Genomic DNA, 57,671 nt, shown 5'->3' on the forward strand with positions numbered 1-57,671 from the left:
AAAGGGGCAGGTTAGTTAAAAAAGGAAATGTTATACAAATGTAGAATTGATATTGTATAAATAATTAACGGTTTGGGGTGAAAAGATTAATTGGGACGTTACTTTGTTATTTTTTTAGTTACTATCTTGATAACTATTGTTTTAGGTTTTGTAATGCCTGAATTAACAATCCTTATATTTGGTCCAGGCGAGTATCTTATCCCAATACTTTTGAGTTTATTTGCTTGTTTTATAATAACCCAATTATTTTATATTATTGGATTGTTGAAGAGAAAGAGTTGATAACCTTAAACTAACGGAGGCATTCCTTTGGTGGGATGCTTTTTACCGAAAGACAGGTTTTGCTTATAGATTTCAATTCCCAAATCCGCAAGCTATTTCCATACCTGCTTTCACATAGATGTCCTCGCTGTACAACAGATATAGTCACAACAAAGAAAACATATGTGAATTCTTATAATAACTTTTAATAGAACTCCAAAAACGAATATAAAATAAGTAACAAAAAATTAGGCAAGGCTCTCGATAAAGCAAACAAAGAGAAGATCCCTTGCGTGATTATAATTGGGGAGAATGCGGTGAATAAACAAAAACTTTAATATAAGAGATATGATTTCAAGTGACGAAGAATTTGATTCATATTTGTTTAACTAATTTAAAATTAGCCGGTACTTAAATTCAGAATCAGCTGCCAAACCAGGTGGCTTTTTTTAATTGAACAAACGGGGCAGGTTAGTGAAAGAAGGAGATAATCCTAACTAAGATGAATTTATATGTATTTGCTAAAATTGTGGAGGTGTCTTTTCAATGCTATACGAAGTAAAAATTTGGGGTAAGCAATTAAAATGTGATGTATGTACTGATAATCAATGGTATAAAAGCACTCTTAAAACAGAAATTCAAAGCGAAGAAAACGCCTATAAGTATAACAAGGAAGTAAGATATATGTTTGAATGCAAAAAGTGCGGTAATTGCAGGATATTTGGGATGGTATCCACGAAAATGATACTGATGAAGTGAATATTAATATTAGACCCATCTCAGAAATGTAGGATAATCTTCAACTAATAGGTGCGATGTTTAATAAGGCATCGCTGTTTTCTTATTGAAGTAACGAAGCAGAATAGTGTAAGTGAAACTCTTCACGAAACATTGGTAAATGGCTATTAGAATCTTCCATTAAATTAAACCGCAAAAAATCCTCACTATTTATAGAGGCGGCATAAGTAAGGCATCTTAGTTATCACACCAAGATGCCTTACTACTGTCTGTATGAATTTAATTTCCTGATAAAAAGTACCAATTAGATAACCAACAGAAGTAACTTTTTCATATGCCACAACAAAAACTTACAAATATCCCCGTTGCATTACATTTCGAAAATAAAGGTTCAATTAGTAACTTCCTCAACACCCTCTTCCATTAATACTCCACGATCAAATCGGCAAACGTGGAAATCTCATTCTTCGACAGCGTGGATGAGCACAACATCCGAAGGTCATAAGGGAGTTGAAAAATCTATGAAACAGATAAAATTGGGATAGCTATTTTAGAAGATAGCTTTTGTTACATATGCGGGAAAATATTTGGTTATATTATGCCAATTGGGTATTTTTCTGGAGAAAAGAAAAAGAACATCTAAAGACTTCTTTTGAAAAATTTTGTATTACTTTTTCTTTTTCCTTGCATAAAATTCGGCTGATTTTTGGCGATTTCCGCATAATTCCATGCTACACCAGCGTCTTTTTCCTGATTTTGATGTATCGACAAAATAGAGACGGCATTCTGGGTGTTCGCAATTCCTAATTCGATGGGTAGGAATTGTATCCAATGTTTGAATAATTGAGTGGATAATCATATATAGCACGTGATCTCTAGTTGTTATTCCTTCGGAGACCAATTTTAATTTGTCAGAATCCGAAACGATAGTTAGTCTTACCTTTACTTGTTTAGTAAGCCTTTTTAATTGCTCTGTAACATTTAGAGAAAGTTTTCCTTGTTGTTCTAAATCAACTAAAATCGTTTTACTAAGGTCACGAAGCAATCGGAGCTCGACTATTAGCGATTTAAGCAATTCGTCATTTTCTAAAGCCAGAAAATCAGACTCCCGTAATAGGTTATTATCTCCTAGCCATTGAAGAGTAATTGATGGCTCGATAAGGATATCAATGTTTTGTTTTTCGGAGTTATACGTCGTATTTACTAGGTTAATCCATGCCGTTCCACCTAATAAGAATAGTGATTTGTTCATATATGTTTCACCTCAATAAATATTGTAACCTATAAAAATAATGTTTACAAGTTAGAATGAATGTGGTAATATGCAATTTATAACCGGTAAAATTAATTTATAACGGTTATGTTAGAAGGTGAACATGAATGGAATTTAAGAAGACACCAGATATGGCTAAGGCAATTCCTGCCGAGGTACAAAGAATTGGCCGCAAACGTATGTGGTCTTGGACAGAATGAAAGCTGCCCTCATGGCTACGGTTAGATTTGATTCAAGTAAACTAAGCCAAATGACTTCTGCAGATATGCGCACCGTCGGCTGTGTCTATGAGGGATGGGGCTTATCACAGGCCTATTTATAGAGAGGAACTTTATCGAGAAATGGGATTTGACTCATTTTTGTGTCTGACGTCTGGGAAGATAGCTTTATGAATATGGATCCGCACAATGTCCTAGCTAAGTTATGGACTGGCCAATTTGCAGATATTAGTGCAAACCCCGTCTATAACGGAGATTTCGATGAGGCTCTCAGAAGCATTAATGCGTTTGCCTGCATCATGCCAGGAAGTACGGATCTCTTCTGCACTGTGGACGAGAACGAATACGAGGTGAAGCTTATACCTAATGCTGTTTTTAAACCTATCGAGTCGATTTGGGGCCATTTTGCTGGTCTCGGAATCAACAGTGCCGATAACAAATTTATTGATGACACCCTAAAGCGCTTGTTGGCCCTTATTAAAAACGGATAGATGAAATTGTAAGAAATCCTAATAAAAAATCTAAAAGGAGATGTAAAAAAATGAAGATTAGTTATCATAAACAGAAAGTCGGCGATGTGGAAGTTTTTTATCGTGAAGCTGGTCCTAAGGATGGTCAAGTTATTTTACTATTACATGGGTTTCCAAGCTCAAGTCATATGTTTCGCGATCTAATTCCCGAACTTGCAGAAAACCACCGTGTCATAGCCCCGGATCACGCTGGATTTGGTCATACAATAACTCCGCCGCGCGGTCAATTTAACTTCACATTTGACAGCCTGTTTCGAGTCATTGAAGGATTTACCGAAGCATTGGCCCTTAAACAGTATGTTCTTTATGTGTTTGATTACGGTGCACCTATTGGTTACCGTTTGGCTATGGCTCACCCGGAAAGGGTCCAAGCAATTATTAGTCAGAATGGGAATGCTTATTTGGAAGGATTTACTGATGCATGGGGATCTTGGGAGACCTATTGGCACTCTCCAACATCGGAAAATCGTGAAGCATGCCGCGATTCCTTGACTCCCGAGACCATCCGCAGCTTTCAGTATCTTCATGGAGCTGATGCCAGCCTTGTTTCACCAGACGGATATTCTCTAGATATTGCTTACATGTCACGCCCGGAGGCTGAAGAAATCCAATTGGATTTGATCGGTGATTATAGAACAAATGTGGATCTTTATCCTGACTTTCAGGCCTATTTTCGTAAGTATCAACCCCAATTATTAGCCGTATGGGGTAAAAATGATCCTGCCTTCCTCCCTGCTGGAGCTGAGGCTTATAAGCGCGATATTCCATCTGCAGAAGTCCATTTACTTGATACTGGGCACTTTGCTCTTGAAACACATGCTACAGAGATCAGTGAGCTAATTCACAAATTTCTAAAAACAAACTAACATCCCAAACAAAATTTGTTATAAAAAACTCTTATTATACTGTAGCATAGAAACCATTTTGATCACTTTTTTTCAAAATGGTTTCTTCTGTTATTAGGAAACATCACTTCAGTTATTATCATTATTGAATTTCAGGCGGGGAAAGCAAAATGAAGAACTTACTATTAATGTCACACTGTGCATTCCCAACACCAGATATCAAAAAAACAGCAAATTTCTATGAACAAAAGATGGGTTTTCCATTGTCTACTGACGCGACTGTTTTGTGGAGCAAAAGGTGTTTGTGAAGCATTGTACTTAAACAAACGGGTGCTTTCGTCCAAGATCAGCTGCTAATCAGGCAGCTTTTTCTTATGCAACAAAAGGGGCAGGTTAGTTAAAAAAGGAAATGTTATACAAATGTAGAATTGATATTGTATAAATAATTAACGGTTTGGGGTGAAAAGATTAATTGGGACGTAACTTTATTATTTTTCTAGTTGCTATCTTGATAACTATTGTTTTAGGTTTTGTAATGCCTGAATTAACAATCCTTATATTTGGTCCAGGCGAGTATCTTATCCCAATACTTTTGAGTTTATTTGCTTGTTTTATAATAACCCAATTATTTTATATTATTGGATTGTTGAAGAGAAAGAGTTGATAACTTCTTAAATTAACGGAGGCATTCCTTTGGTGGGATGCTTTTTACCGAAAGTGACAGGTTTTGCTTATAGATTTCAATACCCAAATCCGCAAGCTATTTCCTTACCTGCTTTCACACAGATGTTCTCGCTGTACAACAGATATAGTCACAACAAAGAAAATATATGTGAATTCTTATAATAACTTTTAATAGGCTCCAAAAACGAATATAAAATAAGTAACAAAAAATTAGGCAAGGCTCTCGATAAAGCAAACAAAGAGAAGATCCCTTGCGTGATTATAATTGGGGAGAATGAGGTGAATAAACAAAAATTTTAATATAAGAGATATGATTTCAAGTGACGAAGAATTTGTTTAACTGATTTAAAATTAGCCGGTACTTAAATTCAGAATCAGCTGCCAAACCAGGTGGCTTTTTTTTGTTTAACCAGAAACGAGGTAGTTGGTAGGTTTATAAAGCAGTCAGAAAAAAGGGCCTAGACGTTCCTTCTTAGGATAAGAGAGGACTCTTGAAAACGTGGTTACTTGTTTGATAAGTAAAGTGAGCTTTAAATAGTGGTAGCCTTTCAGAAAGAATTGCCGTTTTTCTTGTAATAAAACACTTTTCGCGTAATCTTTGATAACATTTATAAGACTTGAACGTCTTATAAACATAGGGGGAGGGATAATGGAAGAAACATTAAATAATGAAGTATTAAACAGCGAACTTAATATTGTTTTTCGATACCTAGTGAAAAAAGGCGTGCCTTACCTAGATGCTCAGGATGCTGTGCAAGAAACAGCATTCAAATACCTTAAATATGCTGATTCAATTCGTCCTCTAAAGTACGAAGCTGGTTAATTAGGGTCGCATTGAATTACTACTATGATCAGTGCAGAAAAAATAAAAAGTACATATTAAATTTAGAGGAAAAAATGGTTGGAGCCCCCCAAGTCGAAGAACTCCCAGAACTTATTATTCTAGCCAAAGAGCGTTCTGAGGAAATCACTAGGAAACTTACCAAACTGAAACCGCTTTATTCAGAACTTCTTCTGTTAAAGTATGAGTCTGATTTATCATATGATGAAATTTCTCAACTGCTGGGGATAAGTGTGAGTTCGGTAAAATCAAATTTATTTCGAGCTAGAAAGAGTTTATTAAAATGTTTTGAGGAGGCTCATTATGATGGATAAAAAGAATTCTAAACAAAATTCAGAAATAGATTTTTTAAGCGATCCTTTATTCCGGAGGTCCATAAAAAAAGCAAGATGGAAACAAATCGGGTTATATACACTTATCTCTATCGTTACAGTAATTCTTTGTATTGTCATTATTCATCTTGGGACACAGTATCTAATAAATAAGAAGATACAAGCGGATAACATAAAGCAGGCTAATATTGTTAATGGGGAACCAATTAAAGGAGCAGGAATTACTAATAGCGGTACAAGGTATCAATATAATATTTTTAGTGCCGTGGGTGAAACGGTCTATTATAAACGAATTGGGAATAGGCAATTCGTTTGGGACACAGAGACGAAGAAATATCCTGCAATAGGGAAAGTACAAATAATAAATCGTGGAAGTGGATTGACTGAAATAAATCAAATGAATGAAGAGGCAAAAAGGGTTGTTAGGTACAACCAACTAAATAATGAACGAATCATTGATTTTTATTATCCCAATATAAATTATTCATATTTACCACAGGAGTTAGGTATAGCCACAGGATTAGATGAAAACACGTTAATTGAGGTAGCCCTTTCATTCAAAGAACCGATGACAACAAGTGATTTAGGTGAAGTATTAGGATATAAGAATGTTGATTGGCTGTGGGTAAATAAAAAGACGGAGCAACAAATGGAACAAATGGAAGCTATGCAAGGATCTGATTCAGTAAAAGTTCAAAATGGGGATAGTGCATATGGATTTGGGGTTTCAGAAGAATTTCCATACTCTGATTCGCAAATTAAAAATACATTAATTAGCGGAGCAATAATTAGTGGGACACCTAAGGAGTTGAAGAGATTTTTGGATTTAAATATTATTAGATCCTCTGTGATAGGTGCAACAATTGATAAATATTAGAATTTGAGGTAGCGATGTTGAATTACCTTTCAGATATCTCGGCTAAATAGAGCTATTTTAAAAATATGGGGAGGAAACAGACGGCATTAGCTGTTGTTGCGGCAGCTTTTTCTTATACAACAAACGGGCAGTTTAGTTGAACAATCGTCAGTAGCTTTTTTCAACAATTGGGCCAGATTGTGGAATATCTCATTTCTTCAAATGATTAGATTTGAAATAATTGGGCTTTTAAATTTTGGTATTTCCTTTTTCCTGATACTGCCCCTTAAAGTAACTGGAATTTAGTAAAAAAAAGGAATTAGAAATAATTTGAAGAATATTAAAAAGGGTTAGGTCCATGGAAGAAAGAAGGCAGTTTATTTTTGCATTATTATTAGGAGGAAATAGTATGAAAACAAGGCACCTTTTTTTTATAAACCTTTTTTTTATTCTCGGAATGGTATTTCTAACGATAATGGATAAAATCTTTCCAGAGTCCACAATAACCAAAAACGTAGTTCTTATTATTGGTGGTTGCTTCATAGTATATGCTTATGTGATTTCAATGAAATCCAAAATATTGGACTCAAAGCCATCAGCATTTGTTTGGGTGGCTTCCGTAGCAGTGATCTTATTGAGTAATGTGATTATATTATATCTGACACATGCTTTAAATTAAAAGCTTGAAGGGTTTCTGTTTAATGTTAATGAATTTTGATGAAACTCAGTCAGCCTATCCTGATTGCCTTTTACATAATTGATATTAATGATTGGGATTAATTTATTGATATGACTAAAGATCACGTTTACCGAATAACTTCTCTTTTTGTGCATCGTTCCATTTAATGGATATTCCACAAAAAGGCGCTTTTCTTTAGTAAGAAGGTGTCTTTTTTGAATGTTACTACACAAAACATTGTGAAGATTTTCACTTAAACTAAAGGGTGCTTTAGTTGAATAAGAAATCAAAATTATCACAAGTAATAGATGTTGATGAAAACGTCCAACAATGGTCCGTTTTAAACCTAAAGGGACAAAATTCATTCCTTCTGAAGCCTTGATATGTAAGAGATTTTCCATAATAAATTTATTGCTTCCGTGACTGTTTGCTACTTTGACAGTGTAGAGGTCGCTGGATGATTATATTTGTCCAACAGAAGGCAGATTAGGGTATTAAATGATAAAAAAATCGTTCCAACCCCAAACCGACCCCAAACTTAGATTATTAAGGTTTATGAATAAGCAAATTGAATAAAATAAAAAGCGCGAAACCATTGATATACATGGGTTTCGCGCTTTTCTTTTGTAGCGTCCCAGGCGAGATTCGAACTCACGACCTACAGCTTAGGAGGCTGTCGCTCTATCCAGCTGAGCTACTGAGACAAAATAATATAACACAGTTACTTATTATAATCCCATAATCAAAAATGGTCAATGGTTATGCCTAAATTAAAAACCGGCCAGTAATACCTGACCGGTTTCTATCCTAGCTTGTAAGTTTTTTACGGTAAAATCTGGCATATGCCTTTGATCTATCTTTTAGCTTCTTTAGCTGTGATGTTTTCAGTTCTATAATAGGCTGGGCAAATGAAGTAATCAGTTTGCTTGAGAGAAGCAAAGTCAGCAGCAGCGATATTCCGGCAAGCAGCAGGAAGTTTTCCGGTTTGCTGAAAAAGCCCTGTACATCACTTTCCCTGAATACTCGTACAAAGAATCCGTGAAGCAGATAGACATAAAGTGTATTTTTTCCTAAATCAGTAAAGAAATATTGTTTGCGGGGAACAAAAGAAAAGAAGCTAAAGACCATAATTAAACTTAGGACATAAAAGCCCAATCTCGTTAAGACCGCCCCAATCGAAGCTGCCCCCATTTCAGTATATGGCTTTGAGCCAAGCAGCCACTTATAATCCACTTCCGGATAGAGATAAAAACCTATAAAAACTACAGCAAAAATAGCTAATGCACTAATTCTGAACTTTGGCTGGAATAGCGCATAAAAATGCTCCTTCTTTAAATAATACCCCAATAGGAATAAAGGAAAGAACACAAATGTTCTAGATAAACTTAAATAATTTGAGATCCAATCGGCATATCCGACAGCAAGCCCGATAATAAAAGCAGCTGCCAGGGAATATACAGCTTTATACTTTGCAAAGAATAGAAGCATGATATTCCAGCAAAACATGCTGATCAGGAACCATAAAGACCAATGCGGGTTAAAAGGATCCAACTCAAAGGTACCTTTATTATATAAAAAATAAAAGAAGATCGAATAAATAACCTGAAAAATAATATATGGCAGTATGAGCTTTTTTGCAATTTTCTTTATATAGCCTTTTTTATAAAAGCCTTTTGCAAAAAAGCCGGATACCAGTATAAATGCAGGCATATGGAACGTGTAGATTACCTTATATAAAGTATAGATTGTTTCATTATCTTCAATAAAAGAGCGGAGTAAATGTCCGAAAACGACAAAGAAGATTAAGATAAACTTCGTGTTGTCGAAGTAATAGTCACGTTGTTTCATAAGTCCTCCTCTATTAAAGACCCCCATAAATTCTCTTTCTTTCTTTACCCACTTTAACATGAAGGAAACTTCTTTTCTCGTGTAAATAGAAGGTTTAATTTACAGAAAAAGTAAAGGTTTCGAACTCTGAAATTGCTGTAATACTACTAAAAAAATTCTGTTATACAAAGAAAACTTGCTTGTTAGCTCATATATTATATGGGTTGAAAGGTTAATGTAAAATCTGTTTCAAATTTTATTTAAAGAAGATCATTTTTGTCGCAGATAAAAGGGATTAGTTCGATTAGTATGTCATACCTGATGCTGACGTGTAGAAATCAAGCTTTTAAAGGTAAGAATTTAAAGGGAAAAGGGGAAGGGAAAGCTGTACTAAAATAAAAAATTGGAAAAATAATCTTCAAATGTCTTTTTTGTTCTATTATAATGAATTGAAAGAATAGTAAAAAAGAATTAGATATATACTAGTTCAATTGTTCGCATCTGGTTCAATCATAAAGGGGGAAGTTATGTTGAAAGGGGTAAGAAAATTTATACCTGGCAAGAAGGAAAGAAAAGAATCGTCCAAGTCAAAAAAGTTTAAAATAGGGAAGTATTTAAATAAAATGGCTAGTACGAAATGGTGGAAGAACCTGAAGCTTGGCCAGAAATATGGGGTTGCGCTTTTTGTGACCATTGGACTATTCACGGTTTCCACCGTTCTTACTTTCTTCTTGCTGACAATTGCCAATTCAAAACTGGAGATTGTTAAGGAGTCTGGGGAAAAGGCCATTAAGATTACTGAATCAGCGGCCACTTTTCATCATAAAGGGAGCACGATTGGAAACTTTATCATTGACTCCAACCCCAAACATTTAAAAACATTTGATGAGCTGACGGAGGATTTTAATAAATTGAAAGAGGAAATTTCTCCAGAACTGAGCGATTCAAAATTAAAAGACCTTTTTAGACAAATCGATGAAAATGATCAAAAAATCACCAGTTTATTTCATGATGTCATCGAACCTGAAGTGAAACTGCAGCATGCAAGAGAATATAGGCTGGGTAAACTGCAGGCAGATAATATTATTACTGAAACGGTTGATAAATTAAATACCCTTAGCAGCATGATGAAAGAGGATCAGCAAAAGGCTGTGTCTTCTGCTAAATCTGGTCTTATCCTTACTTTAATAGTACTTGGTATTTCAATCATTATCTCTGCTATCCTGGGAATCACAACCATCCTTTTTATCGGAGGTATAATTTCTAAAAAACTAAATGCCATTGTCCAATTCTCAAATGAGATTTCAGGAGGAAACCTCAATGCGGATTCAGTGGAATATGAGGGTGATGATGAAGTAGCACAGCTTAGCAGAGCCATGAATTCCATGAAAATAAAACTGCAGACCATGATTCAGGAAATTAATGCGGTTTCAGGGTATGTGACAGAAAGAAGCGGAGAACTGAATATTGCTGCAAATGAAGTAAAGGCAGCCAGCCAGCAGGTGGCTTCAACCATGCAGGAACTGTCCGGAGGAGCTGAGGATCAGGCGGGTTCTGCAACGCGTTTATCTTTAATAATGGACGAGTATCTGGAAAAAGTGAAAGAAGCTTCATACAGCGGCAATGAAATAAAGAGTGCTTCCACAGAGGTGCTATCGCTTACTGAAAATGGAAACAAGCTAATGAAAGAATCCCAGGAACAAATGAGATTAATTAACCAAATAATGAAGTCTTCTGTTGACAAGGTAAATGGACTTGATGATCAGACAAAACAAATTTCCAGATTAGTTAAGGTTATAAAGGAAATTGCAGACCAGACCAACCTTCTGGCATTAAATGCAGCAATTGAAGCAGCCAGGGCCGGTGAGCATGGAAGAGGTTTTGCAGTAGTGGCAGATGAGGTTAGGAAACTGGCTGAGCAGGTATCATTCTCGGTTTCAGATATCACTAAGATTGTCGGTGGTATTCAAAAGGAGTCAAACAGTGTGGCCACATCACTTCAAACAGGCTATGTTCAAGTTGAAAAGGGAACCGAGCAAATTCAATTGACAGGACAAACATTTCAGAAAATTTATGAGGCAGTTAACTCAATGTCCACAAATGTCAGTGACATTTCCCGCAGCCTCGAGCAGGTATCCATTAATTCTGCCCATATGAACCAGTCCATTGGCAGTATTGCCGCAGTATCTGAGGAATCTGCTGCAGGCATCGAACAAACGAGTGCCTCAATGGCTCAGACTAACCATTCAATGGAGGAGATCTCGGATAACGCACAGTCCTTGTCGGAATTGGCAGAACAATTAAATGAGATGATTGCAAAATTCAAATTGTAATATCCAGGCATACTCTTGACAGGGTATGCCTTTTCTTCTCTCCCAAACCCTTTGATATGAAAAATTAATAGGATAGTTTTCTCGGAGATTTAAAGGTTTTAGTCAGATTTTGTAGAAATATTTAATTAATTGCATACCCCAATAGGAGGAAATAGAGTGGTCATTATGAATCAGGAAATCAGGAGACTCTATGCCAGGATTGAGACTTTGGAAAAGGAAAATAATATTTTGGCCAATGATAATTCACCTAAATATAATATATTCTCACGCTCAAATGATGGAATTTTAATTTTTGATTGCCTGGAGAGAATTGTTGATGTTAATCCATCATTTGCTGAAAGCCTAAAGATGGATAAACAGCACCTGATCGGCAGGAGCCTGTCTGACTTCGTGCCAAAAAATTGGCATTTCAAGATTGAAAAGCAAAGGGAAATATTAAAGAAGAAGGAAAGTGTCCGGGGTATTCTTCCAATATATAACGGCAGAACGATAATAGAGTTTGATTTTACTACCAGCATCCTTAATGAAGGCGGCCTTTATATGTGTATATTAAGAGATGTAACGAGTAAGCGGCTCCTCGAACGGAAAGTGAAAAAGAATGAAGAGCTGTATGCTGACCTATTTACCGAAGCCCTGGATGGAATCATTTTTTGGCGTGGGAATGGTGAAATAATTGATGCGAATGAAGCTGCTTGCCGAATATTTGAATGTACCCATGATGAGCTTCTCAATAAAAAGATAAAAGATTTTGTATATGAAAAATCGGAAAGATACAAAAGCATTGTTAAAGAGATGTTCGTTAAGGGCAGCATACGGGATGAACTTGTTTTTCTTATGCCAAATGGCCAGTTCAAATCTTTGGAGTTTACAGTGAAATTGAACTCCGTTGAAGGCTACCATATGACAATCTTCAGAAATGTCAGTGAGCGTCACGCTATGGAAAAAAGCTTAAGGGAAAGCGAACAAAAATTCCGCATGATATTTGAAGGAGCACTTGAAGGGATTCTGCTCTGGAACAATCAGTTTGAAATAGTCGATATTAATCAATCAGGTCAGAGAATGCTTCAAATGACAAAAAAGGAGCTTATCGGTGTTTCGCTGCACAGTATTTTAAATGACTGCAATATAACCGAAGATGAATTAAAGGAGCAGATAAAAAACATTCACTCTGCGGGGCAATCAGACGGTAACCTATCCTTTACTCTGAAATCAGGCAGAAAGAAGTTCTTTGAGTTTTCCAACAAGCTGAATATTTTTTCTAATATCAGTATGACAACATTTAAAGATGTAACTGAGAAGCTGGAAATGGAAGAACAGCTTCGGAAATCAGACACTTTGAATGTGATTGGAGAATTGGCAGCAGGAATTGCCCACGAGATCAGAAACCCAATGACAGCACTTAAAGGCTTTATACAGCTGCTGGAGGACAGTGTGAAGGAAGATCATACTATGTATTTCAATGTGATTACCACTGAGCTTAGCAGGATTGATTCAATTATTAATGAATTTCTCATACTTGCTAAGCCTCAAGCTGTCAAATTTGTGGAAAAAGACATATCTCAAATCATGAAGGAAACAGTCGATCTCCTTAGTGCTCAGGCTGTGCTCCATAATGTTCAATTCAGGACTTATTATGAAAAGAATTTGCCCAATGTTTTCTGTGAATCCAATCAAATGAAAAAGGTCTTTATCAATATTATAAAAAATGCCATTGAAGTTATGCCTAAAGGAGGATATATTACTGTATCCATTCGGAAAGATCTAGATAATAAAGTTCACATATTTATAAGGGACGAAGGGACAGGAATACCTGCGCATAAAATAAAAAAGCTTGGTGAACCTTTCTATACTACAAAGGAAAGAGGCACTGGACTTGGTTTAATGGTTACATATAAAATTATTGAAGAACACAAGGGAACAATTGAAGTGGAAAGCAAATTGGGGGAAGGAACTGTATTCCACATCTATTTACCCTATGTTTTAAAGGCGGGAATGAAATGACAGGCAGAGTTTTTTCTAAAAAAAACACACCGGCAGGAGACATTTACATTGTCAGTGAAAATGGAATCCTTTCGGCTTTATACTTGGGGGAAGAAGATTTTCTCGAAGGGGAAGATGTTTTATCGTTGCAATTGGATCCCTCCGACTCTTTAATAAAAATGTGCACAAATCAGCTTGAGGAGTACTTTGATGGGCAAAGGAAAGAGTTCGATATCCCTATAGAACCTCATGGCACTGAATTTCAAAAAGCCGTCTGGAAAGAGCTTTGCTTAATCCCATATGGCGAGACAAGAAGTTATCAGGACATTGCTTTCAAAATAGGGAAAGAAAAAGCAGTACGTGCCATTGGTCAGGCAAACAAGGCCAATCGCCTTCCGATCATTATTCCATGCCATCGGGTGATTGGGAAAAATAAATCGTTAACCGGGTATGCAGGAACCCGGACTGAAATTAAGGAAGTGCTGCTAGCCCTCGAGGGGGCTAATTATATAAAATAGCCTGTGTAAACCAATCACCTCTTAGGTGATTTTTTTATAGGGATATTCGATATATGGTTGACTGAACGAGTATAATTCGATTATCATCTAATTAGATAATAATCGAAATGAGGGCACTGCAATTATGCAACTAAATCGTTTAGTAGCTTTTTATAAGACAATGGGAGACCCAACCAGAATCAGGATTGTTTTTCTCCTTGCCAAAGGGCCTTTGCATGGACAGGCGATAGCAGGGAAACTCGGCTTAACCCCGCCAACCATTACTCATCATTTAAATAAACTGAGGGAAATAAACCTCGTTTATCAAAGAAGAGATAAAAATACTGTTTATTTTTACTTAAATGAATCCGTATTGAAACATCAATCAGGTGTTCTTGCAAAATTGGCAGATAAAGAGGAGATTAAGAAAATGGAAGAACAAAACTTAGAAAGCCAGAAGGTTATTGAAAATTTCTTTACCAGAGATGGAAAGCTGAAGAATATTCCTGCACAAAGGAAGAAGAAACTCATGGTTTTTGAGCATCTAATCAAAGGGTTGAAAATGGGAAAAAAATATGAAGAAAAAGAGCTCAACGAATATATTAAACAGTATCATGAAGACTATGCGACGATACGCAGAGAATTTATTATAAATCATTATATGTACAGGGAAAATGGCATTTATGAATTAAATCCTCCGGAAATGTGGGCAAAAATAGAAGGGTAAAGAAGGGCAGGGCCCCAGTCAGGGCCCCTGCATGCCATTAAGAGTAAAAATCCGGTTTGCGGTCAGTAAAAATAGGAATCATGCTGCGGACTTCTTTCACTTTATCCAGGTCTATTTCAGCATATAGGATTTCTTCCGTTTCAGAACCTTCTGCAAGCACTTCGCCCCAGGGATCTATAATCATTGAATGGCCTGCAAAGACATTGTCAGGATCAGAGCCAGAGCGGTTGCATGCAATTACGTAGCATTGGTTTTCAATGGCACGTGCAATCAAAAGTGCTCGCCAATGTGCCAGCCGGGCCAGTGGCCATTCAGCTACTACAAATAAAGCTTCAGCACCTTCTGCTGTATGGGTCCGCACCCACTCAGGAAAACGGATATCATAACAAATCATCCCTGCAAACTTCCTATTTTCCAGAGAAAATACTCCCTTGGATTTCCCTCCTTTCAGATAGAGATGTTCATTCATTAGCTTGAATAAGTGCAGCTTGCTGTATTCATGTATAAGGTCACCTTTGTTATCTACAATCAGCAGAGTGTTGTAAATGCCTTCGGGTGTTTTCTTTGCAACAGATCCGCCAATCAGATGAACCCGATTGCTCTGTGCGGCCTCTTTCAAAAAAACTAGCGATGATCCGGCATCCTGGTCTGCAATTTCACCCATTCTGGTCAAATCATAGCCAGTAGTCCAAAGTTCCGGCAGCACAATAACATCCGGATTATCCCTAATCGCCTTTTTAATCATAATTTCGGCTGCTTTAAAATTTTCCTCAGGTTTTCCAAATGCAATATCCATTTGCAAACAGGCAATCATTAATTTCATAAAACTCCCCCGCAATCATTATATCCTTATGGTAATATTAGTCCGATAGATGGAAATTTTCAAAATTTTACTTTACATCTTACCATTTACGTTATATCATTTGTGACTATATTTTCAATCTTTTTTTAAGCAGGTGAACAATTTGGTAAATTATCCGCAATCAGATCTTTTGAAAAGTCTGCCTAAACAGTTCTTTGCATCTTTGACAGCTAAAGTGGGGGAAAAGCTCGAACAAGGGCATGATGTCATCAATCTTGGACAAGGAAACCCTGATATGCCTACACCAGAGCATATTGTCAAGAGTCTTCAAAGTGCAGCCGATAATCCGCAAAATCATAAATATTCCCCTTTCCAGGGCTTCCCTTACTTAAAAAAGGCAGCTGCAGACTTTTATAAAAGGGAATTTGATGTTGAATTGAATCCCGAAACCGAAATAGCCATCCTTTTTGGTGGTAAAGCCGGTCTGGTTGAAATCCCTCAATGCCTTTTAAATCCTGGGGACAGCATATTGGTTCCGGACCCGGGATATCCTGATTATTGGTCAGGTGTAGCACTTGCCAAAGCAAAGATGGTGACAATGCCTCTAAGAGAGGAAAATAACTTCTTGCCAGTATACAATGAATTGTCAGCAGACCAGCTAAATGCAGCAAAACTGATGTTCCTTAATTATCCAAATAATCCGACTGGAGCAGTGGCAAACCAGGATTTTTTTCAAGAAACAGTTGATTTGAGCCGAAGCCATGGCATTTGCATTATCCATGATTTTGCATATGGAGGAATTGGTTTTGACGGCATAAAACCTGAAAGTTTTCTTCAGGCAGAAGGGGCAAAAGAGGTCGGAATTGAAATATATACACTTTCAAAGACCTTTAATATGGCAGGCTGGAGAGTTGGATTTGCAGCTGGCAATGAAAGTGTCATCACAGCACTGAACCTTATGCAGGATCATCTATATGTCAGCTTGTTTGGTGCTGTTCAGGAAGCTGCAGCAGCTGCTCTGTCAGGACCACAGGATTGTGTTAAGGAATTGAATTCCATCTACGAATCCAGACGGAATTCATTCATCTCTGGCCTTAGGGAAATTGGATGGGATGTACAAGCTCCTAAAGGCTCCTTTTTTGCATGGCTTAAGGTCCCTGAACAATTTACATCGGAAGAGTTTGCTGACTATCTCTTAGATAAAGCGCATATTGCGGTTGCACCTGGCATTGGATTTGGTGATTTTGGAGAAGGGTATGTGAGAGCCGGTTTACTGACATCTGAGGATAGACTTAAAGAAGCGGTGGCACGAATACAAAAATTAAATTTATTTTAAATTTATTTCAAAATTCAATTGACAAAAATATTAAGCACTGTCATAATTTTAATTAAATTTTAATTCTAAATTAACTGAATACTTGTTTCGTTTTCTTATCAAGAGCAGGCGGAGGGACTAGCCCTATGAAGCCCGGCAACCGACTTATACCTGAGCACGGTGCTAAATCTTGCAGCTTATAGCTGATAGATAAGAAGATGTTAGATGGCTATGCTAACCTCTTCTTATTTGAAGAGGTTTTTTATCGTTCTCATTCTTTGATTTTTGAAAGGAAGGATATACATGAGTGAAATTATTGCAACGTATCTGGTTCATGATGAAAAACATAACCCGGAGAAAAAGGCTGAGGAGATCGCTTTAGGCTTAACGGTCGGGTCATGGACCCATTTGCCCGAACTTGAAAAACAGCAGCTGGAAAAGCATAAAGGCAGGGTCGTTTCTGTTGAAGACCATACTAAAGATGAAGAAAGAAAGGAAACAGCTGCAGTCATTAAGATTGCCTATCCTACTGTAAATTTCAGTCCTGATTTACCGGCAATATTGACAACAGTCTTTGGAAAACTATCATTGGATGGAAAGATTAAATTGTTAGATTTACAGTTTTCCAAGGAACTTAAAAGCTTTTTCCCTGGGCCTCGATTTGGGATTGACGGACTGAGGGAAAAACTGAATGTATATGATAGACCCCTTTTGATGAGTATCTTCAAAGGGGTGCTGGGCAAAGACATGGATTTTTTAACTTCGCAGCTGAGGGAACAGGCCCTTGGTGGAATCGACCTTGTAAAAGATGATGAAATTCTATTTGAAAACCGCCTTACACCTTTTGAAGACCGGATAACAGAAGGCAAAGAAGTGCTAAGGCAGGTTTATGAGGAAACAGGCCACCGTACCCTATATGCTGTGAATTTAACAGGGAGGTCTTTTGATTTAAAAGATAAGGCAATGAAAGCATCCAGCCTTGGTGCAGACCTTCTTCTGTTCAATGTATTTTCTTATGGGCTCGATGTTTTGCAGTCACTAAGAGAAGATAATGAGATTGGGCTGCCTATCATGGCACATCCTGCGGTTAGTGGAGCTCTTTCTGCTTCAAGTGTTTATGGGATTTCCTATCCTTTGCTTTTAGGCAAACTCCTCAGGTATGCAGGGACCGACTTGTCTCTATTCCCATCACCTTATGGATCGGTTGCCCTTGAAAAAACTCAGGCATTGTCAATTGGGGATGCCCTGACTAAGAATGATTTTTGCAAAAGAACCTTTCCGGTTCCATCGGCCGGCATCCACCCGGGTCTTGTGCCTTTGCTTTTCGAAGACTTCGGAATAGACAGTGTAATTAATGCCGGAGGTGGCGTACATGGGCATCCGGATGGGGCAAGAGGAGGAGGTTTGGCATTCCGCCAGGCAATTGATTTAATTTTAAAGGGGGCTTCTTTGACAGATGCTCCATCAAACTTCCCTGAATTAAAAAAAGCGATTGATTTGTGGGGATATAAAGAGGTGGCTGTAAAGAATGGCTAAAGTGGCGGTTTTTTGTGATTTTGATGGAACTATTACCGAAAATGATAACATCATTCATATCATGAAGCACTTTGCTCCTTCCCATTGGGAAGGGATTAAAAATCAAGTTTTGGGACAGGAAATATCCATTCAAGAAGGAGTAGGAAAGATGTTTTCCCTTCTCCCAAGCAGTCTGAAAGATGATATCACCGATTTCATCTTAGAAAATGCGAGAGTAAGAGAGGGATTTCAGCCATTTATCGATTTTCTGGCAAAAGAAAAAATACCGCTTTATATAGTCAGCGGAGGAATAGACTTTTTTGTGGCACCTGTACTGAATGAGTATGGACCCTTTGAAGAGGTATTCTGCAATAGTTCTGATTTTAGCGGTGATACAATAAAAATCTTATGGCCTCATAGCTGCGATGAAAAATGCAATAATAATTGCGGCTGCTGCAAGCCTTCTATTATGAGGAAACTAGAGGATGAGGACACCTTTAAAGTGGTGATCGGAGATTCAGTAACTGATCTGGAGGCTGCCAAACAGGCAGACTTTGTCATTGCCAGAGACCTGCTCCTGGAGAAAAGCAAAGAGATGAACCTAAATCATTGTGCCTTTGAAACATTCTATGATTGCATTGAGCTTTTAAAAAGTTTAAATGAGGTGAGGGTATGAGCAGAGTTGAGGAAAAATGGAATGAGCTTGCAGATATTAAGGAAGAGCTTGCAGAAAGGGACTGGTTTATGGGAACAAGCGGAAATCTGGCCATTAAGGTCAGTGCACATCCCCTTCAATTCCTCGTAACAGCAAGCGGAAAGGATAAAAGGAAACGCACGGATGAAGACTTTCTCCTTGTTGATGAATTGGGACACCCGGCAGGGGAAACACATCTAAAGCCATCTGCTGAAACACTTCTGCATTCTGAGATATATCGAAGAACGAAAGCTGAATGCAGTCTTCATGTACATACAATTGACAATAATGTCATTTCAGAAATTTATGGTGATCAAGAGGCGGTTACATTTAAAGGGCAAGAGCTGATTAAAGCATTCGATAAATGGGAGGAAGATGCTGTTCTCGAGATTCCAATTATTCCGAATCATGCGCATATTCCAACGCTGGCAAAGTGTTTTTCTTCTCATATACATGAAGATGCAGGTGCCGTTTTGATAAGAAATCATGGAATTACGGTATGGGGCAAAACCTCTTTTGAGGCTAAAAAGATCCTTGAGGCTTCAGAATTTCTATTCCGTTATCAGCTAAAGCTCCTGGAATATAAGCCCAATCAGCTATTTAAAGTAGTTTAATATATAAGTGCTGTTATTAAACCATTCGAGAAAAAAATTTTAATAGAAAGGAATGATTGGTTTGGCATATATCGTAATGAAAAATTCAAAAAAAGAAATTAGGAATCAGGAAGAGGTTGCTGCTTTTCTGGAAAAGCAGGAGGTTATCTATGAGCACTGGGCAATAGATAAACTGCCTGAAAATCTGCAGGAAAAATATTTACTTTCCGATAATGAAAAACAAGAAATTCTGGATGCATTTGCTGAAGAAATTAAGGATATTTCAGACAGAAGAGGATATAAGGCACAGGATGTAATTTCCCTTTCAGAGAATACGCCGAATTTGGAAGAGCTTCTTCAGAATTTCCAGCAGGAACATCATCATACAGATGATGAGGTGAGATTTATTGTCAGCGGTCATGGAGTTTTTATTATACAAGGAAAAGATGGAGAATTCTTTGAAGTATTCCTGAATCCTGGAGATTTAATATCCGTACCCGAAAATATCCGTCATTATTTTACTCTTCAGGAGGATCGAAAAGTAGTAGCCATCCGGATTTTTGTTACCGCAGAAGGATGGGTGCCAATTTATGAAAAAAAGGAAGTCCATCAATAATTCAATGACCCATTGCCCCCGGCATTGGGTTTTTATTTTCCTGATATAAAGATTGGATGTTTTTTTATATGTTATAGTCTTTCAAATTTTTTATCAAATCCCGTTAAGGCCGCACGATTAAATTTAGCAAAATGTGTCGAACCTCCATGAGGGCGAATTGAAATTGATGTCGATAAAAATAAATTCGGAAAAAGATTGTCTAATATTGCGAATCTATTTACATTTATAGAAATTCTTGTAATAATGCTTCAAGTAGACACATTTATATCGGATAAAGGGATAGGAGTAGGAGGAAGAAAGTTGCGCTATAAAAGAATACAGCTGCTGACTGAAATTCAGCAAAAAAGGGAAACAATGATAGAAACGGCCAAAAAAAATGGAATGGCGAGCCAGGAAACGGTGCGCTGCAGCCAGGAACTTGATCAATTAATTTTTGAATATCAATGCGTCGTTAAAAGAGAGAAGGAACAAAAGAAGAGAATGAGGATTTCCTTCCGGGAAATGATTCTCTCATGGAAGAAAGCAGTTGTATAATTTTAAAATTCCGAGTATATAGATTGAACATATAATAGGAAGAAAAAAAGGATCCGTTGAGGATTCTTTTTTTTAGTGGGCACCAGTTTGGGGTTTTGAATGCACAATTCTTATTAATTCTTCATTGCAGTACTATGCATGTATCGAGAATCATATCGTAATACAAAGCTTTTTATCTATCTCTTAAAGCGAACAATACCCATAGAAGCTTTAAGTTAAGAGGGGGGAAAGTAAAAAATGCACATAGTAGTGTGTGTCAAGCAAGTGCCTGATACAAAAATTATTAAAATCAATCCCAAAACCAATACCCTTGACCGGCGCAGTGCTCCTGCGATTTTAAATCCTTATGATGCCCATGCAGTGCAGGAAGCAGTGAAATTGACAAAGACCATAGGAAAAGGCACCATTTCGGTTTTATCCATGGGACCTCCACAGGCTGTTGCTGTTATTAAGAAAAGCATCGAAATTGGAGCAGACCGCGGATTTTTAATTTCGGACCGAGCATTTGCAGGCGCAGATACACTTGCAACAAGCTATGCTCTGTCTAAAGCATTGGAACGTATTTCAAAAGATATGCCTGTGGATTTAATCATATGCGGAAAACATGCCATTGATGGAGATACCGGCCAGGTGGGACCAGGAATAGCAAGAAGGCTGGATATTCCGCCTGTTACAAATGTTATTGAGGTAACCGAACTTAATGAAGTTGAAAAAACGATACAGATCAAAAGGAAAATTACGAACGGATATGAATTAATACAAGCTCAAGTCCCTTGCCTGCTGACCGTTGAAAAAGAGATTAATAGCATAGAATACTCCCCTATGCCCAACATGATAAAAGCTGCCAGGTATGAGCCGGTTATCTGGTCTGTAAATGATCTTGAGGAAGTGGATCGTACACAACTCGGGTTGAAAGGGTCTCCTACGATAGTGGGAAAAATGTTTACCCCTCCAAAGCCGGAAGGCGGAAAGAGGCTTGAAGGAAATGCGGAAGAACAGGTTAAACAGCTGATGGAGCTGCTTAATGATAAGAAAGAGCTATTTGTTAGCCGATAACTGGAATAATTAGGGGGGATTTACATGATGGATGAGTACCGGGGAGTGTGGGTATTCATAGAACAAAATGATGGGAAAATCGAAGGGGTTTCCCTTGAATTGCTCGGTGCAGGCAGAAAGCTGGCAGATAAGCTGGATGTGCCACTTTCCGGTGTTCTGCTTGGATATGAGATAAAGTCTTTAAGCCAGGAAGTAATCGCTTATGGAGCTGATCAGGTATATGTCATTGACCATGAAGTGATGAAAGATTACCGGACGGAGTCTTATATGAAGGCAGTTATCGATCTTGCAGAAAAATATAAACCTGAAATATTTCTCTATGGGGCCACTTCCAATGGTAAAGATTTGGCCAGTGCTGTTGCTACAGATCTTAGCACTGGATTGACTGCTGATACAACCATGCTGGATGTCGAAGTGGATAAGAGGCTGCTTGAAGCTAGCCGCCCGGCGTTTGGTGGAAATATAATGGCAACCATCCTTTGTAAAAAGCATCGGCCGCAGATGGCTACTGTCCGTCCTAAGGTTATGAAAGCCCTGGAGCCAGATCCAGATAAACAGGGCGAGGTTATAGAAGAAGCGATTACCCTAAGTGAAGATGAAATGCGCACAAAGGTAATTAAAATTGTGAAAGATGTCACAAAAAAAGTGAATTTAGCAGATGCTCATGTTGTTGTTGCGGGCGGAAAAGGAATGGGAGATTTTCAAAATTTCCAGCTGATCCATGAGTTGGCCGATGCAATTGGAGCAACCGTAGGGGGTACAAGGGATGTAGTGGAGGCAGGATGGCTTCCGCATGAACAGCAGGTTGGGCAGACCGGGGAAACCATTACCCCAAAGGTCTATTTTGCTATTGGGATATCAGGGGCAATCCAGCATATCGTAGGCATGAAGAATTCAGAGTTCATAATTGCGATTAACAAGGATCCGGACGCACCTATATTTGATGTAGCAACTTACGGAATCGTGGGTGATGCACTTGAAATTGTGCCGAAGCTGATTAAAGAGTTAAAGGAAGCTAAGGAAAGAGGGGGTGAAATAAGTTATGTCTGAAAAGTTTGATGTCATTGTGGTGGGAGCAGGGCCTGCAGGAACTTCCTGTGCTTACACATGCGCCAAAAACGGTCTCAAAGTCCTGCAAATTGAAAGAGGAGAATATCCCGGCAGCAAAAATGTAATGGGCGGAGTTTTATACCGTAAGCAAATGGAGGAAATCATTCCAGAGTTTTGGAAAGAAGCACCGCTGGAGCGGCCGGTCGTAGAACAGCGGTTTTGGATGATGGATAAAGAATCGACAGTGAGTTTTGGCTATAAAGGTCTTGAGTGGGGGAAGGAACCATATAATAATTTTACAGTACTCCGGGCGCCATTTGACCAATGGTTTGCAAAAAAAGGGATTGAACAGGGCGTTCTATTAATAAATGAAACAGTAGTACTTGAGTGCTTGACTGAAAACGGAAAAGTGGTTGGTGTAAGAACTGACCGGCCGGATGGCGAGGTATTTGCAGATGTTGTGGTTTTGGCAGATGGTGTAAATTCACTGCTGGCAAAACAGTTGGGCTACCATAAAGAATTTCGTCCTGATGAAGTGGCACTGACGGTAATGGAAGTAATTAATCTCTCTAAAGACAAAATTAATGACCGCTTTAACCTGGAAGACAACCAGGGCTGTACGATTGAAATATTCGGGGACTCCACGAAAGGCAATCTGGGAACTGCCTTTATTTACACCAATAAAGATAGTATTAATATTGGTGTGGGAACCACACTGTCAAGTATGATTAAGGCGAAGCTTAAGCCTTATGACCTGCTGGATTATTTAAAAACACACCCTATGGTAAGACCCTTAATAGAAGGAGGAGAATCTGCCGAGTACCTGGCTCACTTGATTCCTGAAGGGGGCTACCATTCAGTGCCTAAAGTGGCCGGCGATGGTGTCCTTCTTGCAGGTGATGCTGCACAGCTGGTTAATGCCATACATCGTGAAGGCTCCAATATGGCAATGGCTTCCGGAACAATGGCTGCAGAAACCATCATTGACGCCAAAAAACGGGGTGATTTTAGCGAAACAAGCTTGAATCAGTACAGGGAAACACTGTATCAAAGCTTTATTATTAAAGACTTGGAAAAATATAAAGATGCAACTCACACGTTTGAACACTACCCTCAGTATTTTAAAGAATATGTTCCGATGCTTAACAGGGCAGCGAGCAAATTCTTTACAGTTGATGGAACTCCTAAGAAAGAAAAGCAAAAAGAAATTATGAAGAGCTTCACCAGTGAACGCGGGACCATTCGTATGATTCAAGACATGTACAGGGCATGGAAGGCGGTGAAATAATGTCAACGAAAACGATCGAAGAAAAGCAATATTTAGTTCGTTTTAAGGCAGACACAAAATCACATCTTACTGTATTGGATCATGATATCTGCATGACAAAATGCCCCGATAAAATATGCACTATTTTCTGCCCGGCTGAGGTGTACAAGTGGGAAGGATTGAGAATGCAGGTGGGTTATGAAGGATGCCATGAGTGCGGCAGCTGCAGAATTGGATGCCCATATCAGAATATTAAATGGGAATACCCAAAAGGCGGTCATGGAATAGTATTCAGGCTTGCATAAAGTTAACCCCTATTTCATACAAAAACCGGCCACATTTGGCCGGTTTGAAAAGGGGGGTAATGAAAAAGGTTTTATCTTTCGGTACATTTCTTATTATAGATAAGAAATATTAACAAACTGTTAACAACATATATCAAAACTATTAATCCTGCAGCAAACATGTCATTCTGGTTTTATTATTAGTTACCGCGTTAAAGCTTTTAAGTAATAGTACTTTAGTATCTTAATTTTTTAGGCGGGATTTGTTAAACTAAATGTGGTCGGACTATTATAGTTGACCCCCTATAATCTGGAGAGCTTAGAGAAGTCTAGGCTCTTTTTTTAATATAAATTAAGAATTCACTTTTTTTTGGGGACTTTGATTAAAAGTAGAAATTACCTATATGTATGTTATTTCACATTCGAGGGTAAAAAAAGAGTAACGCATAGGGGAGTGGATTTGGAGGTTAGCTGATTTTCTCTTGTCTCTTTAAAAAATTGAACTGGGAGTCTTTTACATTGACTTCAAGTTCTTTAGCATGTTCAAAAGCCTTATGGATGCATTCGTACAGAGATGAAGAATAAAGCGCCTTATTCCATGAAAAACATCCTTCTGAATTGGATGGATATAGGGTGACTCTCCAGAGGTAATATTCTTTTTCCTGTTCTTTAAGCTGTCCTTCCAGAGCGATTAGCCAATGGGTTTGCCCGGCCGGAAGGAATGAATCAGTTTCATTTGCAGGAATAAGGCATTTTTGATAAAAATCGTAGTAGTTTGGCAGATGCATATTTAATCCCTCCTAACATTTTACAGGGTATTTAGCTGCGCCAAAGAGAGCTAATATCTTACCTTTATTATATGGCAAAAAAGAAGAAGATTGCACATAATTATTAAAATTTTTAGAAAATTTTAATAAAAATAAATCTATATACCTTATAAGAAGGAGGGGGGCCCCCCCTCTAACCTATTTATTCCATTCTGAAACAGTTTCATCCGGCGGGAGCAATAATGTCAGCAACCCCAATACGGGAAGAAAGCCGGTAAATATGATCATATTTATCAGACCAACAGTGTCGGCTATATAGCCCAGTGCAATTGAGCCTATTGCCCCCATACCAAAAGCCAGCCCCACTGTAAGTCCCGCCATAGTACCGATTTTGCCGGGAACTAATTCCTGAGCGTATACTACCGTCACCGAGAAGCTTGACATCAGTATGAATCCGCTTGCCACCAGCATTATAAATGCAATAGGAGATGGAACGAAAGGAATCATGGTGGATAACGGAACAGTCAGGATCATGGATAGAAAAATAATTTTTTTCTTTCCAAACCGATCTGCGAGCGGCCCGCCAAAAAATGTGCCCAATGCACCTGATACTAAAAATGCAAATAAGAAGAGCTGTGCCTGACTAATGGAGAAAGAGTATTTTTCTATCGCATAAAAGGCATAGAAATTTGTCATACCCGATATATACCATGAACGGGCAAATATCAAAAAGAGAACCAGGATTAGTGCACTCCATATTTTTTTTGATATCCTTTTATTATTATGGACACGAGCTTGTTTTTTTGCTCTGCCGGCAATCAATTCTTCCTGAAGGCGTCCAGAATACCAAAATGCTATATAAATCAGCAGCCCGACTGCTATAGCGGCAACTGCAGTAAACCAGGCAGCACCCATTTGACCTAGCGGAACAAGAATAAGGGCCGTAATGATAGGAGCTAGTGCCTGTCCTGTGTTTCCGCCGACCTGATAAATTGATTGAGCCAGACCTCTGCGCTGGCCGGCTGCCATATAAGCAACCCTGGATCCTTCCGGGTGGAATACAGCTGAACCAAGACCAATGAATAATACCGATATAATAATCCATTTATAATCCGGGGCAAAAGCCAATCCTAATATGCCAAATAAAGTTGAAGTCAGGCCGATTGGCAAGGCAAAGGGGAACGGCTTTTTATCAGTGGCCATTCCAACAACCGGCTGCATGATTGAAGACACGATATTAAGTGAAAAGGCAATCATACCCAGCTGTGAGTATGAAAGCCCCATAGATTTTTCTAAAATGGGAAACATGGCTGGAATGACAGATTGAATAGAGTCATTCAATAGGTGGCAGAGGCCAATAATGAATAAGATCCGATAGACCGTTTTCTGCTGCGGCTCATATCTTGGACTGACTGAAGCAGCGGTAGTACTCATGGTATATTCTCCTTTTTTCCTGAACATTTCGTAAAGCTAAATATAGTTTACCTTATTCAATAGACTTTCAAAATAGTTATTTTGGAAATCTATTAAATATTATATAATTTACATTATTCAGATTAAACAAGAGGGCAGGGAAGCCAATGGAAAAAGCAGTTGATGCTTTAATGACGGACGATATTCTTACTAATTTCCTTAGAATCTATTCTTTGAATATAGAAAATTATAAAAAGCTGGGTGACTTTGAAAACTATGTTTATGAGGTTCATAAAGATGGAAAAGCACATATTTTGAGGATTACCCACTCATCTCACCGCATGCTTGAGGAGCTTTTATCAGAAGCAGACTGGATGAGTTATCTGAAATCGAAGAATTTAAAGGTTCCAGAAGTTTTTTCATCACAGAATGGGAATTTGGTTGAGCGGTTAACAGCTGGGGACGGTTCTGTCTTTTACGCCAGCCTGTTTTCAAAAGCAGAGGGAAAACCAATAAGTGTTAGGGCACCGGAATTCAATAACGAGTTATTTCAAGCATGGGGAAGAACGGTGGGGAAAATGCATGCAGCCACTAAATCATATGTGCCATCAGATGGAATTGTACCGCGGATGCAATGGGATGAAGAAGAATTGCTTACAGTTGAGAAATATATACCTGCAGAAGATCAATTAGTCATTAAGCATACGGAAGATTTATTGAATCTGCTTCAAAACTTGCCAAAACATATAAACAATTATGGCCTTATTCATACTGATCTACATTCCGGAAACTTCTTTTACGATGGGAAAGAAATACAAGTATTTGATTTCGATGACTGCTGCTATCATTGGTTTGCATCAGATATAGCCATACCGCTGTATTACTCACTTTTATATAAGTTTAAAGAGGGGGATCCATCAGAAATGGAAATCTTCGGCAAGCAATTCCTGGACTCCTTTTTGGATGGCTATCGCCTGGAAAATGAAATTCCCGATGATTTGGGACGGCAGCTGCCCTTATTTCTGAGACTGAGAGATATCACACTTTATTCTGTCCTGCATAAAAAAATCGCACCAAAAGATAGAAGTTCGCAGCTATTATTTATGATGGAGACGATAAAGAAAAGAATTGAAAGAAACGACCCAATCTATTTGAGCTAAAAAAGAAGGTGCCTCGCAGCGAGCACCTTCTTTCTTTATGCTTCGTTTTTGGCAGGCAGAAAAATATCTACATGCGTTCCTTTTGTTTCTTTGCTTGTAATAAATATTTCACCGCCGAAAGAATGCAGAATGCGCCTGCAGACTACCAGGCCAAGGCCTGTGCCCGTTTCCTTTGAAGTGTAGAATGGGTGGAAAATCTTTTCAATCTCACCTTCAGAGATGCCTGAACCTGTGTCCGCAATTTTAAGCTGACACTTGGAATGCATTTTATTTAGCTTGATTGTCAGCTTTCCTCCGCCCTCCATCGATTCAAAAGCGTTTTTCGTTAAATTCAAAATAACCTGTTTCATCTGGTCTTTCGTACATTCGACCATGACAGGTTCATCTGAAATAGCAGATTCAAAAGTGACATTGTGTAAATTGGCTTCGGAGATTATCAACGGTTCCAATTCCTTTATGATATTTCTCAAATCAAGTGTTTCCATCTTTTGAGCTGCAGGTTTACCCAGAATTAAAAATTCACTTACAATTTCATTAATTCTGCTGATCTCATCATTTATAACTGAAAAGTAATACTGGTCATTTGTATTCGTATATTTTTCACTTAATAGCTGAATAAGGCCTTTTATTCCTGTTAAAGGGTTCCTGATTTCATGAGCTGTGCTGGCAGCCAGAGTACCCACCAGTTCCAGCTTTTGGAGCTCATTTTCCTTTTTTTCCTCTTCATTCTGCTTTTTAAGCCTTAAATACTTAATTAAGAGAAAGAGAATATGGGTTATAATCATTAATATAAGGATAGCCCTAAAAGCATCTTTGACTATTGCAAGCATATCTCTAGGCGGCAATTCTACTTTTACACTCCAGGGAAGCCTGTCAATTGGAATTGAGATGCTATTCTGGCTGGAGAACGATGAGTCACCATTCATGTTGATATCCATAATCGTTTCCTTTTCAGAATTAAGGACAGAAAGTCTTGCTTCTGGAGTAAGAAGTCTCATGATATTTTGTACGTAATCCACCCTCATATGTGCCACAATAATAGAGATTACATCTCCATTGTCATTGAATACGGGTTTTCCTATCCCAACGACTGTTTGCCCATTGGTTAGTGTTTCAGGGGAGTTAGAGATAACAATATCTTTCGTGCGCGAAACCTCTTTTAGATATTTCTTGTTAGATAAATCGGAGTTCGCTAAGAATTGATTGGACCCTGTAAGAACCTCTCCGCTGGGGTTTAGAAGGTAAATGCCGCCATATCGCGGATCCAGCTGATTGGCTTTTTGGAGCAGAGGCTCCAGTTTATCAGAGGGCGTGTCAGCACTTCCTGCAGTCAGTGATAACATATCAAGGGTGGTGACAGTTTCGGAAATAAACTGATCCCAGCTTCTTTGGTGTATGGAGCCAATCCATTTTGCTTCTTCCAGTCTTTCCTCATCATTTTGTTTAACAGAGTCCATAAAGAAAAAGATGCTGCCGGCCAAAGTGGGAATAATTACTGCGATTAAATATAGTAGTAAATTTCGTTTTCGACTTTTCATCAGGTTAACTCCAGCATAATTAGGTTAATTTGTATATATCTAACTGACATTATTAATATTATACCATTTTGTGTTAAAAGAGGTTTATTTCTATCAAAGGAATGATATTTTATATGTAAGGAGGGGTTTGATGAAATCAGAAGTTTTTCTTACGGTTTTAGCTACAAGTGATGTCCATGGACATGTTTATCCATATTATTATGGAACTGGTGAGCATGCTGGTCATGGGCTGGGCAAGCTTGCAGCATTAATAAAAAAAGAAAAGGAACAATCTGAGATCTCCATTCTTATTGATAACGGCGATCTGATCCAGGGAACTCCTCTAACTTATTATTATTCCAGATACTTAAATAACCAAAAAAATCCCATGATACAAATATTAAATGAACTTGAATACGATGCAGCTGTAATTGGAAACCATGAATTCAATTATGGAAAGAACACACTTGCAAGAGCTGTCAGTGAATCCAATTTCCCATGGCTGTCAGCCAATATATTATTTAATTCAACAAAGGAAACGTATTTCGGGCTCCCCTATAAAATAAAATCTTTTCCAAATGGCTTGAAAGCAGCGGTCATAGGTGTCACAACCCAGTATATTCCCAATTGGGAGAAAAGGCAGCATATTGAACATCTTGTTTTTGAATCTGCGGTGATCAGCTTAAAAAGGTGGGTTTCATATATTCAGGAGGAAGAGAAACCAGATGTGATTATTGTCTCTTATCATGGCGGCTTTGAAAAGGATATCAGAACTGGTGAAGAGACGGAAGAACAAACAGGAGAAAATGAAGCATACCGGATCTGTACAGAAGTTCCTGGAATCGATGTTCTGATTACCGGGCATCAGCACCGTTTTATTGAAGGAGAACAAGTAAATGGTGTGGCTGTTGTTCAGCCGGGATTTAATGGTCAAGCGCTTGCAAAGGTCACCGTTAAATTCAGAAAGAAACACAATGATTGGCTGATTGATGATAAACACTCTGCGTTAATCTTTCCCGAAGGAATACCGTCTGATAATGAGGTTCTGCAGCTGGCGGGGTATTATGAATCCAAAACCCAGAAATGGCTGGATACGGAGATCGGTGAAATTGAAGGTGATATGCTGATTGATGATATATTTGAGGCACGCACTGGGGAGCATCCGCTGATTGAATTCATTAATAAAGTGCAGATGGAAGCGTCAGGTGCTGATATTTCCTGCACTGCCTTATTTCATGAGGGGGCACCCGGATTTCAGTCTAAAGTAACCATGAGAGAAATTGTTTCTAACTATATTTATCCAAATTCATTATGTGTCCTCAGAGTTGCAGGAAAGGACATTAAAGATGCTTTGGAGCGGTCTGCAGCTTATTTTGAATTGAATAGTGACGGAAAAATTATAGTGAATCCTGCTTTTTCAAATCCAAAGCCACAGCATTATAATTACGATATGTGGGAAGGTATTGAGTATAAAATAGATGTTTCACGACAAATGGGCAGCCGGATCACAAAGGTTTTATATAAAGGGCATCCAATCGGGGAAGATGACGAGTATCATGTAGTAATGAACAATTACCGCGCTGCCGGCGGGGGAGGCTACGACATGTTCAAGGATAAGCCGGTGGTGAAAGAAATTTTAACCGATATGACCGAATTGATTGCAGACTATTTTTTAGAAAAGAAAAAGGTAATTCCAACTCTTAATCACAATTGGGAGGTTGTTTCGGGCAAATGATCGGGATGTGTTAAATTGACAGCTTTCTTCCTGTTTTCTATAATGATTGAGAATTGAATTTATGTATACGCTACTAATTAAAAGGAAAAGGGATTGGATAAAATGGGGTCTGAACAAATTGACCAATCGTTGAAATTGTTTATTGTCCTGTCCAGGGCATATAGGGCAATAAATGAAAACGTAAATAAACTAATACAAACATATGGAGTGAACCCAACTGAATTTGCTGTTCTGGAACTGCTTTACCATAAGGGTGACCAGCCATTGCAGCAGATCGGCGGGAAAATACTATTGGCCAGCGGAAGCATCACTTATGTAGTGGACAAGCTAGAGCAGAAAGGCTTGTTGAAAAGGGTCGCATGCCCGAATGACAGAAGAGTTACTTTTGCACAAATAACAGATAAGGGAAAAGACTTTATCGAAAACATATTTCCTGACCATGAAAAGCATATCCATTCTTTAATGTCCGAGCTTACTCCAGAAGAAAAAGGCACAGCCATTGAGTTATTAAAGAAGCTTGGACTGTCTATCTCCAATGATAGAAATAGCGAACAATAACAAAAACAGCCTTTACTGGCTGTTTTTTATTTTGTGCTTTATAGATATGTTCAGGGGAGGAATTAACCAAATATTGTCGAAATAGTTTAGTGGTTTTATTAAAATCGATTTACATATACACGAGGGGGCAATAATGTGAGATTTGAAGACTATACATACGTTCGTCCGGATCTTGAAAAAGTAAAGGGGAAATTCGAAGCAGCGCTTGAGAAATTTGAAAATGCAGCTTCTGCAGACCAGCAAAATCAAGCTATGAAAGAAATTAATGATATTCGCAATGATGTCGGCACGATGTTCAACCTTTGTTATATCCGTCATTCAGTCGATACGAATGATGAATTTTACAAATCAGAGCAGGATTATATGGATGAGATTCAGCCTGAAGTAGAAGGGTTTGTTACAAAGTATTATCAGGCTTTGGTTAACTCCAGGTTCAGGGCAGAGCTCGAAGAAAAATGGGGGAATCAGCTTTTTGCACTTGCGGAAGCCCAATTGAAGGTGTTCTCGCCAGAGATTGTTCCGCTCTTGCAAAAAGAAAATAAGCTTTCATCAGAGTATACTAAGTTAATTGCTTCAGCCAAGATTGATTTTGAAGGTGAAGAACGCACTCTTGCCCAATTGGAGCCATTTACTGAATCTACAGATCGTGAAATGCGCAAAAAAGCAAGCGAGGCACGCTTTGGCTTCCTGGCAGATAATGAGAATGAGCTGGACCGTATTTATGATGAGCTTGTCAAGGTTAGAACAGAGATTGCCCATAAACTTGGATATTCAAATTTTGTTGAACTGGCTTATTTCCGCATGTACCGAACTGATTATAACGCAGAGATGGTTGCAAATTTCCGCAAGCAGGTGAAGGATTTCATCGTCCCAATCTGCACAAAGCTAAAGGAACGGCAAAGAGAGCGAATTGGAATTGACAAGCTGAAATTTTACGATGAAGGATTTGAATTTAAAACAGGAAATGCTGTACCGAAAGGCAATCCGGAATGGATTATTGAAAACGGACAAAAGATGTATGATGAGCTTTCCGGAGAAACCAGTGAATTTTTCTCTTATATGAGAGAAAACAATCTAATGGATCTGGTGGCCAAAAAGGGAAAAGCAGGGGGCGGCTATTGCACTTATATTGAGAACTATAAATCCCCATTCATTTTCTCAAACTTCAATGGGACGTCAGGAGATATTGATGTTCTTACTCATGAAGCAGGCCATGCATTCCAGGTGTATTCAAGCAGTCATTATGAGATACCTGAATATAACTGGCCAACCTATGAAGCTGCAGAAATTCATTCCATGAGTATGGAATTTTTTACATGGCCATGGATGGAGGGCTTCTTTAAAGGTGATACTGAGAAATACAAGTTTTCCCATTTGAGCGGAGGACTGCTATTCTTGCCTTATGGAGTATCAGTTGATGAATTTCAGCATTGGGTATATGAGAACCCGGATGCATCACCTCAGGAAAGAAAACAGGCTTGGAGAGAAATTGAGAAGAAATACTTGCCGCATAAAGATTATGATGGCAATGAGTATCTGGAGAACGGCGGATTCTGGCAGCGGCAGGGCCATATCTACAATTCACCTTTCTATTATATCGATTATACATTGGCACAGATCTGTGCATTCCAATTCTGGAAACGGTCCCGGGAGAATCAGGAAGCGGCATGGAAAGATTATTTGAAACTGTGCCAGCTTGGCGGCAGCAAACCTTTTACCGGACTGGTAAAAGAAGCTGGGTTGATTTCTCCTTTTGAAGAGGGATGTGTCGAGTCAGTTATCGGGGAAATTGAGAATTGGCTGAATTCCGTAGATGATAAAAGTTTATAAACAGATAAAAAAGAGCCGGGAATTTCTTTAAATCCGGCTCTTTTCGTTCTTTTTAGAGGATAGGTTTAATAACAATTGCTTCGTCTTCGAGATCGGCCTGTAATTGGCTATTTCCGCCATGATCAATGATGAAATCAGCAATCTTGTCTTCAAGTTCATCTTGGATGATCCTTCTTAATGGCCGTGCGCCAAAAGCAGGATGATATCCATCTGCTGCTAATTTCTCCTTGGCTTCCTGGGTAACAGTCAATTCAATATCCCGTTCATTTAATGTTTCCTGAAGCTCGTTAAGCATTAAGTCGACAATTTTCAATAAATGCTCTTTTTCCAAAGCTTTAAATTCAATAATGCTATCAAAGCGGTTCAGGAATTCCGGCTTAAAGAAGCTGCCGAGCGATTCAAGAATATTTGACTCCATGACGGCGTCAGCTGCGCCAAATCCAACATGGATTTCCTTTTGCCCAGATCCTGCATTGCTAGTCATGATAATGACTGTATCTTTAAAGCTGACAGTGCGGCCCTGACTATCTGTCAGGCGTCCATCTTCCAGTATTTGAAGGAACACGTGCTGTACATCAGGGTGAGCTTTTTCTATCTCATCAAGCAGAATGATGCTGTACGGGTTTCTGCGTACCTTCTCAGTAAGCTGTCCGGCTTCTTCATGACCCACATATCCTGGAGGGGAACCGATAATTTTTGATACACTGTGTTTTTCCATATATTCACTCATATCCAGCCTGATCATGCTTTCTTTTGAGCCGAATAGCTCTTGGGCAAGTGTTTTGGTTAATTCAGTCTTGCCGACCCCTGTTGGCCCGACAAAAAGAAATGATCCAATTGGGCGGTCCTTTGATTTAAGTCCTGCACGGCTTCGGCGAATTGCCTTTGCTACTTTTTGCACGGCTTCCACCTGTCCGATTACTTTTTCAGCAAGACTTTCCTCAAGGTTCTGCATTTTTTCCTGTTCATCTTTCGCTAATTCGCCGACAGGAATCCCGGTTTTCTTTTCGATAATTTCCTGAATATGGTTAACTTCAATTACTGGCCGTTCTGCCTTGTTGTTCCCGTTTAGAGCATGCTGGAGTTTCAGTTCCTCTTCACGGAGTTTTGCAGCCTCTTCATATTTTTCTTCTTTTAATACAAGTTCTTTCTGCCTGCTGATTTTTTTCAGCTGTTTCTCAATATCTTCTGCTGGTATATATCCTGATTGAAGATTCATTTTAGAACCTGCTTCATCCATTAAATCAATGGCTTTGTCAGGCAGGAACCGGTCCTGAATATAGCGGCTTGACAGCTGCACACATGCCTTAATGGCATCTTCTGTAAAAGATACATCATGATAATCTTCATATTTTTGTTTCAACCCAAACAGGATTTTAATTGCCTCATCAGGTGACGGCTCATCTACATGTACAGGCTGGAATCTGCGTTCTAGTGCAGGATCTTTTTCAATTTGGCGGTATTCTTTCAAAGTGGTTGCTCCGACCACTTGAAGCTCTCCTCGTGCAAGGGCTGGCTTCAGAATATTTCCCGCATCCATTGACCCCTCAGCTGATCCTGCTCCGACAAGCAGATGAATTTCATCTATAAAGAGAATAATATTCTTCCGTGACTGAAGCTCAGAGATCAGCTGCTTCATGCGTTCCTCGAATTGGCCGCGGATGCCTGTATTTGCAACCAGAGATGCCACATCAAGCAAATAGACTTCTTTATTTTGAAGTTTCTTTGGTGCATTTCCCTCAGCAATCTTAATGGCTAGCCCTTCGGCAATAGCTGTTTTTCCTACTCCTGGTTCACCGATTAAGACCGGATTATTTTTGCTTCTTCTATTTAATATTTCAATCACACGATATACCTCATCGTCCCGTCCGATGACTGGGTCAATTAAACCAGCTTTGGCAAGCTGCGTAAGATTTTGACCGAATTGATCTATAAATCCGCCGTTGCCATGACTGTATCCCGTTGCTTCGTTTAGAGCATTGTTTTCATTCCCTTGAGCTGAAGCCATTTTCTTGAAGAAATCCTCCAAAGGCATTTGGCCAAAACCTGAAAAACCGCTCAAAGCAGGCCCAAAGGAAGTTAGGCTATGTTGCTTTTCAGTTTGATAACAGTCATGGCAAAGGTTTAGATTACGTTCATTTCCATTCACATTCAATCTTAATTGTATATTTGCTTGTTTTGTTTGACATTTTTGACAAAGCATTTTGCATACCTCCATTAATAGCTTGGTCTGACTTTGACTATATTTGACCTAATATCCACATTATAATTTGACCTTCTTTGACTTTCAAGTAATTTGTATTGTTATTTTTAACCAAAACCGAAGTTTAGCGGTAATGCAAAAAAGCTCGTCTTTGTTTGTACTAGCCTACATATATTGGAAAGGAAGGAGGAGATTAAGTGAAGACGAATTGGGGGGCAGCTTTCCAGATCGCTGCCGTTTATGTGGGAACCGTGGTGGGAGCGGGCTTTGCCACTGGCAGGGAGATTGTGGAGTTTTTTTCCCGATTTGGTTTTATCGGATTAATTGGGATTTTAATGAGCGGCTATATCTTTATTTTTCTCGGTTCCAAACTAATGAGAATCTCTGCACGAATAAAGGCTGCATCATATCAGGAATTAAATGAATATTTATTTGGAAGATTTTTTGGTTCTGCCATTAATATATTGATGCTGTTTATGCTGCTGGGCGTTTGCGCCGTCATGCTGTCAGGAGCTGGTGCAGTGTTTGAAGAACAGATCGGCATCAGCAAAACTGCAGGGTTGCTCATAACGATAGGGTTAACGATTATTACAATGATAGTGGGCATTCGCGGATTATTCGCTGTGAATACGTTTGTTGTTCCGATGATGATTGCATTTAGCTTTATTTTATTGTTCATAAGCATGAGGCTTCCTAGTTTTGCAGAACAGGTTCTGTTTATCCCATATGCTGAAGATGGATGGAAAGCAGTTGTGGCTCCGTTTTCATATACGGCTCTGAATTTGACATTGGCACAAGCAGTCTTAGTGCCTGTGGCTTCAGAAATAAATGATGATCGGACAATAAAGTGGGGGGGATACCTTGGTGGAGCCGCATTGACCCTTATCCTGCTTTCCAGCCATTTGACACTGATGATGCTCCCAAATCTGCAGGCCTATGATATCCCAATGGCTGCAATTGTGAAGACATTGGCATCATCCTTCTATTGGATATTTGTTTTTGTCATCTATGGTGAAATTTTCACCTCTGTTATTGGGAATGTGTTTGGGATCGAGAGGCAGGTAAAAAAATATATTTCCGTGCCGAGTATTATAATTGTGGGCTTTATCTTTATAGTTTGTTACTTTATCAGTTTGATCAATTATGGAACATTGCTTTCCTATTTATATCCGGTTTTTGGATATGTAAGTTTGACATTTATTATTCTTTTGTGGATGAAGCCATTTGATGATGGAAGTAAAGGCAAGAAAGCTTAATAAAAGCAAAATAAAAGAGATCCGTTTTGCACGGATCTCTTATTCATTCCATTATTTTTGTGGCTCCTCTTTCATAATGGTTTTCGCCATCTGAAGGAAAGCCTCTTCATGATCAGCTTCTTCCTTATTGAATAAGGTAAGCTTCAGTGAAAGCTCTTCGTTTTTCACAAGATAGGCTGAAACCTTTTCGCCGTCTCCTTCAGCCTTCATTACATTAGCACCTTTGTAAAAATCATCTGAAGGTGCTTCAGATGTCTGCACATTTTCGCTAACATCTCCTAATTGCGCTTTAGTGTTTTCTTCGATCATGTTCCAATCTGCATCATTCGGAAGAAGTTCAATACGCATGAATACCTGATCATTTTCTGAAAGGTATAAAACATCCTTATTAGGCTCCTCGGCAGTTAGTTCATAGGCGGGCAAAACGTACATAGAATAATTCTGATTATCACTATGTTTCAGGAAGGCAGTCTCTTCCTTCGCTTCACCGTTAACCGTATAAGTCATATTCTGTTCAAGGATTCTGATAACACTGTCTCCTTCATCCACAGTGCCCTCTTCTGCTGGATCCTGTTCTTCAGATTGGTCTTGTCCATCCTGTCCTTCTGAAGCAGTTTCTTCTTCATTTTGCCCAGGATCTGTTCCTTTGCCGGAATCATCCTGAGCCGTGCCGCAGCCTGCCAGGATAGAAGCAAATAAACTCAGAACCAACATAAATTTCGCCATAATTTTCATTAATGTTCCATCCTCCCGTTGTCACTTCTAGCGCTTTTGCATAATTAGACGTAAGTGGAATAAAAGTGTTACATATAATTCCTATTAATTAGTACATTACCATTTATGTAAAACATCGACAAGACTCAACAAAAACTAAAAAAGACAATCCATTAAGGATTGTCTAATCAACATTGAATCTGTACGAGTCCATTTAATAAAAGGGGAGCAGGACAAACAACAATAAGTCAAAAATCAGGTGGGACACGATTACGAGCGGAATGCTTCTTTTCCATGCGTATAGCCATCCCCAGAAGAGGCCTGCGATTAACGCTGCAAAGGCTAGCATCCAGTATCCTGAATAAAGATGAACTGAAGAATAGAGTAGAGACGAAAGTATGATGGATAACTTAACAGTCGTATGTTTCATCAATCTCTTTTGAACGAATCCTCTCCAAAAGACTTCTTCTCCTGGAACAATGATTAAAATCAGCACAATATAGTGCCAGATAAAGGAAGGCGAAAAACGGCCGTATAGTTTTTCAACCTGATTAACAAGTGGTAAATTGAATATTTCAAATAAACTGTATCCGGCCCAAAAAAGACCGTACAATAGAAAACCCGAAAGAGCTCCATAGCTAATAAATGTCCCAAATGATGCCTTGTCTTCCACTTCCTCCATTATGATGGAATAACTGATTAGAAGCAGTAAAGAGGCAGAAAAGATATACCAAAAAATTGATTTATCCTGAAATGTAAAATACATAAGCAGATGAGCGAGTAATATCCCGCCAATAAAGCGAAGATCTGCGGCAACACTCTTCAATTTTTAATCTCCTTTCAATAAGAAAAGCGGAGGCGCCCTGCCCACCGCCGACAAGCTTGTGACCTCGAGGGGGGGGGGCAGGCGCTGCAGCTGGACAGTTCTCAAAGTATAAAAAACCTTCGTATCTTTTAAAAATAACCAAACACTATTCTAACAAAAAACAATCCTAAAAAGTAAGGAAAAGATTTCTTTGGAAACGTTCAGATAAAATAATGCAGAAATGCGAATCATAAGCCCATGAGAAGGGAGGTATGTATAATGACGAAATCAAAAAGTGAAAAAGAGCGTGCCTGGACGGTAAGAAAGCAGGATCAGCATCCTCATGGTAAAGTGAAATCCTTAAAAGAACTGTCAGGGGAAAAGGAATAATATCATGGCCTCCTATTCAGGGGGCCGCAAATGTACAGAACTCCAAGGGTGCGCCTGTTTAATTTGCAAACTGAAAAGAGGACTGTGGAGCAAAAAGCATCAAAAGGCACAAATGGAAAAGATAAAAAAAATAAAAAAAGCAGCAAGAGAGCTGCTTTTTTAAGAATGCGCTTTCATTTTTTCTTTTTATACTGCTGATTCTCTTACAACCTTATAATTTTTATGATTGACAACTGTTCTTTGATCTAATTCCAAATCACGGTAGTTATCCATATACGTTAAATCCACAATAACAGAGTTCTCATTTACTTTTTCTACAATTCCCTGTAACCCGTCACGAAACTCAATAATATTGCCAACCTCTGCTTTCTTCAAAAAGCATCTCTCCTTTTGTCCATTTCTTTCGCTGGTAATAACAGTTTGCACTATATTATGAAATGCGTAAAGAATTTTGCAATTCACTGATGCTTAGGTAATTTATTACAGCATTAGGTTGGTAATATTATACCAGATAAAAGAAATTTGTACATTCAAATTATTTAATATTCAGAAAAAAATGATTGGTATGCAGATATAATATTAGATACTTCAAAATTGACTGCACTTTATTTATGATATAGAAAGAATAGAGATAAAAGGAGTTCTGAGTAATGAATCTTGAACAAATTCAGGAAGTGCTTGATCAATTAAAAAATGGAATCATTTCTGAGTATCATGTGTCAAAAGAAGACTTTCTTCCTTTTCGCAGTGTCATAGTGAATAGGAAGGATTTTAAGCACTTCCGCGGAGTTGCCCAAAGAGGCGGACACGTAATATATCAATATTTAGACTCGCCCAGGAGCTAAAAAGGAATGACGCTGAAATATAAAGCATAGGAAAGACACCTGAGAGTCTCAGGTGTCTTCCTGCATGCCTTCATAAAAAATCATGAAAACATTGAATAGAAGGATAAGCATGATGGGTATAAAAGCAATATTATAAGTTGGAAGGGACTGAAAACGCATGAGTAATTTTAAAGGAAAAACGGTCATCGTTACAGGCGGAGCCAGCGGAATTGGCCAGGGAATTGCCGAGACGTTCGCAGAGAAAGGGGCCAATGTGGTCATCGCCGACTTAGATGAGATGAAGGGAAAAAAGTTAGAAGAAAGCTTGAACAAAAATGGCATGACAAGCATGTTTATCAGAACAGATGTGAAGAATGAAGCAGAAATCAAGGGACTTATAACAAAGACTTATGATTCATTTGGAGCAATCGATGTTCTAATAAATAACGCTGGCATCTCAAAGTTTCATTCGTTTTTTGAACTGACTGTGGATTTGTGGGATGAAGTGATCAATACGAATCTAAGAAGTGTCTTCCTGTGCAGCAGGGAAGCTGCCAAATTGATGAAACAAGGATCCTGCATTATTAATCTTTCTTCTACGAGAGCTGTAATGTCTGAAAGCAATACAGAGGCGTACTCAGCTTCAAAAGGCGGAATTATGGCAATCACTCATGCGTTGGCCAGCACGCTCGCTGTTAAAGGGATCAGAGTTAATTGCATAAATCCCGGCTGGATCGAAACAGGAGATTATGAAAGTCTCAGGAAGATTGATCATAAACAGCATTTTGCCAATAGAGTTGGAAAACCCGGGGACATTGCAAGGACCTGTCTATTTTTAGCCGATTCAGAAAATGATTTTATAACAGGAGAAAATATAACAGTAGATGGTGGCATGACAAGGAAAATGATTTATGAACCATAATAACTGTCTATTTTCTTAATAATACGATATTCAGCACGAAAACTGCACCAACGAAAATAAGGCATATAAGGATGTTAATCATTATTCTCGCCTCCTGTCTTATAGACATTTTAAAACAGCCTCGTTAAATCGAATTGAGTGCTTTGTAAATTTACTGTGAAAAAATGAAAAAAATGTTTGTTTTAAATGTTTTAAAGGCTCGTATCCTTTAAATGCTTTAGAACAATTAGAGGAAGGGATTCTAGTGGGAATTGCTATGATTAAGATTTCATCCGTATACTTTGCGGTGGGAATTTTAAATTTCGAACATACTGAAAAATGCGTTTTTCTTTTTAATGGGAGAATCGGAAAATAAAATATTTTTGTGAAATTATACAAGTTAATCTAAAGAGGCAGCGAGCAGCATTTGAAGTGACCAGGAGGGCAAAAATGGAATAAATGGACAAGCTTAAGACAGAAATTGTAATATCAGGGAAAGACCCTGTTAAGATTGTAGATACCTATGAAATAGCCCGATATAACATGTCCGCTTAAAGCGTTGAGAAATATAAACATGCAGCGGATCAAATGAAAAAAGAAATAAAAAGGATTTATTAAGACAACTTGAAAAGGAAACAGGTAAAGAAAAACTCTAAATAAATAATGTGTAAAGTCTTTTCTCTTATGGGAAAGGCCTTTTTTAAAACCCAATACAAGCAATTGCGATTAAGGGATAAGCTAGAGGGTATACGGAAACTGGAGAAGGAGCTGCATATGACAACAGATTTGCTATTCGCAATTAGAGGAGTAAGGGTTAATAATATTTTGAATGTGGATCATCTTGACATAAGAAAAGAAAAAGTAACTTGTATTACGGGCGAGAGCGGCGCTGGAAAGTCAACTCTCATGAAATTGCTGAACAAAATGATTTCTCCGGATTCTGGGGAAATCTTCTATAAAGGCGCCCCTCTAAAAGATATAGATTCTGTTAAGCACAGAAGAAAAGTAGTCATGCTATCGCAAGTTCCGTTAATATTTCCTGGCACAATAAAAGATAACCTGATGATGGGTTATATGCTCAACGGATCTAAACCTGATGGTGATGAAGTACTTAAGCAGGCAATACATAATATGCAAATGACTAAGGAGCTTGACGAAGATGCAGGGACTCTTTCCGGCGGTGAAAAACAGCGGCTGGCATTGGCAAGAATTCTGCTTCTTGCAGCTGATGTTTATCTCCTGGATGAACCGACTGCTGCACTGGACGAAGACACCGAAATAATGGTTTTAGGTCATTTTATGGCGGAAATTAAAAAGAAGCATGCTTCATTAATCATGATTACTCACTCCAGGAAAATCAGTGAGCAATATGCAGAAGAAAGGATTGATTTATCACAGCCGCCGTTCAGAGAGGAGATGGATAATAATACCCGAGGAGGATTATGATGGAAAATAGCTCCATTATTGATATTGAATTTTGGAGGCTAATATCAGCTTATCTATTTGTGCTTCTTCTTATCATTATCTTTAAAGTGAGAGGAATCGCCCGTGAGAGAAAGCTGGCTATTGCAGCTTTCAGAATGACACTTCAGCTCGTAATTGCAGGCTATGTACTAACCTATTTATTTGAACTTTCAAATCCACTGTTAACATTAGGTGTAATCTTAACTATGGAAGGTTTTGCTATTTACACAATATATAAGCAGGCTGGAACCAGGCTTTCAGTTAATCTTAAGAAAACCATTGCGATTTCCATGATAGCCGGTACATCCTTTTGTCTTGTATTTTTTAATTTTGTTGTTATTCATTTTGAGCCGTGGTATGATCCCCGCTACTTTATTCCAATAGCAGGAATGATAATTGGCAACTCCATGACCGGCATTACTTTAAGTGTTAAGGAGCTTCTAAAGTCCTTTACAACTCAAAAAGATATGATCGAGGGTGCACTTATGCTTGGCGCTGATCCAAAAGCTGCAGTTAAGCCATATGTTAATCATGCTTTTGATTCTGCTGTTCTGCCGACTATCAATAATATGCTGGGAATGGGCATCATATTTTTGCCTGGGATGATGACAGGGCAGATTCTATCAGGAGTCAGCCCATTGCTTGCGATTGAATATCAGATTGTTATTCTGCTGGGGATATTGGGAAGTGTAGGTTTATCAGTAATCTTATTCATCCTTCTTGCTTTTAGGAATTTTTTCAATCTTAATGCCCAATTTTTTCCGGAAGGAAAGAACTAAATAGCTTATTAGGCTAAGCTCACAGCATTTCACTCTTATTGCCCGCATATAATGGAAAAATCAATCAAAAAGGCGGGATAAAATAATGAAAGTTGAATCTGAAAAAGCATTAAGAGTGAAAAGTTTATCTCAAGATATTTTAGAACATTTGATGGAAGACAGCACTTCTTATAATCATGAAGACTTGAAACATGTCATAGAAATGCTTTCGCGATCCGTATCGGATCTTGCTACATTGTATACGGACCGGGAAGGCGATCATGAAGCGGCTCTAAAGGGGATCATTTCAAAAATGCGAATCAGCTATAATGTACTTCAATACAAAGAAACTTCAAAACTGGTTAGAAAACAAGATAAGTATCATCCACAGCCATAAATCAAAAGGAATATTGCATCTGAAACATTAAGAAGAAATCATTGGAAAATGAAAGCGTTTTACTCAAAAAAGTGTGAACAAACGTGAAAAATTAAGGGTTTTTCATTGTCTAAATGAATGTGAAATGCTATTCTTTTGTCTGAGATGTAAGTTGTCCGATGACTTAATTGCAGCCAGGTAATATTTCCTGATTTTATGGAAGTTTTCAAAGTGCGGAGAAGCTTTAAGACGAAGTGATTTTATCAATTTTCTCAGCCTTTTTGAACAACTATATACATGAATAATAGGGCGTTGGAAAAAATAAAACAGCATATAGGACGAAATGTCCCGGCATTATTACTGCTTCATCCTGCTGCTTATTTTGCTGAATAAGTTCCAGTTCCCGTCTTTAAGTTCGTAAGGCAACGCCTTGCACATCTTAATACAATCATTAATAAGAAGGAGATTGATCCCATATGGTTCAAAAACAATTTAAAGTAACTGCAGAAACAGGAATTCATGCTCGTCCAGCTACAATGCTTGTACAAGCTGCCAGCAAATTTGACTCAGAAATTCACCTTGAGTACAAGGAAAAGAAGGTAAACCTAAAATCAATCATGGGTGTAATGTCTTTAGGTGTTGGACAAGGTGCAGATATAACTATTATTGCTGAAGGCGGCGATGAACAGGATGCCCTTAACAGCCTTGAAGAAACACTGAAAAAAGAAGGTTTGGCTGAATAATGAGCTTTTTAAATGGAATTGCGGCGTCAAGCGGTATCGCAATAGCGAAAGCATACCGTTTGGTTGAGCCGGATCTCTCTTTTGATAGAAAGACAGTAGAAAATGCTGAACAGGAAGTGGAACGCTTTCAGTCTGCATTAGCTGAATCTAAAGGTGAATTGGAAGTCATCCGCGATAATGCCCATAAAGAACTTGGGGCTGATAAAGCTGCTATTTTCGATGCTCATCTTCTTGTATTAAGTGATCCGGAATTAATTTCGCCAATTGAAGATAAAATTAAAACAGATAAAGTAAATGCTGAATCTGCTTTAAAAGAGACAGCAGATATGTTTATTACAATGTTCGAACAAATGGACAATGAATACATGAAAGAGCGTGCAGCGGATATCCGTGATGTAACAAAACGCGTACTTTCTCATTTGCTTGGGGTGCAAATTGCAAATCCCAGCTTGATTGCAGAAGAAGTAATCATTATTGCTGAAGACCTGACTCCTTCCGATACTGCTCAGTTGAACCGCCAGTTCGTAAAAGGGTTTACAACTGACATTGGAGGCAGAACATCTCACTCTGCCATTATGGCCCGTTCCATGGAAATTCCAGCAGTAGTGGGGACAAAGGAATCCACAAAGCAAATTAAAAATGGCGATCTGGTTATCGTGGATGGATTAAAAGGTCTGGTACATATTAATCCGACCCCAGAGGCTATCGCTGAATACAAAGAAGAACATCGCAAATTCGAGGATCAAAAAGCTGAGTGGGCAAAACTAGTCAACGAAAAATCAGTTACTGCTGATGGATATCATGTTGAATTGGCTGCCAATATCGGAACTCCAAAAGATCTGAAGGGCGTAGTTGAAAATGGCGGAGAAGGAATTGGCCTTTACCGTACGGAATTTTTATATATGGGAAGAGACCAGCTTCCAACAGAAGAGGAGCAGTTCGAATCCTACAAAGCTGTCCTGGAAGGAATGGGCGGAAAACCGGTTGTAGTCCGCACGCTTGATATTGGCGGGGATAAAGAGCTTCCTTATCTAAACCTTCCAAAGGAAATGAACCCCTTCCTGGGCTTCAGGGCGATTCGCCTCTGTCTGGAAGAACAGGATATGTTCAGGACACAATTAAGGGCTTTGTTAAGAGCAAGCACCTATGGAAACCTGAAAATCATGTTCCCTATGATTGCAACTCTTGATGAATTCCGTCAGGGCAAAGCAATCCTTGAAGAAGAAAAACAAAAGCTTATGAGCGAAGGCTCAGAGGTTGCTGACAACATTGAAATTGGAATTATGGTTGAAATTCCTTCAACTGCTGTTATGGCTGAGCAATTTGCTAAAGAAGTTGATTTCTTCAGCGTAGGCACAAACGATTTAATTCAGTACACAATGGCTGCAGACAGAATGAATGAGCGTGTTTCTTATCTTTACCAGCCGTATAATCCAGCAATCTTGCGTTTAGTTAAAATGGTTATTGACGCAGCACACAAGGAAGGAAAGTGGGCAGGCATGTGCGGTGAAATGGCTGGCGATGAAACCGCAATTCCTTTGCTGATGGGATTAGGACTTGACGAGTTCTCCATGAGCGCTACGTCGATTCTTAAAGCTCGTTCTCAAATCAGTCGCCTAAACAAAAAAGACATGGAAGCACTGGCTGAAAAAGCGCTTCATATGAATACAGCAGAAGATGTAGTCAAAGCTGTAAAAGAAGTAGCAAAACTGTAATCAAATTGAAACAATTAAAGAGTTTTAAATATAATTTCCCGGGTAAATAAGAAGTAAGCACTTAGGTCAGGCTTAAGTAAGCTGATCATTCTCATTTTCCCCCCTTTTAAGCCGGCCAATAATGGCCGGCTTATTTTTATCCTTCTCCAGTCAAAACTACTATTCAGCCTTAAGGATGATGGAAATCACATCTTACGATTGTTATCCGGAATCTAAAACTCTCCTATAATGAAGCTACAACTTAAAAAGGAGAGATGGAAAATGATTACCATGATAATCAGCTTTCTCTTTCATGATCGATATAGGTGTATTAAAGAAAAGCAGAAAAACGACTTATATGAGATACAGAGCTCATTTTTAAGCCGTGTCCTCCACTAAAGAAGCCAGGAAGGGCTTCTTTTGTATTTTGTGCGCTTAAATTGAAGTAACGTTTTAGTTTTCTAATTGGGGTTTATCTTAAGGCTAGAATGGAAAAGGTGATGAAAAAGGAGGAATTCTTATGAATAAAAAGCTCATTTGCCTAATCCTTACCGCCATATTGGCCATGTCTATGTCAGGCTGCATTCAGGGGGCCCAGGACTCAATCGTCAATAGTCATGCTGAAGCCTTGCTTACTAAAAACAATGAGCTGCAGTTCCGGTTTAAAATTAATGATAAAATCCTTTCAGAAGAAGAATTATACAAAGTAAAGGTTTCCATACATAATGAAAAACTGGCCGCTGCCCTGGGTACGGATGAGTTTGTTTATGGGGAGGACACGATAATTGACGGGGAATATATAGAAGTCAATAATGAAAAGGGAAACTATATTTTTATGAATCCCATTCCTCTTACACAGGACCTGCATGTTTTCGAAATAGAAGAAATGATCGTGAATGAAGATGCAGTATCTGTAGAAATTTTAAATGAGGATGAAGTGATTGCTAGAGCATTCTTGAATAACTTTTCATCACAGCTTTAAAAGGAATCAAATGTGATGATTGGAGTTTTGTTTTTATCTAATTTGGGTATTAATAATTACGCGCATAAAATTGGGGATGGACCAGGTATTTGCCTGGTCTTTTGTCTTTATTTGGACATCTAATATTTTTAATCTAAGAAAAGGAATGGTAGAATTAATATAAAAAATTCAGATATTTATTTAAAGGGAGTGGGTACGTTGATTTCACCTGAAAATACAGTTATCGGTTTTGTGGGAACAGGGGTTATGGGCAAAAGCATGGCGGGACATCTGTTGAAAGCGGGTTATCCATTAGTTGTTTATACAAGAACCAAAGAAAAAGCTTCTGAACTAATAGAAAATGGGGCAGAGTGGGCTGAGACGCCTTTGGAAGTTGCAAAGAAAGCAAATGTAATAATTACGATTGTTGGTTATCCGGCAGATGTAGAGGAAGTGTATCTAGGGGAAAATGGCATTATTACAAATGGCAGAGAAAATACATATGTAATTGACATGACCACCTCGACACCTACATTGGCCAAAAGGATATACGAAGAAGCAGGCAAAAAAGGAATGCATGCAATAGATGCCCCTGTTTCAGGAGGAGATATCGGTGCAAGGGATGCAAAGCTTTCAATAATGGCCGGAGGAGACAGGGACGCATTTCTCGCTGTAGAGCCGATTTTCAACCTTCTCGGAACAAATATCGTTTATCAAGGAAAAGCAGGAGCCGGACAACATACGAAAATGTGTAATCAAATTGCGATTGCATCAAATATGATCGGTGTGTGTGAAGCGGTAGTTTATGCTGAAAAAGCAGGTTTGGACCCTAGGACAGTGCTTCAAAGCATATCATCTGGTGCAGCAGGCAGCTGGTCACTTTCAAATCTTGCACCGAGGATAATTGATGGCAACTTTGAACCAGGCTTTTATATAAAACATTTTATTAAGGACATGAATATCGCCTTAGATGAAGCAGAAGCAATGGGCATGATGACTCCAGGGCTTGCTCTTGCAAAAAAAATGTATGCCGGGCTTTCTGAAAAAGGGGAAGAAAACAGCGGTACACAGGCATTATATAAATATTGGGATAAGTAATTTGCACCTGTTAATGAATAAAGCCCCTTTTTTCACTTCAAACTAATAAAGAAAGTGAAAAGGGGGGTTAGACAGGTGGCTAAAAGAAATAAGAAAAATGATCCTCAGCAAAAGAACAAAAAAGGCTTCGATTCCGCTGTCATTGATTCTGAATTCTCCCACGAATTTGGAAGTGCTGACACGAATAAAGTTCATAAGGATAAAGCCAAAAAGGAAAAGGCATCGAAAAACAGCGGGCAATATCAGGGACAGTAAGGGTGAAAAAGGCAGGCAGGGAGCCTGCCTTTTTGCTTAGATTGAAATTAGAAGTAATGAATATACAAACAGCGCAATTCCTCCTAAAAAGGGAAATGGGCTGTTGACTGAGTGATTCGCTACAATATACCCTTCAGATACTTTTCGATCCGGTCAAGACCTTCCTTTAATGTGTCCATGGAATAGGCAAAGGAAATCCTGAAATAACCTTCTCCATATGAGGAGAATGCACTGCCTGGAACAACTGCAACTCCTGCATGTTTAACAAGAGAAAGGGCAAATTCAAAGGAGTTCATTGATACATCTGGTATTTTTATGAAAAAATAAAATGCACCATCCGGTTTGACTACATCCAGATTCATTTGTATTAGTCGTTCATATACATAGTCACGGCGTTTGGCATATTCATGCCTCATTGGTATGGCGTCGTTTATTCCTGTTGTCAGCGCATCAAGAGCTGCCATCTGGGAGACAGAAGCTGCGCATGTCACATTATACTGATGTACCTTTAAGATATGTTTGGCCAGGTTTTCCGGTGCGAATAAAAGACCTATGCGCCAGCCTGTCATTGAATGGGATTTTGAAAGTCCATTAATTACTATAGTTTGCTCCCGCAAAAGGGAAGCGATTGAGTGGTGTGTTTGATCATAGATCAGTTCGCTGTAAATTTCATCAGCAAGGATAAAGATATCTTTGCCTTTAACAAGAGCAGCAATTTTCTCAAGCTCCTCCAAATTCAGACTCACACCTGTCGGGTTCGACGGATATGGAAGGACAATGCACCTTGTTTTATCACTCATTTGTTCTGCAATTAAATCCGCAGTAAATCTAAACTTGTTTCTGGAAATATCAGTATGCACCGGAACTGAACCGCAAAGCTTTATGATTGGCTCATAACCGGGATAAACAGGACCAGGCAGAATTACTTCCGATCCTTCATCCAGAATTGTACGGAATGCAATATCGATAGCTTCACTTGCCCCCGTTGTCACAATAATTTCTAATTCAGGGTTATATGTAAGGTTATATTTTGATTTTACAAAAGAAGCTGCAGCTTCCCGCAATCGAATATCGCCCGCATTGTGTGTATAGGAGGTAAAGTTCTCGTCGATTGCCTGTTTAGCTGCTTCTTTAACATGTAATGGCGTCGGGAAATCTGGCTGTCCAATTGTAAGAGAAATCATGTCCTTGGTGCCGGCAACCATATTGAAAAACCTTCTGATTCCGGAAATTTCAATGTCCTTCACTCTTTGATTAATTAAATGTTCCAATGTGTTCACCTCGCATAATCATAATGTATATTCTATCACTTTGATGCGGGAGCAAACAGAAAAAAATAAAACAGGCCTGAATTATATTTCAGAGCCTGTAAAAATAAAATTAGTATCCGTAATCCCAATCGACTTCGTCTTCATGCCATAATACCGGGGATACAGCACCAAAATCGATTACTTTATTTTCTATATGGCATCGGCAATGTTTGTCGCCGCATTGATCTTTCATTTCCTCAAACACAGAATGCTCCACATTTTCCAAAATCGTAACTTTATGTTCATCATGGTAAAGGATTGCTGTACCTTTCATGCCTGATCGCACCTCTTTTTTAATTTATATAAAACTTGCTTTCAGCTTTACAAACTTATTTTATGACTTGGGAAAAACAGTGTCTACACTGTTATAAGACTGTTCACAAAAAAGTCAAGATGAAAACGTTTTAGAGAAATTTTTGTTAAAAATAAATGAGTGTAAAAATTTACAAATAGTTGAATATAATTCATGTAGAGATTAACATTAGTAGATAGTGGAAACTATATTTTTAGTTTGTTAGTTTTCCACCTAAATAAATAAAGGAGGATTTAAAGTGGAGACATCTTTAGAGAAGCAGCCTTATGAAATCACTAAGGAATATGGCGGATTCTGGCTCCGATTTGCGGCCTATTTAATCGATTCTATTATTGTTGGAATTCCGCTTGCAATTCTAAGCATTGTTATCTTTATGATTTTCTTTGGCACTTCTGACGCTTTTAATACGATGATAAGCGACCCATCTTATATGGAAACAGAAATGACCAATGAAGAAGCAATTGCATTCATGGGATCTTATTTTGGCGCACTTGGAGTAACCTTTCTTGTCAATCTTGTCGTTGCTGTTGCCTATTTTGCAGGCCTGCATGCATCCAAATGGCAGGGAACTGTGGGCAAAAAGCTGCTGGGATTAAAAGTGACTGACTTAAATGGAAACCGCATTTCTTTCTGGAGGGCGCTTGGAAGATATTTGGCCATGGCCATCCTGTCTGGTATTTTCCTTATCGGCTATATCATTGCGGCCTTTACAGAGAAAAAACAGGCTTTGCATGATTTAATCGCAAGCACAGTTGTATTAAAAAAATAAGGTATATTAGTAAAATCGTTACTTTATCACTGAATAATAAGTTAAAAATAATGAGTTGATTTTCGCTGTGGGCACTTGAACGTCGAAAAAGCTTCCGCATTTTCTTTGTCCGGTGTTCCTAAGAGGAAGCTTATTCAATGTCCTCGCAAGGAGAGGGAGTGGGAGAACCGCAGGCGGAGCCAAGGAGGCTCTCATTCCTCCCTGTGGAAAGCAAGTGTCCCGTGCTGAGATCAACGGGCTGTATCATGATCAAAACAGTATTCTATGCAGATATGGACCAATAATAATTTTTAATTGGGCTGCAGGCACTGAGTTGCAATGCAGCTTTTTTTTGTGGGTCAGCAATAAAAAGGATTTATTATCTGAATGCAGAATATATTTTTAGGAAGGGAGGATGAAAATGAAGAAGCAAGATATTATTAGTCACTATGAATCTTTTTCTGTATGGCTTGAGTCGATAAAAGATCTTGACCGGGAAAATTGGCTAAAGCCTGTCTCGGCTGGAAAATGGCCGGTTGCGGCAGTAGTTGCCCATCTGTTATTTTGGGATAGATATTCTATTGAACAGCGTTTCCCATTTTTTAAAGAGGGTGCAGTACTTGAGAACTTTCCTGATTTTCAAAGTGTTAATAATGCTGCACTGGAATACGCTAAAAAGCATGCACAATTAGAGATTATTGAAGAACTTTTATCAGTGCGGAGACAATTTCTTCAGATGCTTGAGGGCATGTCAGAAGAGAAACTGGATACAGCTTTTAAAATCGGCAGCACTAGCTTAACTGTGCGCGATTATTTTGCAGACTTTATAGGACATGACATTCACCATAAAAAGCAGATAATACAGTCAGCAGGCATTAGTGTATAACACCGGCTGACAGTCTATTTTTCTGTAATGTACGATGCTATAACTTCATGCAGCAAAACAGGCAGAGGCTCCTGATCGGGATGATGGACCCAATAAAACAAGATGCCAAAGAAATAAGGCACCATCATTGCGGAAATGCGGGAAAATTCTGCCTGTTCATTAAATTCCCCCCTGTTTTGGCCTTCACCAATCAGACAAGTAGATTAATTGCTTTATATTCTCTTTGTTCATACCTTTTCGCTTTTCCCCACTTTAAATTAATTTCTGCTATTGTTGCATAAAAAAGGTTGTTTTAATATTCATTAAATTGTAAAAAAAGTTGCATTGAATAAAATTTGGTAAAATAAAAGGGTTTTAAAGAAAGGTCTTGAATAAGGAATAAGGTGTTTTTTACCTGAAGGAGCTGATGACATGGAAATAGAAAAAACGGAGCTGCAGAAACAGGGGAAATTCAATTCCTGGAGGCTATATATGACTCTGCCCATTGTATCATGGGCACTTTACGATTTTGCTAATACTATTTTTTCCTCAAATATTAATACCATTTTCTTTCCTTTTTACCTGCAGGAAGTAATAGGAGAGAATGAAGTTTTAAATCAGATAGCTAGTACCTTTATTTCTTATTCTAATGCGCTGGCAAGCTTTTTTCTTGTCCTGTTCTCTCCATTGTTTGGGGTTATGATAGACAGGACAGGAAGAAAAAAGAAATATATAGTAATCTTTACGCTTATTACTGTAATGGCGACCATTTTAATGGGGGTATTTGCATCAAGCCAGATTAGCGGGAAAATATTTGGGCTTCCAGTTTATCTTGCACTCGTTATTATATGTTTTATTATTGCAAAGTTTTTTTTCCATTCCAGTCTGGTTTTTTACGATGCCATGATTTCAGACCTGGGAACAAAGCAGGATATACCGTTGATTTCGGGCTTTGGGGTGGCAGTTGGCTATATCGGAACCCTTGTAGGCCTCACAGTTTATTTATTTGTAGGAGATGACGGTTTTCACGAATCTTTTATACCAACTGCTTTACTATTTCTGCTGTTCTCTTTGCCGCTGTTTTTCTTAGTAAAAGATAAGCCTTACCAGGCAAAAGAAAAACAAAAATTTTTATCAGGCTATAAGGAAATTTGGCAGACTTTTAAAGATATGAAACATTATAAGGCGATTTTCACTTTCATGATTGCTTATTTTTTCTTAAATGATGCAATTGCCACAACGATTGCCATGATGGCTGTTTACGCAAAAACGATTGTCGGCTTTTCAACTGGCCAATTCATTTTATTATATCTTGCTTCAACATTATCCAGTATAATTGGTTCTTTTGTATTTGGCTATATTACCAAGGCGAAAGGGCCCTACAAAGCGGTTAAGTACGTAGGGATCCTTCTTCTTGTTGCTCTGGCAATTGCGGTTGGGGCTGTCAATGAAACCATGTTTTGGATTGCGGGCAGCATGTTTGGCGTCGCTCTGGGCTCCATGTGGGTTACCACAAGGACTTATATTGTGGAATTGACTCCAGAAGATAAAAGAGGGCAGTTTTTTGGTTTGTTTGCATTTTCAGGGAAAGTATCTTCGATAATCGGACCTGTTATTTATGGAAGCATAACTTTGATCTTTGCCAGCTATGGAAACCTGGCAAGCAGACTTGCTTTAGGTTCATTGATGATTTTAACGATAATTGGCCTGTTTGTTCATTCGAAAATTAAGGACGACAGCATTCCTGATTAGGTATCCATCAATAGTGCTAGGAAGAAGCAAGCCCCCAATGGCTTGCTTCTTGTTGTTTTAGCAAAGCAGCTGACTTCCTGTTCCAAAAATAAGGACTTTTTTCATAATGAACTAAAATTTTCATAAGAAATTTTATCCATTCATGGTATATTAATAGAGAAAAAGATTCATGATTCATACTCGGTGCTGTCTTGCTGCTCATAAAACAAGCGTCATACAAATTGAAGCCGCGAACTTAGATATAAGCATATGAAAAAGGAAGGGCGAATAAAGTGGAACAGAAAAAAGGCATTTTACTGGAAAGCGGAACGAATGAACTGGAGATTGTTGAGTTTTCAATAGGAAGGAATAAATTTGGGATTAATGTTATTAAAGTGAAGGAAATTATTAATCCTGTACCAGTCATTCCTGTCCCGCATTCTCATCGTAATATTGAAGGGATCATTGAACTGAGGGGAGAGGTTCTTCCAGTAGTGGATGTAGCATCATCATTAAATATGCCGGCCTCAGAAAGCCCTCAGCAGGATAAGTTTATTGTGACAGAGTTTAATCAGCAGAAAATAGTTTTTCATGTTCATAATGTTTCAAAAATTCACCGCATTTCCTGGAACCAAATTGAAAAGCCTTCTGAAATGTATCAGGGGCAGGAAAGCCAGATTATTGGAATTATAAAGCTTGAAGATGAGATGGTGCTGCTGCTTGACTTTGAAAAAATGGTCACAGAGATAAATCCGGATTCAGGGATTAGCATTCAGAAGGTGCAGAAACTTGGAAAGCGTGAAAGGTCTGACAAGAAGCTGCTTATTGCAGAAGACTCTCCACTCCTAAGAAAGCTTTTGAATGATACTTTAAATGAAGCTGGCTTTTCTCAAATTGAATTTTTTGAAAATGGATACGATGCTTATGAATATTTGTATTCCTTAGCCAAGTCGGGGCGCGATGTCACTAAGGAAGTGCAGCTCATGATCACTGATATCGAAATGCCGCAAATGGACGGGCATCACCTTACTAAAAAAGTTAAAGATCACCCTGTGCTGGCAAAAATTCCAGTTATTATTTTTTCTTCATTGATTACCGAAGATCTTCGCCACAAGGGCCATATGGTTGGAGCCAATGCGCAGGTGAGCAAGCCTGAAATTGCAGAATTGGTGCTTTTGATAGATCAGCATGCATTATAGAACCACCACAAAGAAAAAGCTGGAATTTTCATTCCAGCTTTTTTGTGATTAAAAGTAACTTTCCCCTAATTTCTTAAATACAGGTTTTTCATAGCGGTGCTTTTTTGCATTTGGCTTGCTATTAAGCTCTTTTAGCTCTGTATATGACATAAGCAATTTTTTCGCCGCATTAAGAGATAGAGAAGATTTTGGATTTCTGACGAAGGAATCGAGTTTGCCCAAATGGGGAAGCTCTGAGAAATCCTCTTTAGAAGGCGGAAGGTGGAAAGAATAATTCCCGCATTTTACAAGAACATCTGACTGCTGCTGGCTGTTTTTTGGATTGCCAGAATAGTGAAGGCCTGCTTTCCGGGCTTTTCCTTCTTTAATTAACTTTTGAAGTGCATCGTGCTTTAATTTATACAAAAATTTAGGGTTTGGTGCTGTCTTTGCATGGCGGTTAACGGTGAAGATGGCTTGAGAGAGGTTTTCAACCGTTGGTTGCAGATGGGGATATTGTTTCTTATCAGAATTCAATTTCCAATCTCCTTTCAAATTATAAAGGGGTATAAACATATTATACCCTTTTTAGTCAATAAAACCAACTTAGGATAGGCTTTTATTACAAAAGCTTATCCATCCAGCTGTTTCCCTCTTATAGGTTGGAAGGATCCTGATTTTTTCCATATTATCATCAGCATTGTTGAACCTAATAATGTTGTTGCCAAACCAGCGCCAATCATAACAAAAGAGGCGCCTAGCTGTTTTGCAAGAAGAGCTCCTGCCGCAGGTGCAATAAGCATGGAAAAAGTCTGCAGGGACATGGCGGCAGCTGAAACTCTGCCCATCATTTGCTTTGGTGTTTCAGATTGGAGCACATAGCCGTAAGGAACAGATTCTCCCGCACCTAAAAGACCTAAAAGACATGCACCGATTATCCAGACCAGTGGAGGGAAATTTAGAAAACCTAAGCCTCCGAGTCCAACAGCTACAATAAAAGTGCCGCTTAATATGGCCGAAGAACTCATTAAGTGGACGGGTTTTCGGTTCCACCCTGTCCACTGGCCCAGTAAAAGTGAGCCCGCCACACTGCCTGCTCCTACTGCACTGATCAGCAACCCGAAATTTCCCTCATTAAAGCCAATCTGCTTTGCAATAAAAATAAATAACCCATCATAAAGGAAAATGATGAAAAAAGCTGCAGAAGAAAGAATAATTGAGATCCTTAAAAGGGGAGCATGGAAAATATGTTTTATGCCCTCTGAAAATTCTTTCCAAAAACTTGTTTTGACAGTAGAGGTTTCAGCCATTCTATTATCTGATTCCTCAAAAGATGTTAAGCTGGGAAGAAACAAAAGGAAAATAATGGATACAACGAATCCTGCTGCTTCAAATAAAAAGGGGCTTTTTGGTCCGAGAACTGCTATTATCCCTCCGCCTAAAGCTGGCGCTGCAATTTTCATGGTATTGACTGAAAGCTGGCTTAGAGTTACTGCTTCAGGCAGCATGCTGTCAGGTACAACCATCCGGATCGCACTCTGCCTTGCCGGGTCGTAAAGGGCTGATACGGTTCCCTTTAAAAACACAAATAATAGCAGAATGTATAGGTTGGGAGCGTAAAACAAGCCTCCGACAAAGACAATTCTTAAAAGAAGGCAAACAATCATAACAGCTTTTTTCGGCAATCTGTCCACAAACACACTTGCAAATGGGCCGATAATGACCCATGGAAGACCGAGAACAATAATGACAGAGGCAATTGCCGTTTCATCAAGCCCCCAGTGATAAGCAACAATAACCTGCAAAGCAATAAAATCGAGCCAGTTACCCAAATCGGAAAATAGCTGCGCACCAAAAAGAGAGCGAAAGGGTTTCAGCTTGAGTGGTTTAAAAATGCCGGGTTTCATTGGAAATTCCCCTTTTCCCCGCCTATGGCCATCCTTCGCCTGTTTAGCAGCTTTTCAGTATTGCCGTGAGGATCCTGGCCAACTGGCAGATTATTATTTTGCAGAACTTCAATTGATTCTTCAATCCATTTAATTTCTGTTTCCAGCTTCATTTCTGCATATCGAATCGAGAGGCAGCCAAGTCTGCTGACAAAGGAGTATCCATTTCGCGGCCATTCCTGTACAAATTTTAGAATATCAGTGGCTTCTTCTTTTCTTTTAAATAAATGGCTAATTAACACATCATTATCCATATCTTCATGCCACGTTGACATTTTCATTAGCAATTCATCTTTAATAACTGGAAAAGGAGGAGGAGTCTTCAGCCAGTTCTCAAACTCTTTCCAGCCTTTTGCAGTGAGCTCATACTTTTTTTTCTTTCTTCCTTCATCTTCCTGCTCGATTGCATAGATAAATCCTTCTTTCTCCAGCTTTTTCAATTTTGGGTAAATGCTCCCATAGCTCATTCCCCAATAAAGGCCAGCAGCTTTGTGTTCAAATTCAGATTTAATATTATAGCCCGTGCTGGGCCAAAAGCTTAGGACAGCAAGAATTGTATGTTCTATAGACAATAATAAAACTCCTTTCGATGTATCAAAGTGATATATCAATATGATATGTTGTCCTTAAAAAAATATCAACAAAAAAATAAAAACTTTCGCAATTTTTCAGCGAAAGTTTTGTAAGCAGCAGCTATGGCTGTATCCGTACCCTGGTGCCATTTGGCACTATGCGTGACAATTCGAGCACATCCTGGTTATACATGCGTATACAGCCTTTGGAAACAGATTGGCCAATTGAGGAAGGGTTATTGGTTCCGTGAATTCCATAGCCGGCTTTTGACAGGGAAAGCCACATGACCCCATATGGGCCGCCGGGATTGGGTTCTCTGTTCACAATAACAAACTCTCCAATTGGGGTCTGTGTCAGCATTTTTCCGACGGCAATAGGATACACTTTTTGAATGGCGCCGTTATATAAAAGAGTTAAGCTTCTTTTGCCTTTTGAAACAATGATGGTATACGGAATGGAGGCAGGTTCCGGCAGCCCTGGTATTACTATTCGCTGGCCGGAATAAATAAGGCCAGGGTTTACAATGGAAGGATTTGCCGCCAGGAGCTCGCTTAAAGGGCGGCGGTAATTTTTTGCGATGACAGACAATGTCTCACCAGGTTTTACTATATGGTAAATAACAATCACCTCTTTCTTAAAGGTCTATTCAAATATATGCCTGCAAAAATGATCTTGTAACTAATTGGATAAATTGTGTCCCGAAGGAAGCAAAAAAAGGGAAGCTGCAAAGATGTGCTTTCCCTTTAATTCTCGCTGTTTGATTGTAAAGTAAATACCGTCAGTTCAGGTTTGGATAAAAACCGGAAGGGCAGCCGGGTTGTACCTAGCCCTCTGTTTACATAAAGAGTTAAAGGGCTTTGGCCGCCGATTTCATAGAAGCCTTCATAATATCTTTCAGCATGCGGCGGTTTAACTAACGCTCCCATAAACGGCAGTTTTATTTGTCCTCCATGACTATGGCCGCTCAACTGCAGATTGATGTTGAAAGCTGAGGCTTCATCTGCTAAATCCGGTGCATGGGACAATAAAATGTTATAGGAAGAATCGTCCAAACTTCGGCTGGCAAGCTTTATGTCCGGTCTGCCGAGCATGGCATCGTCAATGCCGATAATCTGGATGCTGCTGCCGGAAAACTCGATTTTGCGATTTTCATTCAGCAAAAGAATAAATTCGGATTCTTCCATAATAGATTTAAAGATATCAGAACCATAGCCCCCGTGATCATGGTTTCCATAAAT

59 protein-coding genes, 1 tRNA gene, 1 pseudogene and 1 riboswitch (1 of these 62 cut by a window edge) are annotated in these 57,671 nt (G+C 38.7%); of the genes and pseudogenes, 43 read left to right on the forward strand and 18 right to left on the reverse strand.

The annotated features are described in order from the left end of the window. Positions 1-494: 494 nt before the first annotated feature. Positions 495-599, forward strand: a complete 105-nt coding sequence (locus DFO72_RS10850) for a His/Gly/Thr/Pro-type tRNA ligase C-terminal domain-containing protein (protein ID WP_243856151.1) — start codon at positions 495-497, stop codon at positions 597-599. A 1,067-nt stretch (positions 600-1,666) separates the two neighbouring features. Here DFO72_RS10850 and DFO72_RS10855 read toward each other — a convergent pair. After that, positions 1,667-2,251 carry a CGNR zinc finger domain-containing protein gene (locus tag DFO72_RS10855; protein WP_113881719.1) on the reverse strand — a complete coding sequence of 195 codons (585 nt, stop codon included), beginning with the start codon at positions 2,249-2,251 and terminating at the stop codon, positions 1,667-1,669. Between the two features lie 181 nt (positions 2,252-2,432). Here DFO72_RS10855 and DFO72_RS10860 point away from each other — a divergent pair. The 8 genes and pseudogenes from DFO72_RS10860 to DFO72_RS10890 form a co-directional block, all read left to right on the forward strand. Next, a pseudogene (locus DFO72_RS10860) lies at positions 2,433-2,981 on the forward strand (hypothetical protein); the annotation flags it as partial. Between the two features lie 50 nt (positions 2,982-3,031). Then, positions 3,032-3,886: an alpha/beta fold hydrolase gene (locus DFO72_RS10865; RefSeq protein ID WP_113881720.1), complete on the forward strand. Its 855-nt coding sequence runs from the start codon at positions 3,032-3,034 to the stop codon at positions 3,884-3,886. A gap of 167 nt (positions 3,887-4,053) precedes the next feature. Further along, on the forward strand, positions 4,054-4,173 hold the full coding sequence (locus tag DFO72_RS29910) for a VOC family protein (protein ID WP_243856152.1): 120 nt from the start codon (positions 4,054-4,056) through the stop codon (positions 4,171-4,173). A 571-nt stretch (positions 4,174-4,744) separates the two neighbouring features. Continuing rightward, positions 4,745-4,849, forward strand: a complete 105-nt coding sequence (locus tag DFO72_RS10875; RefSeq protein ID WP_243856153.1) for a His/Gly/Thr/Pro-type tRNA ligase C-terminal domain-containing protein — start codon at positions 4,745-4,747, stop codon at positions 4,847-4,849. Positions 4,850-5,198: 349 nt separating this feature from the next. Further along, positions 5,199-5,372, forward strand: a complete 174-nt coding sequence (locus DFO72_RS29915; RefSeq protein WP_243856131.1) for a hypothetical protein — start codon at positions 5,199-5,201, stop codon at positions 5,370-5,372. 11 nt (positions 5,373-5,383) lie between these two features. Next, positions 5,384-5,704, forward strand: a complete 321-nt coding sequence (locus DFO72_RS29920) for an RNA polymerase sigma factor (RefSeq protein ID WP_243856132.1) — start codon at positions 5,384-5,386, stop codon at positions 5,702-5,704. Beyond that, positions 5,694-6,599 carry an anti sigma factor C-terminal domain-containing protein gene (locus DFO72_RS10885; RefSeq protein ID WP_113881721.1) on the forward strand — a complete coding sequence of 302 codons (906 nt, stop codon included), beginning with the start codon at positions 5,694-5,696 and terminating at the stop codon, positions 6,597-6,599. Before DFO72_RS29920 ends, DFO72_RS10885 begins: the two co-directional genes overlap by 11 nt. A gap of 337 nt (positions 6,600-6,936) precedes the next feature. Further along, the gene (locus tag DFO72_RS10890) at positions 6,937-7,257 is read left to right on the forward strand and encodes a hypothetical protein (protein WP_134177241.1); all 321 of its coding nucleotides are present in this window, start codon (positions 6,937-6,939) and stop codon (positions 7,255-7,257) included. Positions 7,258-7,887: 630 nt separating this feature from the next. On the opposite strand, the gene DFO72_RS10895 is transcribed toward DFO72_RS10890, so the two are convergent. Both DFO72_RS10895 and DFO72_RS10900 read right to left on the reverse strand, forming a co-directional pair. After that, positions 7,888-7,961 (reverse strand) — tRNA-Arg (locus DFO72_RS10895). A gap of 103 nt (positions 7,962-8,064) precedes the next feature. Further along, the gene (locus DFO72_RS10900; RefSeq protein WP_113882136.1) at positions 8,065-9,105 is read right to left on the reverse strand and encodes an acyltransferase family protein; all 1,041 of its coding nucleotides are present in this window, start codon (positions 9,103-9,105) and stop codon (positions 8,065-8,067) included. A gap of 506 nt (positions 9,106-9,611) precedes the next feature. Between DFO72_RS10900 and DFO72_RS10905 the strand changes: the two genes are divergently transcribed. From DFO72_RS10905 to DFO72_RS10920, 4 genes are all read left to right on the forward strand, one after another. After that, the gene (locus DFO72_RS10905) at positions 9,612-11,417 is read left to right on the forward strand and encodes a methyl-accepting chemotaxis protein (protein ID WP_113881725.1); all 1,806 of its coding nucleotides are present in this window, start codon (positions 9,612-9,614) and stop codon (positions 11,415-11,417) included. Positions 11,418-11,582: 165 nt separating this feature from the next. Continuing rightward, the gene (locus DFO72_RS10910) at positions 11,583-13,418 is read left to right on the forward strand and encodes a PAS domain-containing sensor histidine kinase (protein WP_243856154.1); all 1,836 of its coding nucleotides are present in this window, start codon (positions 11,583-11,585) and stop codon (positions 13,416-13,418) included. Next, entirely contained in the window at positions 13,415-13,915 is a 501-nt protein-coding gene (locus DFO72_RS10915; protein WP_113881727.1) for a methylated-DNA--[protein]-cysteine S-methyltransferase, read from the forward strand. The genes DFO72_RS10910 and DFO72_RS10915 overlap by 4 nt, the downstream gene beginning before the upstream one ends. A 124-nt stretch (positions 13,916-14,039) precedes the next feature. Then, a complete protein-coding gene (locus tag DFO72_RS10920; RefSeq protein ID WP_113881728.1) occupies positions 14,040-14,621 on the forward strand; it encodes a metalloregulator ArsR/SmtB family transcription factor in 582 nt (193 codons plus the stop codon). A gap of 37 nt (positions 14,622-14,658) precedes the next feature. Here the strand turns inward: DFO72_RS10920 and DFO72_RS10925 are convergent, their stop codons facing one another. Next, on the reverse strand, positions 14,659-15,444 hold the full coding sequence (locus DFO72_RS10925) for a carbon-nitrogen family hydrolase (protein WP_113881729.1): 786 nt from the start codon (positions 15,442-15,444) through the stop codon (positions 14,659-14,661). Between the two features lie 142 nt (positions 15,445-15,586). Here DFO72_RS10925 and DFO72_RS10930 point away from each other — a divergent pair, with 142 nt between their 5' ends. The 10 genes from DFO72_RS10930 to DFO72_RS10975 all read left to right on the forward strand — a co-directional run bounded on the left by DFO72_RS10930 (position 15,587) and on the right by DFO72_RS10975 (position 24,368). Then, on the forward strand, positions 15,587-16,759 hold the full coding sequence (locus tag DFO72_RS10930) for a pyridoxal phosphate-dependent aminotransferase (protein ID WP_113881730.1): 1,173 nt from the start codon (positions 15,587-15,589) through the stop codon (positions 16,757-16,759). 92 nt (positions 16,760-16,851) lie between these two features. Then, positions 16,852-16,955, forward strand: a riboswitch (SAM riboswitch). An 86-nt stretch (positions 16,956-17,041) separates the two neighbouring features. Beyond that, positions 17,042-18,274 (forward strand): 2,3-diketo-5-methylthiopentyl-1-phosphate enolase, encoded by a 1,233-nt coding sequence (locus DFO72_RS10935; RefSeq protein ID WP_113881731.1) that lies wholly within the window; start codon positions 17,042-17,044, stop codon positions 18,272-18,274. Next, positions 18,267-18,929: a 2-hydroxy-3-keto-5-methylthiopentenyl-1-phosphate phosphatase gene (locus DFO72_RS10940; protein ID WP_113881732.1), complete on the forward strand. Its 663-nt coding sequence runs from the start codon at positions 18,267-18,269 to the stop codon at positions 18,927-18,929. The genes DFO72_RS10935 and DFO72_RS10940 overlap by 8 nt, the downstream gene beginning before the upstream one ends. Next, positions 18,926-19,561 carry a methylthioribulose 1-phosphate dehydratase gene (locus DFO72_RS10945; RefSeq protein WP_113881733.1) on the forward strand — a complete coding sequence of 212 codons (636 nt, stop codon included), beginning with the start codon at positions 18,926-18,928 and terminating at the stop codon, positions 19,559-19,561. Before DFO72_RS10940 ends, DFO72_RS10945 begins: the two co-directional genes overlap by 4 nt. 76 nt (positions 19,562-19,637) lie before the next feature. Continuing rightward, the gene (locus DFO72_RS10950) at positions 19,638-20,156 is read left to right on the forward strand and encodes a 1,2-dihydroxy-3-keto-5-methylthiopentene dioxygenase (RefSeq protein ID WP_113882137.1); all 519 of its coding nucleotides are present in this window, start codon (positions 19,638-19,640) and stop codon (positions 20,154-20,156) included. A gap of 300 nt (positions 20,157-20,456) precedes the next feature. Next, the gene (locus DFO72_RS10955) at positions 20,457-20,690 is read left to right on the forward strand and encodes an aspartyl-phosphate phosphatase Spo0E family protein (protein WP_113881734.1); all 234 of its coding nucleotides are present in this window, start codon (positions 20,457-20,459) and stop codon (positions 20,688-20,690) included. Positions 20,691-20,927: 237 nt separating this feature from the next. Next, positions 20,928-21,746: an electron transfer flavoprotein subunit beta/FixA family protein gene (locus DFO72_RS10960; protein WP_113881735.1), complete on the forward strand. Its 819-nt coding sequence runs from the start codon at positions 20,928-20,930 to the stop codon at positions 21,744-21,746. A gap of 24 nt (positions 21,747-21,770) precedes the next feature. After that, a complete protein-coding gene (locus tag DFO72_RS10965; protein WP_113881736.1) occupies positions 21,771-22,796 on the forward strand; it encodes an electron transfer flavoprotein subunit alpha/FixB family protein in 1,026 nt (341 codons plus the stop codon). Next, complete coding sequence (locus tag DFO72_RS10970; RefSeq protein ID WP_113881737.1) at positions 22,789-24,084, forward strand: FAD-dependent oxidoreductase; 1,296 nt, start codon at positions 22,789-22,791, stop codon at positions 24,082-24,084. Before DFO72_RS10965 ends, DFO72_RS10970 begins: the two co-directional genes overlap by 8 nt. Continuing rightward, positions 24,084-24,368 carry a ferredoxin family protein gene (locus tag DFO72_RS10975; RefSeq protein ID WP_019381639.1) on the forward strand — a complete coding sequence of 95 codons (285 nt, stop codon included), beginning with the start codon at positions 24,084-24,086 and terminating at the stop codon, positions 24,366-24,368. Before DFO72_RS10970 ends, DFO72_RS10975 begins: the two co-directional genes overlap by 1 nt. A gap of 446 nt (positions 24,369-24,814) precedes the next feature. Here DFO72_RS10975 and DFO72_RS10980 read toward each other — a convergent pair whose 3' ends face one another. Beyond that, the gene (locus tag DFO72_RS10980; RefSeq protein ID WP_113881738.1) at positions 24,815-25,135 is read right to left on the reverse strand and encodes a hypothetical protein; all 321 of its coding nucleotides are present in this window, start codon (positions 25,133-25,135) and stop codon (positions 24,815-24,817) included. A gap of 177 nt (positions 25,136-25,312) precedes the next feature. Beyond that, positions 25,313-26,548, reverse strand: a complete 1,236-nt coding sequence (locus DFO72_RS10985; RefSeq protein ID WP_113881739.1) for an MFS transporter — start codon at positions 26,546-26,548, stop codon at positions 25,313-25,315. A 146-nt stretch (positions 26,549-26,694) separates the two neighbouring features. On the opposite strand from DFO72_RS10985, the gene DFO72_RS10990 reads away from it, so the two are divergent. Next, the gene (locus tag DFO72_RS10990) at positions 26,695-27,687 is read left to right on the forward strand and encodes a phosphotransferase enzyme family protein (RefSeq protein WP_113881740.1); all 993 of its coding nucleotides are present in this window, start codon (positions 26,695-26,697) and stop codon (positions 27,685-27,687) included. A 35-nt stretch (positions 27,688-27,722) separates the two neighbouring features. Here the strand turns inward: DFO72_RS10990 and DFO72_RS10995 are convergent, their stop codons facing one another. Beyond that, entirely contained in the window at positions 27,723-29,225 is a 1,503-nt protein-coding gene (locus DFO72_RS10995; protein ID WP_113881741.1) for a PAS domain-containing sensor histidine kinase, read from the reverse strand. Between the two features lie 130 nt (positions 29,226-29,355). Here DFO72_RS10995 and DFO72_RS11000 point away from each other — a divergent pair, with 130 nt between their 5' ends. The 3 genes from DFO72_RS11000 (at position 29,356) to DFO72_RS11010 (ending at position 33,327) form a co-directional block, all read left to right on the forward strand. After that, positions 29,356-30,939 (forward strand): bifunctional metallophosphatase/5'-nucleotidase, encoded by a 1,584-nt coding sequence (locus DFO72_RS11000; protein ID WP_113881742.1) that lies wholly within the window; start codon positions 29,356-29,358, stop codon positions 30,937-30,939. 102 nt (positions 30,940-31,041) lie between these two features. Continuing rightward, positions 31,042-31,497: a MarR family winged helix-turn-helix transcriptional regulator gene (locus DFO72_RS11005; RefSeq protein WP_113881743.1), complete on the forward strand. Its 456-nt coding sequence runs from the start codon at positions 31,042-31,044 to the stop codon at positions 31,495-31,497. 135 nt (positions 31,498-31,632) lie between these two features. Further along, a complete protein-coding gene (locus DFO72_RS11010) occupies positions 31,633-33,327 on the forward strand; it encodes a M3 family oligoendopeptidase (RefSeq protein WP_113881744.1) in 1,695 nt (564 codons plus the stop codon). Between the two features lie 52 nt (positions 33,328-33,379). On the opposite strand, the gene DFO72_RS11015 is transcribed toward DFO72_RS11010, so the two are convergent. Beyond that, positions 33,380-35,530 carry an ATP-dependent Clp protease ATP-binding subunit gene (locus DFO72_RS11015; RefSeq protein ID WP_113881745.1) on the reverse strand — a complete coding sequence of 717 codons (2,151 nt, stop codon included), beginning with the start codon at positions 35,528-35,530 and terminating at the stop codon, positions 33,380-33,382. Between the two features lie 197 nt (positions 35,531-35,727). Here DFO72_RS11015 and DFO72_RS11020 point away from each other — a divergent pair, with 197 nt between their 5' ends. Further along, positions 35,728-36,786 (forward strand): YkvI family membrane protein, encoded by a 1,059-nt coding sequence (locus DFO72_RS11020; RefSeq protein WP_113881746.1) that lies wholly within the window; start codon positions 35,728-35,730, stop codon positions 36,784-36,786. A 51-nt stretch (positions 36,787-36,837) separates the two neighbouring features. On the opposite strand, the gene DFO72_RS11025 is transcribed toward DFO72_RS11020, so the two are convergent. Further along, positions 36,838-37,521, reverse strand: coding sequence for a hypothetical protein (locus DFO72_RS11025; RefSeq protein WP_113881747.1), 684 nt, complete (start codon positions 37,519-37,521; stop codon positions 36,838-36,840). A 193-nt stretch (positions 37,522-37,714) separates the two neighbouring features. Further along, entirely contained in the window at positions 37,715-38,326 is a 612-nt protein-coding gene (locus DFO72_RS11030; RefSeq protein ID WP_113881748.1) for a CPBP family intramembrane glutamic endopeptidase, read from the reverse strand. A 258-nt stretch (positions 38,327-38,584) separates the two neighbouring features. Between DFO72_RS11030 and DFO72_RS29925 the strand changes: the two genes are divergently transcribed. Then, a complete protein-coding gene (locus tag DFO72_RS29925) occupies positions 38,585-38,695 on the forward strand; it encodes a DUF6254 family protein (RefSeq protein ID WP_220182005.1) in 111 nt (36 codons plus the stop codon). A gap of 186 nt (positions 38,696-38,881) precedes the next feature. On the opposite strand, the gene DFO72_RS11035 is transcribed toward DFO72_RS29925, so the two are convergent. Further along, entirely contained in the window at positions 38,882-39,070 is a 189-nt protein-coding gene (locus DFO72_RS11035) for a YkvS family protein (protein WP_009331029.1), read from the reverse strand. Between the two features lie 275 nt (positions 39,071-39,345). On the opposite strand from DFO72_RS11035, the gene DFO72_RS11040 reads away from it, so the two are divergent. The 10 genes from DFO72_RS11040 to DFO72_RS11085 all read left to right on the forward strand — a co-directional run bounded on the left by DFO72_RS11040 (position 39,346) and on the right by DFO72_RS11085 (position 47,769). Beyond that, positions 39,346-39,540 (forward strand): hypothetical protein, encoded by a 195-nt coding sequence (locus DFO72_RS11040; RefSeq protein ID WP_113881749.1) that lies wholly within the window; start codon positions 39,346-39,348, stop codon positions 39,538-39,540. Between the two features lie 157 nt (positions 39,541-39,697). Further along, positions 39,698-40,441 carry a glucose 1-dehydrogenase gene (locus DFO72_RS11045; RefSeq protein WP_113881750.1) on the forward strand — a complete coding sequence of 248 codons (744 nt, stop codon included), beginning with the start codon at positions 39,698-39,700 and terminating at the stop codon, positions 40,439-40,441. A gap of 753 nt (positions 40,442-41,194) precedes the next feature. Beyond that, positions 41,195-41,866, forward strand: a complete 672-nt coding sequence (locus DFO72_RS11050) for an ABC transporter ATP-binding protein (RefSeq protein WP_113881751.1) — start codon at positions 41,195-41,197, stop codon at positions 41,864-41,866. Then, positions 41,866-42,663: an ABC transporter permease gene (locus DFO72_RS11055; protein ID WP_113881752.1), complete on the forward strand. Its 798-nt coding sequence runs from the start codon at positions 41,866-41,868 to the stop codon at positions 42,661-42,663. The genes DFO72_RS11050 and DFO72_RS11055 overlap by 1 nt, the downstream gene beginning before the upstream one ends. Positions 42,664-42,748: 85 nt before the next feature. Continuing rightward, a complete protein-coding gene (locus DFO72_RS11060) occupies positions 42,749-43,039 on the forward strand; it encodes a hypothetical protein (protein WP_113881753.1) in 291 nt (96 codons plus the stop codon). A 455-nt stretch (positions 43,040-43,494) separates the two neighbouring features. Then, on the forward strand, positions 43,495-43,761 hold the full coding sequence (locus DFO72_RS11065; RefSeq protein WP_113881754.1) for a phosphocarrier protein HPr: 267 nt from the start codon (positions 43,495-43,497) through the stop codon (positions 43,759-43,761). Then, positions 43,761-45,476: a phosphoenolpyruvate--protein phosphotransferase gene (ptsP, locus tag DFO72_RS11070; protein WP_113881755.1), complete on the forward strand. Its 1,716-nt coding sequence runs from the start codon at positions 43,761-43,763 to the stop codon at positions 45,474-45,476. The genes DFO72_RS11065 and ptsP overlap by 1 nt, the downstream gene beginning before the upstream one ends. Positions 45,477-45,975: 499 nt before the next feature. Further along, positions 45,976-46,437 (forward strand): hypothetical protein, encoded by a 462-nt coding sequence (locus DFO72_RS11075; protein ID WP_113881756.1) that lies wholly within the window; start codon positions 45,976-45,978, stop codon positions 46,435-46,437. A gap of 198 nt (positions 46,438-46,635) precedes the next feature. Beyond that, complete coding sequence (locus DFO72_RS11080) at positions 46,636-47,514, forward strand: NAD(P)-dependent oxidoreductase (protein WP_113881757.1); 879 nt, start codon at positions 46,636-46,638, stop codon at positions 47,512-47,514. A gap of 75 nt (positions 47,515-47,589) precedes the next feature. Beyond that, a complete protein-coding gene (locus DFO72_RS11085) occupies positions 47,590-47,769 on the forward strand; it encodes a hypothetical protein (RefSeq protein WP_113881758.1) in 180 nt (59 codons plus the stop codon). Positions 47,770-47,888: 119 nt separating this feature from the next. On the opposite strand, the gene DFO72_RS11090 is transcribed toward DFO72_RS11085, so the two are convergent. Continuing rightward, positions 47,889-49,040 carry an aminotransferase A gene (locus DFO72_RS11090; RefSeq protein ID WP_113881759.1) on the reverse strand — a complete coding sequence of 384 codons (1,152 nt, stop codon included), beginning with the start codon at positions 49,038-49,040 and terminating at the stop codon, positions 47,889-47,891. 109 nt (positions 49,041-49,149) lie between these two features. Beyond that, entirely contained in the window at positions 49,150-49,353 is a 204-nt protein-coding gene (locus tag DFO72_RS11095; RefSeq protein WP_009331014.1) for a hypothetical protein, read from the reverse strand. A 277-nt stretch (positions 49,354-49,630) separates the two neighbouring features. Between DFO72_RS11095 and DFO72_RS11100 the strand changes: the two genes are divergently transcribed. From DFO72_RS11100 to DFO72_RS11115, 4 genes are all read left to right on the forward strand, one after another. Continuing rightward, positions 49,631-50,161 (forward strand): RDD family protein, encoded by a 531-nt coding sequence (locus DFO72_RS11100; RefSeq protein WP_113881760.1) that lies wholly within the window; start codon positions 49,631-49,633, stop codon positions 50,159-50,161. A 400-nt stretch (positions 50,162-50,561) separates the two neighbouring features. Then, on the forward strand, positions 50,562-51,026 hold the full coding sequence (locus tag DFO72_RS11105; protein WP_243856133.1) for a DinB family protein: 465 nt from the start codon (positions 50,562-50,564) through the stop codon (positions 51,024-51,026). Positions 51,027-51,437: 411 nt separating this feature from the next. Beyond that, positions 51,438-52,757, forward strand: a complete 1,320-nt coding sequence (locus tag DFO72_RS11110; RefSeq protein ID WP_113881762.1) for an MFS transporter — start codon at positions 51,438-51,440, stop codon at positions 52,755-52,757. A 272-nt stretch (positions 52,758-53,029) separates the two neighbouring features. After that, a complete protein-coding gene (locus DFO72_RS11115) occupies positions 53,030-53,935 on the forward strand; it encodes a chemotaxis protein (protein ID WP_113881764.1) in 906 nt (301 codons plus the stop codon). A 48-nt stretch (positions 53,936-53,983) separates the two neighbouring features. Here DFO72_RS11115 and DFO72_RS11120 read toward each other — a convergent pair whose 3' ends face one another. The 5 genes from DFO72_RS11120 to DFO72_RS11140 all read right to left on the reverse strand — a co-directional run. Beyond that, positions 53,984-54,451 (reverse strand): YkyB family protein, encoded by a 468-nt coding sequence (locus DFO72_RS11120; protein ID WP_113881765.1) that lies wholly within the window; start codon positions 54,449-54,451, stop codon positions 53,984-53,986. Between the two features lie 95 nt (positions 54,452-54,546). After that, complete coding sequence (locus DFO72_RS11125; RefSeq protein WP_113881766.1) at positions 54,547-55,821, reverse strand: MFS transporter; 1,275 nt, start codon at positions 55,819-55,821, stop codon at positions 54,547-54,549. Further along, the gene (locus DFO72_RS11130; protein WP_113881767.1) at positions 55,818-56,432 is read right to left on the reverse strand and encodes a PadR family transcriptional regulator; all 615 of its coding nucleotides are present in this window, start codon (positions 56,430-56,432) and stop codon (positions 55,818-55,820) included. Before DFO72_RS11130 ends, DFO72_RS11125 begins: the two co-directional genes overlap by 4 nt. A gap of 121 nt (positions 56,433-56,553) precedes the next feature. After that, positions 56,554-57,051: a L,D-transpeptidase family protein gene (locus tag DFO72_RS11135; RefSeq protein WP_113882138.1), complete on the reverse strand. Its 498-nt coding sequence runs from the start codon at positions 57,049-57,051 to the stop codon at positions 56,554-56,556. A 125-nt stretch (positions 57,052-57,176) separates the two neighbouring features. Next, positions 57,177-57,671: the 3' portion of a metallophosphoesterase gene (locus DFO72_RS11140; RefSeq protein ID WP_113881768.1), read on the reverse strand. 381 nt of this gene lie beyond the right edge of the window; only the last 495 of its 876 coding nucleotides appear in the window; the start codon falls outside the window, past its right edge; its stop codon occupies positions 57,177-57,179.

The organism is Cytobacillus oceanisediminis, assembly GCF_004366035.1.
GTDB lineage: Bacteria > Bacillota > Bacilli > Bacillales > Cytobacillaceae > Cytobacillus > Cytobacillus oceanisediminis_C.

Excerpts from the sequence above, each read along its gene's own strand:
- DFO72_RS10935 (WP_113881731.1), top strand. The coding sequence starts at position 17,042 with ATGAGTGAAATTATTGCAACGTATCTGGTTCATGATGAAAAACATAAC.
- DFO72_RS11125 (WP_113881766.1), bottom strand. The coding sequence starts at position 55,821 with ATGAAACCCGGCATTTTTAAACCACTCAAGCTGAAACCCTTTCGCTCT.
- DFO72_RS10915 (WP_113881727.1), top strand. The coding sequence starts at position 13,415 with ATGACAGGCAGAGTTTTTTCTAAAAAAAACACACCGGCAGGAGACATT.
- DFO72_RS10900 (WP_113882136.1), bottom strand. The coding sequence starts at position 9,105 with ATGAAACAACGTGACTATTACTTCGACAACACGAAGTTTATCTTAATC.
- DFO72_RS11000 (WP_113881742.1), top strand. The coding sequence starts at position 29,356 with ATGAAATCAGAAGTTTTTCTTACGGTTTTAGCTACAAGTGATGTCCAT.
- DFO72_RS10985 (WP_113881739.1), bottom strand. The coding sequence starts at position 26,548 with ATGAGTACTACCGCTGCTTCAGTCAGTCCAAGATATGAGCCGCAGCAG.
- DFO72_RS11050 (WP_113881751.1), top strand. The coding sequence starts at position 41,195 with ATGACAACAGATTTGCTATTCGCAATTAGAGGAGTAAGGGTTAATAAT.
- DFO72_RS10910 (WP_243856154.1), top strand. The coding sequence starts at position 11,583 with ATGAATCAGGAAATCAGGAGACTCTATGCCAGGATTGAGACTTTGGAA.
- DFO72_RS11110 (WP_113881762.1), top strand. The coding sequence starts at position 51,438 with ATGGAAATAGAAAAAACGGAGCTGCAGAAACAGGGGAAATTCAATTCC.
- DFO72_RS10980 (WP_113881738.1), bottom strand. The coding sequence starts at position 25,135 with ATGCATCTGCCAAACTACTACGATTTTTATCAAAAATGCCTTATTCCT.
- DFO72_RS11060 (WP_113881753.1), top strand. The coding sequence starts at position 42,749 with ATGAAAGTTGAATCTGAAAAAGCATTAAGAGTGAAAAGTTTATCTCAA.
- DFO72_RS11095 (WP_009331014.1), bottom strand. The coding sequence starts at position 49,353 with ATGAAAGGTACAGCAATCCTTTACCATGATGAACATAAAGTTACGATT.
- DFO72_RS11040 (WP_113881749.1), top strand. The coding sequence starts at position 39,346 with ATGAATCTTGAACAAATTCAGGAAGTGCTTGATCAATTAAAAAATGGA.
- DFO72_RS10970 (WP_113881737.1), top strand. The coding sequence starts at position 22,789 with ATGTCTGAAAAGTTTGATGTCATTGTGGTGGGAGCAGGGCCTGCAGGA.
- DFO72_RS10950 (WP_113882137.1), top strand. The coding sequence starts at position 19,638 with ATGAAAAATTCAAAAAAAGAAATTAGGAATCAGGAAGAGGTTGCTGCT.
- DFO72_RS29925 (WP_220182005.1), top strand. The coding sequence starts at position 38,585 with ATGACGAAATCAAAAAGTGAAAAAGAGCGTGCCTGGACGGTAAGAAAG.
- DFO72_RS11065 (WP_113881754.1), top strand. The coding sequence starts at position 43,495 with ATGGTTCAAAAACAATTTAAAGTAACTGCAGAAACAGGAATTCATGCT.
- DFO72_RS11055 (WP_113881752.1), top strand. The coding sequence starts at position 41,866 with ATGGAAAATAGCTCCATTATTGATATTGAATTTTGGAGGCTAATATCA.
- DFO72_RS11105 (WP_243856133.1), top strand. The coding sequence starts at position 50,562 with ATGAAGAAGCAAGATATTATTAGTCACTATGAATCTTTTTCTGTATGG.
- DFO72_RS10905 (WP_113881725.1), top strand. The coding sequence starts at position 9,612 with ATGTTGAAAGGGGTAAGAAAATTTATACCTGGCAAGAAGGAAAGAAAA.
- DFO72_RS10990 (WP_113881740.1), top strand. The coding sequence starts at position 26,695 with ATGGAAAAAGCAGTTGATGCTTTAATGACGGACGATATTCTTACTAAT.
- DFO72_RS11025 (WP_113881747.1), bottom strand. The coding sequence starts at position 37,521 with ATGAAAATTATGGCGAAATTTATGTTGGTTCTGAGTTTATTTGCTTCT.
- DFO72_RS10995 (WP_113881741.1), bottom strand. The coding sequence starts at position 29,225 with ATGAAAAGTCGAAAACGAAATTTACTACTATATTTAATCGCAGTAATT.
- DFO72_RS10960 (WP_113881735.1), top strand. The coding sequence starts at position 20,928 with ATGCACATAGTAGTGTGTGTCAAGCAAGTGCCTGATACAAAAATTATT.
- DFO72_RS29915 (WP_243856131.1), top strand. The coding sequence starts at position 5,199 with ATGGAAGAAACATTAAATAATGAAGTATTAAACAGCGAACTTAATATT.
- DFO72_RS10945 (WP_113881733.1), top strand. The coding sequence starts at position 18,926 with ATGAGCAGAGTTGAGGAAAAATGGAATGAGCTTGCAGATATTAAGGAA.
- DFO72_RS10885 (WP_113881721.1), top strand. The coding sequence starts at position 5,694 with ATGATGGATAAAAAGAATTCTAAACAAAATTCAGAAATAGATTTTTTA.
- DFO72_RS11005 (WP_113881743.1), top strand. The coding sequence starts at position 31,042 with ATGGGGTCTGAACAAATTGACCAATCGTTGAAATTGTTTATTGTCCTG.
- DFO72_RS10965 (WP_113881736.1), top strand. The coding sequence starts at position 21,771 with ATGATGGATGAGTACCGGGGAGTGTGGGTATTCATAGAACAAAATGAT.
- DFO72_RS10890 (WP_134177241.1), top strand. The coding sequence starts at position 6,937 with ATGGAAGAAAGAAGGCAGTTTATTTTTGCATTATTATTAGGAGGAAAT.
- DFO72_RS10925 (WP_113881729.1), bottom strand. The coding sequence starts at position 15,444 with ATGAAATTAATGATTGCCTGTTTGCAAATGGATATTGCATTTGGAAAA.
- DFO72_RS10920 (WP_113881728.1), top strand. The coding sequence starts at position 14,040 with ATGCAACTAAATCGTTTAGTAGCTTTTTATAAGACAATGGGAGACCCA.
- DFO72_RS10865 (WP_113881720.1), top strand. The coding sequence starts at position 3,032 with ATGAAGATTAGTTATCATAAACAGAAAGTCGGCGATGTGGAAGTTTTT.
- DFO72_RS11045 (WP_113881750.1), top strand. The coding sequence starts at position 39,698 with ATGAGTAATTTTAAAGGAAAAACGGTCATCGTTACAGGCGGAGCCAGC.
- DFO72_RS10940 (WP_113881732.1), top strand. The coding sequence starts at position 18,267 with ATGGCTAAAGTGGCGGTTTTTTGTGATTTTGATGGAACTATTACCGAA.
- ptsP (WP_113881755.1), top strand. The coding sequence starts at position 43,761 with ATGAGCTTTTTAAATGGAATTGCGGCGTCAAGCGGTATCGCAATAGCG.
- DFO72_RS29910 (WP_243856152.1), top strand. The coding sequence starts at position 4,054 with ATGTCACACTGTGCATTCCCAACACCAGATATCAAAAAAACAGCAAAT.
- DFO72_RS11075 (WP_113881756.1), top strand. The coding sequence starts at position 45,976 with ATGAATAAAAAGCTCATTTGCCTAATCCTTACCGCCATATTGGCCATG.
- DFO72_RS11015 (WP_113881745.1), bottom strand. The coding sequence starts at position 35,530 with ATGCTTTGTCAAAAATGTCAAACAAAACAAGCAAATATACAATTAAGA.
- DFO72_RS10975 (WP_019381639.1), top strand. The coding sequence starts at position 24,084 with ATGTCAACGAAAACGATCGAAGAAAAGCAATATTTAGTTCGTTTTAAG.
- DFO72_RS10855 (WP_113881719.1), bottom strand. The coding sequence starts at position 2,251 with ATGAACAAATCACTATTCTTATTAGGTGGAACGGCATGGATTAACCTA.